This window comes from Micromonospora sp. NPDC007220 (assembly GCF_040634035.1).
GTDB lineage: Bacteria > Actinomycetota > Actinomycetes > Mycobacteriales > Micromonosporaceae > Micromonospora > Micromonospora reichwaldensis.
The window spans coordinates 1-57,671 of sequence record NZ_JBEYEU010000030.1 but is presented as its reverse complement, the minus strand read 5'-3'; the positions used below and the strand labels follow the sequence as shown (position 1 = coordinate 57,671).

The window sequence follows — 57,671 nt, the reverse complement described above, 5'->3', positions numbered from 1 at the left end:
GCGCACGGATGTGGTGGTCACGCAGCAGGGTCGGCAGGACACCGGACGGGTCACGCTGCGCGGCGAGAGCGTCGAAGTACCGACGCAGGGCGGTGCTGCGGGCCTGCCACGCGTCGCCGACCGCCTTCCCGGCGGGGTGTGACTGTGGCTGCCGCCCGTCGACAGGTAGGTCGACCAGTCGTAGCGTTTGCTCGCACAGTGCACGGTCCAGCGGCCCGGTCTGCTGCGGCAGGCATTGGAGCAGGGCCTGATATCCCGAAGTCCCGTCGGTGGCGAACGCGGCGGCGAGCCGGGCCATGGACGCGGCAGCCAGCGCCTGCGCCGGCACGTTGAGGTCGGCGGCGGCTGCTATCTGGGCGATGACGCAGGTGGTGTCGGCGCCGAACACGTCCTCGGCGGCGACGAGCGCCTCGTCGCAGCCGTAGCGGCCGGGATGGTCCTGGTACGGCACGAGCGACAACTGGCCGGGCAGACCACGGGCGGCGAGGTCAGCGGCGAACGCGGCCAAAGCTGCGATGACAGTCGGGTGGTGCTCGGGTGCGGTCAGCCGGAGCACGACGATGAGGTGCTGGTCGGCGTCCATACGGACCAGGTCGCGACGTCGCCGAATCCACCACCGGTGCACCGTGCCGTCCAGCGTCGCGGTGAACGACGCGAGGTGCCGGATGATGTCGTCGAAACGCGCCGGGTTGCCGGCCAGCCGCGCCTGCAGCACGCCTGCGCCGCCGGGCACCTGAAGCCGACCGGGCGGCGCGAGGTGCGGCAGCGGCCGGCGCGCGGGCGTGATGGCGAGCATCGGGATCAGCAGCTCTGCGGCACGGCCGATCCACCCGTGGTCGTCGGGCTGGGCGTCCTCGCGCAGCTCCACCCGTTCGGCCTGTGCCAGCCGGTGGCGCAGCAACGCCCGGTCGAGCCGGTCATCGAGGTGCAACGGCTGGCGGAACTCGCCGTGACAGAGCACGACCCGGGCGGGGACCCGCCAGTGCCGTTGCCACGCCTGCAGCGCGGAGTCCCAGCCGTGGCCGTCTCGCGACGGCAGGTGGTCGCTGGTGAGGAGCCATCGTGCGGCGGCGAGAATCGTGCGTCGATACCGAACGCGCGGCAGGTACGGCAGCGTGCGGGCGGCACCGACGTCGAGTGGGCCGAACACCGTGGTGCGCGCGTCGGCGACCTCGGCGAGGAAGCGTGCCAGCGGAGGGCTTTGCACGATGGTGTCGAGTGCGTGGGGGATGTGGGGGATGACTCGGCGGCCGGTGGAGATCTGCACCAGGTACATCTGGTCGGCGTCGGCGGTGACGGCCAGGTCGTCGAGGCTGATCGGATTACCGGTGGGGTGTTCGGCGAGCGCGACGACGTCGGGCAGGAGCTGGGGGACCCGGGTGACGTTCTCGTTGTGCGGGCGCCGCGGCGGAAACGACAGTTGCACCGCCACCGCGTCGCCGTACGGCGCGTCTGGCGCGCATGCGGCCTGAAGCTGGGTCTGCTGGTAGTTGTCGAAGAGGTGGATGAAGCGGCCGACCATACTCGTCGGCGAGCCCGGCGCCGCGGCGAAGCGCAGCCGGAAGTCCCCCCGGTCGAGGGCGTCGATCGATGCGGCGTGAACGGTCACGCCGAGCTCGATACGTGCCGGCGGTATCACGTCTGCCGGCTCGCCCACGGTCAACGCTGCCACCTCCGCGTCGGTCAAGACGATCTCGTCGCGTCCGTCGAGCGCGGCCCGCTGCACCAGGGCAAGGAACGTCGCGTCGCGTTCGTTGACGCTGCGCCAGCTCGGATGCGCGCGGGGCGCACCGAGGTATCCGGTCGGGTAACCAAGCCCGGAGTCAGCCAGCAGGTCTCGCACCGCCACGAGCGACCCTTGGCCGTAGCGGGCCCGGAACCGGGACCGGTAGTCCTGCCAGGCGGTCGACCCGAACGGCTTGGTGCTGACCCGCAGCAGGACTTGCGCCGCCTCGACAGCTTCCGTCAGCACCTGCTCGGGAACGCGGATCTGAGCGTCGAGGCGGGTGTCGACCGCCAGCGTGTGCTGGCTGGCGGCAACGACCCCGCGCATCCGCTGCGCGAGCGAGGCCCGGACCGCGGTCGCCTGCCGTGGGTCGTCGTGGTTGTTGTGCTCATCGATCAGGTGCCGCACCATCTTCAGGTCGCGTAGCACGGCGGCGACGTCGCCGAACTGCTCAACGCCAGCGGCTGTCACTGTCTCGATCACGTGGGTGAGACTGTCGGTGACCGTCATCGGCGGGCGCAGAGCGCTGATGAGAGCGCCCTGCCGCAACAGGTTGTCCAGGACGGTGGTGATCTGTTCGGGCTGGGCTGTGGGGAACCGCTCGGCCAACTCGGCGGCGAGCTCGTCATACCGGATGCCAACGGCGGCGCTGGCGAGCGCCGTTTTCACCGGCGCTGTGTAGCGCACGGACGTGTCGCGCAGCGGGACCGCCTTGCCGCCGCCCGGGTCGGCCCGGCGGGCGGTGATGAACCGGCCGTCACGAACAACGCCGGTGTTGTCGGCGATCACCCGCAGGCGACGGCGCAGCTGCGGGTGCTGCTCCAGCCGATCGATCACGGCCGCCAGCCACTCGCTGTCGACCCGCGCCACCGTACGGTGGCGCCGTCCGACCTGCACGCTGCCCGATCCGGTGGCGGCGATCGTGACGCCGGCGAACAGACCGAACGGTGTCGCCCGCCGCTGCCACCGCAGCAGGTAGCCGGCGACGGAGATGACGGCCCGCCGAACCACCTTGGCCGTCACCGTGTCAGGACCCGCGCTGATGCGGTCAAGCTGTTCCGCGAGGGCGGGGCTCGCCAGCGTGACGGCATCACGGACGTCAGCACGAGCCCACGTCTTTATCAGCCACGGCAGGCCCTCACGCAGCACTGCGTCGTCGCTGGCGAGGTCCAGTTGCGAAGGCACATCAAGATCGCCGGGATCCGTGGTGGCACGCACCATGATCACGCCGGCGCTACGGAAGATGGGCGGAGCTGGCACGAAGGTCGTCCCCTCAACGAAGAAACCGCGCCGTCGGCGCCCGGGCGGGCGCCGACGGCATCGTCGGGATCAGGCGGCCTGGATCAGACCGGGTCGCAGGACTTGGTCGTGCAGGCGCTCGTGCTGCAGCTGCTGCCGCAACCGTCGCTCGTACTGCACATCATGACCACCAGCGGGGTCGTGGACTCCACGACCCGCATGTCGAGCACGAAGTCGTCGTCGGTGGCGGCGGTGGGGGCGTCCGTGCGATCGAGTTCCAGCAGCGGCGGGGCCATCGTCTTCACTCCTCGGGTAGGTCGAATAGGGGTGTGAAACACCTGGCCGAGGGCGGCTAGCTCGCCGCCGGCCAGGAGATCTGGAGCAGGCCGTACGTCTTCGCCAACACCGCCACGTCGGCCGGCGTACTGCCGACGTTGATGCCGGACGGCCAGTAGGCGAAAGTCGGTACCGGCCTGCGATGGGCCCGCTGATACCAGGCCTGAATCTGTTCCGTCATCGCCGCCGCGGCGTCCTTACCGTGTGCCCCGAAGGCACGGGCCCCGAGCTCAGCACCCGAGTCACCCTCAGCCGGACGCCAGGCCAGGTAGGCGAACGAGTCACCACGCACGACACCGAACGGAAACCAACGACGCTCGGCAGCCAGCTCGGTGCCGTCGTCCGCCGCGAGCAGGCAGAAACCAGGCAGGAATCCGGCCAGCCACAGGTGAAGATCCGCGAAGGACTCGCTGTGTCCGACCGTGACTCCCGACCAGACCTCGCTGCGTTCGGTGTCCAGCACACCATCCAGCTGACGAACGTCGTCCGGGGCGCCGACGTCGAAGCGCAAGCTGACGAACCGGCCCTGCCGGTCGGGCAGCCGGAAGATCCGCTCGGGCCGGGCACCGTCGCCCTGCAGGGGCACGAACCCCGCCACCTCACTAGAGGTACTGGTCAAGTGGTCGCCGTCGCGGCGCAACGCGATCGTCCGGGTCACGCCGTTCATCCGCAGCGGGACCACGATCACCCCGTCCGGGGCGAGGTGATCCAGCCAGGCGGGAGGGATGTCCCACGCGCCGACCGTGACAAGGATTCGGTCGAACACGCCCTCACCGGGCAGGCCGTGCACCGCGTCGGCCTGTACCACCCGTACCCGGTGCTCGTAGCCCGTCTCGCGCAGCAGGACCTCGGCGCGGTCGGTGATGTCCGGATCGATGTCCACGCTGACGACGTGTCCGTCCGCTCCGACCACCTCGGCCAGCAGCGCGGCGTTGTAACCACCCGAACCGATCTCCAGAACCCGCATGCCGGGCTCGACACCGGCTTGTTCGATCATGCGCGCCTGGATGTACGCGGCGCTGACCGAGGACAGGTGCACCCCGTGCTCATCCGTCTTGGTGATCACCGACTGGTCGACGTCGTAGACGACCTTGAGTGGTGTGCCAGCCGGCACGAACGCATGCCGCGGCACTGCCCGGAACGCCGCCTCCACGACCGAGGAAGTGATCATGCCGTCAGCGACGAGCCGATCCACGAGGGCGTCTCGGATCATTCCGACCTGATCCGGGGAACTCGGTACGTCAGCCGTGTACGTCACTCGGCGCTCCAATCTCATGTTTCTCGTGCCGTCTGGTGCTGGCAGGTGCCGGATGCGGTAGCGCGCAACGCAGCGCCGACAGAGCCTGCCGCCTACAAGCAGGTGGGTCATGAACGGCTACCTGCCGCACGAGCCCTACCGAGTACGCTTCACACGATTACTCATTGTGAACAGCGCGGGAATACCGACTTACGGTCCGACTTTGCCGGCACCCGCTTCGGCCCTCGGCCACGCAGCGCGGCCGGTGCTCCAATCAGGGACATCGGTGGCATAGTCGGCAGGGCCGCCCTATCGGTTGAACGGGGAGACAGTGCCTCGCCATCCAGACACCACGATCAAGCCCAACTCCGCGCTCAGCGGTGCCCGGCAACGCCTGCCCTCGCCCAGACGCTCCGGCCAGTGCATGTCCCGCACCGAGCTGGCCGACGCGGTCAACGCGGCACTCGACGCCAGCTGCTCCGGCCGCGACATGACCACCCAATACGTGGACTTTCGCTGGTCGGCAAACTGGAACGTGGAGAACATCGCTGGCCCAGCGAAGCGCGTCGAGCTGCCCTTCGTCAGGTACTCGGCGCCACCCGCGACGACGAACTTGACCTCTACAGCCCCCGACGAAGTGACCAGACGCGCGACGACGGCGAAGCGACCGAGCCTCGACCAGGCAGTTGGGAGGAAACCATCCATCTGCTGCGCGAAGAGTGGCACCTCCTGGTCCAGAACGACAAGGTCTTCGGCCCTGAGTACGCACTGATGGGCGTTTCCAGGCAGCTGGCGGCAATCGAGGACTTGTCGAAGGCCGCTCCCGAGGCGCTACGTCCCGCGGTCATCCGCCTCGCCGCCCAGTACGCCGAATCCGCGGCATGGCTGCACCAGTCCCTCAACGACCACGCCGCGGGCCACCGCCGTACCCATCAGGCACTCGCATGGGCGGGCCAGATCGGCGACCCGACCATGACCGCGTGGGCCACATACCGTAGCAGCCAACAGTGGTTGACCAGCGGACACCCCACGGAAGCCGTAGTGCAGGCAGAAGCCGCCCTGCGCTACGACCAGAAACTGCCCGCACCGATGCGCGCAGCGTTGCGTGTCCAGCACGCGCACTCCCTAGCCGCCGTCGGCGAGCACCACACGGCCATGCGCCTGCTTGACGACGCGCACCGCTGGGCAGCAGACCGCCAGCAAGGAAAGCCGGAAGGGGAACACGGCTCCTACTGCACCAGCGGCTACATCGAGGTGCACCGCGGAGCCTGCCTTCGCCTGGCGCAGCGCCCACAGGAAGCAATCGCGGTACTCGACGAAGCCCTTCCCACGATTCCCCGACGTCATCGCCAAGACTTCGCCTCCGCCCTGACGAACAAGGCAGAAGCCCATCTCGCGGCGAACCAACCAGAACTCGCCGCAGCGACGGCACACCACGCGGTACCGATCGTGCGCCGGGCCGGATCACGACGAATCCTGCAACGACTTGCACAGCTCGGCGCCCCGGTCAGCGGACACCAGCAACTGCCAGAGGTCCGCGCCTTCCTCAACGAACTCAAGGAGACGACCTTCTGATGGCATCCGACGCCGAGCTGGCCGCGATGCGACACGCGATCACCCTGTCGTCATTCGGCCTAGGCACCACAAGCCCCAACCCACCCGTCGGCTGCGTCATCCTCGACCGCAACGGAGCCACTGTCGGCACCGGCTACCACCGACGCAAAGGAGAAGCCCACGCCGAGGCCAACGCACTCAAAGCAGCCGGCGCGGCAGCACGAGGCGGCACCGCCGTCGTCACGCTCGAACCCTGCAACCACACCGGCGTCACTCCGGCCTGCCGCCAAGAACTCATCAACGCCGGCATCACCCGGGTCGTCATCAGCATCATCGATCCGACGTCCCGAGGCGACGGAGGCGCCGCCGTACTCGCCGCCCACGGCATCGACGTGGAAACCAACGTGCTCCCCAACGAGACCCTCACCGTCCTCGGCCCCTGGCTCACCGCTACCCGACGCCGTCGGCCCTACCTGATCTGGGCCTATGTCCTGAATGCCAAGGACAGCCAACACAGCAACGATCAACTTGTAGCGGATCTGCGCAGCAGGGCAGACCTCGTGCACAGCGGGAAGGCACTTGAGGAGGGCATCCCAGGTGGCCACGCCCCTGAACACTTCACGCTGCCAGATGACCCAAGCGGCGATCTCCACCAGTGGATCTCCACCTGCTACGCCACAGGTTCGCGCGCCATTCTCGCCGTTGGAGCTGATTCCAATGGGCTCCACGTCAATCTTGATTGCGTCGATGAAATCGTGGTCGCCGTCGGAAAGGCCCCGCCGGCGAGCGGTCTCGCGGCAGCCACCATAGACCTCACACCGGCGGGTTTCGAGTGGGCCGACATCTCGCCCAGCAGCACGGGTAATCGTATTCGCCTTCGCCGGTCCGAGCATTCTTCTTTGCAAGCCGGTATCGCACAAACAAGGATGCGCTGATGCCCGCCGGCATCGAGCGGCTATCGCCTGCCACGCCAGCCCGAGACCAGTAGCCCTCCGGTTGTCGCCATCGCTCAAGCGGCTGCCTCCGCGAACACCCGTAGCCGGCCCGCCGATCCGCCGATCCGCCGATCCGCAAGCCTTGACGGAAGTCGCAGTACCCGGCCCCTGGCATCGTCGTGGAACTTCCTGATGGGACAGCGGCGACGGGATAGCCGCGCTTGTCGATTAACTGTGACTACGTCGGGTGCCGCAGCGACCTGTGGATCGAGTTCCCCTGGTCGGGCGAGCCGGCGGTACCGTAGCGCCGCCGTACCTTGCGTCTACTCGTCCGTTGTCGGCGGTGGGCGCAGGAACGCCACCCCGACGATCAGGGCAGCGGCGGCACCGAGGAGGCCCGGCAGGAGCCACAGGCTTCCGTACGATGCTTCCGTGCGCTGTCCCCCGGCGGACGCCGTTAGGATGGCCAGTGGGATGGCCAGCACTGCGGTCGTCAAGGGGACGGCTGTCCACCGAGCAACGATTTCCCACCTCCGGCCGGGTGCTGCGCCGATGTCGACGAGCGTGCGTCTGGTTAACGTGTGCGCGACGACCAACGCGACGCCGCCCAGTAGCAGGATTAACATGGCGGTGGTCGCGCCCAGGAAACTGGCGGTGTTGGCGACAGAGCGCAGCCGGTCGTAGGCCGTTGGGTCGGTTCCGCTGGCCATCTGTGCGCTTGGAGCGAGACGGATGGCCGCCGCTCGGACGAGGAACTGCTCGCGCGGCGACAACCGGGCGAAGTCCGGGAGAAGCACCTCGCTGGTGCCGTTCGCGGTGAGCCCGAACCTCTTAGCCACGGCGCTGTCCGGGGCGACCACCAGGCCGGGCAGGTTGCCGCCGAGCAGCGGGTCGGCTTCCGCCCGGCTGTCGGCGAGGGAAGTTGCCGTCCCGTCCCCGCTGGCGAACACCAGCAGTCCGACTTTCCCGTTGTCCAGTAGGTGTGGATCGGCTCGTGGTGCCGATCCCGGGTCGCCGAGCATGACCCGGTTGAGCGGCGCCGCCGACTCCCGGGGGAAGCAGTCCGTCACTTCGGTGGGATTGAGAGTGCGCTGGCTGGACATGCACGCAAGGACCTTCGGCGCTGTCACCCGGAGCTGGGCTTTGGACTCGTCGGGGATCGCGTAGCGAACGACTTGCCGCCCACCGTGCGATCGGTAGAACGCCTCCAACGCCTGGATCGCGCTGTCAGGCATCTCGCTGACGACGAAGGAACCGGCCGGTTCGAGCGGGCTTGACAGAGCTTCGCCGACGTTGGCGTCGTAGGTGTTCTGCGCCGACCAGTATCCGCTGAGCACGATGACGACCGCGCCGGTGGCCGCGACCGGCCGCAGGCCCGCATGCAGGTGCCGCATGAGCGTTTTGGTAGCCGTGGGCAGTTTCCAGCAGAGGATCGGTGCGACGACCGACGGCAGGGCGAACGCGACGACACTAGCCGCTAACGGCGTGAGCGCGGCCACGCGGCTTCCGTGCGACTCCAGGGACACCCGCGTCAGGACCACAAGTGTGGCAAGACCAAGACCCACGCCCAGCGCTCCCGCCAGGTTCGCCCAGCGCCCCTGCGAGGGCCTTTTAGGATGGCGTTGCGCCCACCGCGTGCCGAGGCGCGTCATCGGCACGGCCGACAGCGCTAACAGGATGGTCAGACCCAGAAGGGCCACGGTCTCCTGCCATGGCATCGCGATCCCTACCCATTGCTGCCCTACCCACGCGGACACCGGGTCGCGCGAGAGGAACAGGACCGCGGACGCGGCGCAGCCGCCGAGGACCTCGCCGGCCAGCACCGTCCCGCAGATGACCGACAGTAACCTCCGCCATGCCAGGGCGGGCGGCATCCCCACTGCGATCAGCGCGTCGGCGTCGAGCCGCCACCGACGGGACAGCACCACACCCGCCGCGACGAGCAGGATGCCCATCAGAAGGCCACAGCCGGCCGGGACGAACCGCATGGCGCTGAGGAACTGGGGCCGGTTTCCCGCGGATGCCTCGAGAACGGTGTCGACGGACTGGTAGGTCGCCGTGCGCTGATCGAGGACGGGCCGCAGCGCCGCCACGGTGTAGAAGTCCGTGTCACTCAACCAGATGGTGGGCCGGAACTCCGCCGACTCCGCCACGAGCTGCACCAACGTGCTCGTCGTCCGGTTGGCCGGGTCCACTGACAGACCCACGACCCGTCCCGTCCGCTGGCCATCCCCAGTCCGTATCCGGACGGTGTCGCCGATCGCGATGCCCAGGGCCTGCGCGGTCGACTCCGACAACAGGAGTTCGCCCGCGACTCGGGGCCGGAGGCCCCGAGTGACGATCCCCAACTCCAACGACGACTTGGTGTAGTCGCGAACCAGTACGGGTGCGGAGAGGTCACCCGCGAGCACGTCACCCATCTGGTCCTGCACCGGCATGGTGTCCGGAACCATCGAAATGGCCCTGCTCGCAGCGGGATCGCCGGTCTGCAGCGCGTAGCGACTTCCCCCGATGTCGGCGCGAACCGAGTCCTGGATCGCCCGCTCGGCGCTGCTGCGCGCCACGGCCAGACCGATGACGGTGCCGCCCAGCATGAAGCCCAGCAGCGTGAGCACCGCCATCTGCGCCACGCGGTGGCGCATGAAGGCCACGGTCAGCGCCGTGCCACCGACGCGAGAGCTCATGCCAACTGCACCAGCTTGCCCCGGGACAGCTCGAAGCGACGGTCCAGCCGCCGCGCAACGTCCGGGTCGTGGGTAGCGACTACGACCACCAGTCGTTCCCGAAGCCCGAGATCGACAAGGATGTCCGTTACCCGCTCGGTATTGTCCACGTCCAACGCCCCGGTCGGCTCATCCGCGAGGATGACCGAGGTCCCCGCCATCAGGGCACGCGCGATCGCCACCCGCTGTTGCTGCCCGCCCGACAACTTCGCCGGCAGGCGGTCTCGCATCGACAAAGGCAGCGCAACACGGCCGAGCATCGAGCCGACGTCCGCCCGCGAGCGGCTGACGCCCCTCAGCTCAGCGGCCAGCAACATGTTCTGCTCGACGGTCAGAAAAGGCACCAGACGGTAGTCCTGATGGATGAAGGACACTCGGGCATCGCCCGCCGAATTCCACGACGCCGTGACCACGGCGGTGCCGTCGATGTTGACCACGCCGCAAGTGGGCGCTTGTAAACCAGCGATGAGGCGCAACAGCGTGCTCTTGCCGCTGCCGCTCGGCCCCATGACCCCAGTCGTACCGGGCCCCAGGGTGAGGTCAAGGTTATCGAGCGGTGTGGCATCCGAATACTTGACGGTCACTTGCTCAAGCGTGATCATGACGCTCCTGGCCGACCCGCGTGATGGGCCGAAGGTGCGAGCCCATCACGTGGTCCTGCCATGAGTCAGACGTGCGTGATCTCATACGCCCCTTCGCATCCGGCGTAGCAGGTGTACCAGTCGGTGTACCTCCACACATTGAGCGCCGTGAAGTAGTCACCGTGGTAGTCCGGCCCCAGTTCCCGGATGAGCTTGGGCCGAGCCCTCGAATCGGCCTGCAATGACGTGCAGAGTGCGCCGCCCCGGTTGTTCAGCCCGCTCGTCTCCTTCTTCGAGGTGCAGTCGCCGCCAACCGCGAAAGCGGGTGCCGGGCCCATGATCGCCATGGTCGATAGGGCGCATGTCGTCAGGATACCCGCTGCCACGCTCTTTCGGAATCCATTGATCAATAGATCCACCCCCTGAGCTCTGAAAAGTGAATTGCTTACGGAACCCCGCTCGTACCTGCTCATACTGATGGCGTGAGCAGGGTGCTGTAAAGCCCTACATTCATGATTGTTTATTGACGTGGCGCCTGTCGGCGGCAGCAGGTCGTGGATCTTTCACGGTGGTGCCGCGCTGCCGCGACTCGCCGCTCCTGTCCCGCTCGGTCATTGCCGTCTCGGTGCGACCTTTCGTCCGTGCCCTCCCGGACCGCAACGGCCTGGTCGAACACACTTTTGGTCTGGGCACCACGAGCCCCAACCCGCCTGTCGGCTGCGTCATCCTCGATGGCCATGGTGTGGCTGTCGGTGCCTGCCGAGGGGAGGATGGTCGCGTGCGTGAGGAAGAGGCGATCGACGCGGTGAAGTTGGCGGCCATCGGAGCGGGCCTCCCGGCTCATGACGCCAGCGTGGTGCGTGTGGGCGAGAACGGTGTGGTCCTGCTGCCGAGCGCTGGTGTGCTGGCGCGAGTGGTGCCAAGGGCGGCCAAGGGGAGCGATCCCCGTCGGGAGATCGACATTGCTGCCTGGTTCGCCTCGCGCCAGGTGCCTGTCGTTCACCCCGCACGGCCGGAGCCATTAATCGTCGGACAGTACGTGGTGTCGCTGTGGGAGTACCTGGCAAATAGCCGGTCGGCCGACTTGGTCACCCTAGCCAAGTGTCTGCGTCGGCTACACGCGGTTGCCATCCCGGAAAAATCCTTGCCTATTTTGTCGCCGTTCGACAGGTTCGAAGAGCGGTTACAGGCGGGCGCCTGCCTCGATGCTGGCGACCGCATTTTTCTGCGCCAACTCCGCGATCAGCTCTCGGGTCGGTGGGCCGCCGCGGAATTCATGCTCGGCGAGGCAGTTCTGCACGGCGACGCGCATATGGAGAATCTCCTGGTGACGGCAGACGGCCGAGAAGCATTCGTGGATCTGGAGACAGTGTGTATCGGACCGCCGGAATGGGACCTGACCCTGACGGCCCTTTATTACGAGTGTGGGTGGTTCTCCGATAAGGAGTACGCTGACTTCGTTCAGACGTATGAATTCGATGTCCGCCTGACCCCGTCGTGGTCTGAGCTGCGACTGGCTCGCATGCTGCGGATGACTTTATGGCTGGCTCAATCGGCGGACAATGATCCGCAACGACAGCGCCAGCTGAGGCATCGCATCGATACGTTGCGAGACGGAACTGCTCCTGCTGGCTGGACGGGCTATTGAATTTGTGAGCGCAAGGCCTCTGATACGTGCGCCCGCGCTGCCTCCAGCTCACCAGCAAGGTTTGGCTCCGGATCTGCGTTCGCGAGTATGGAACCAAGGGCGAGCAGGTCATCCCGTAGCCGGCTGGAGTGGACCCCCCGTGCATCTGCCAAGCCAGCCTGTATCGAGTTCAATCCACCGGCAAAATTACCATTGCATATCTGGAGATAGGCGATCCGAATCATGGTGAGAGCCCGCGATCTGGCAGCTTCCGTCGGATGGTAGGAGTACGCGGACTGCAATCGATTGAGAAGTTTGTCCGTCTGCTGGTGTTTGTCGGTCGTTACGGCGACATCGAAGAGAGCATGGCCAGCATCGCCGAGAATCTGGCCGACATCGGCGTAGTAGCCCCAAACTGGATTTTCCGGCCCATCCAATCCGCTGGCCGCGAACTCCTCATCACATGAAGCGACCGCGCGCATGCACGCTGCCCCGTCATGGCTCCTTGCATAGGCACGAGCCTCCACGATCCGAACCGCCGCACGTCCCAGCGGAGGGATTTTCCGCCAGTCTGAGTGGACGAGGCCAATCACATTAAGAGCATCCGAGACCTGCCCGACGTAAGTGAGGTGCCTGCTCAAGGTGGTGGCGGTGTGTGCCCGCTGCTGCACGTCCTCGGCTTCGCTGGCCATCTGAATCGCCATAACGAGGTATCGCTGGGCTGTGCTGGGTCTATCGCCTGAATCGAAGCATGCCCATCCGGCAAGGTCAGCAAGTCGTGCTGCCGTCGACAGCCAGGTGCGGCGTACTGCTTCCGTTGCCGACGCTTGGCGGGCGACCCGGCAAGCCCATTCGAGCTGACCGGCCATCGCTGCACGGGCGAGTCCACCACCGTGCTGGTGGTCCCACTCTTCGAACAGGGTGATGCTGCGTTTAAGCGCCTCGACATGGGGCGACTCGATTTTGGCCGGTGCCTGCAATTCCGATCCGGACGTCCACGGTCCCGGAAGCTGAGCAAGGGCACCTGGCAGCTTGCCGAACCATGCAGCCGTCACTTGCTGGCGATCGGAGATCGCCTGGCCCTCGGTACGTCGAGGGCTGTAGAGGCCGAGATCGGCGTCTGTCGCGGCACCGAGCACCTGGCGAGTGGCAGTGCGCCGTTCGTGGCTGGGCCAGCGGTGTTCGCCGCGTTCGAGTTTGCCGACCCAGCGGTGGTCAACGTAGTGAGCGGTGAGGCTTCGGCCGGGGTAGAGGCGATCGAGAGCCGCGTTGATGGCATCTGCCAGTTCGGCTCGCGACAGGTGCTGGCCGGGCCGTTGCGGTGATGCAAGGCGCTGGCGGGCCCGGGCGAGCAGCGTGTTGGGCGTGATGATTGTGTCGGGGTGGCGCGCCATCTTGTACCTCCCTCCGAAGCCCGGTCCGGGGCGCTAGTCGAGATGTAGTTGCGGAACGTCGTAGAGGCCAGTGTTTGGTAGTCGACGCATGGCGGGTGAAGCGACCTCGATGATGAGCATTTCGGTGAGGAATTGGACGGTGGCGTCCAGTAGGTGGCTGGTGTGAGCGGTAGCGCTGTGTTCCTTGAGTCCGGCGGTGATGTGGATGTGCGGGAGGATCTTCTGGTTGGTGTCGTCCCAGGCGATGGTGCCGCCGCCGAGTGCTTCGACGTTGGTGAGGTCGACGTGGGTCCAGACGGGGGCGTCGGGGTTGTCGAGGCGTTGACAGGTACCGACGATCTTGGCGGTTGACAGGCCGGCGATGAACATCGGGATGTAGCCCTGTTTGATGTCGTGGGCGCGGCAGGCGTCGGTGAGGGCGGTGAAGAAGTCGTCGCCGTGGTCGAAGACCACGCCAATCATGCGTCCTGGGCTCAGGTTGTGGCTACGCATGCGCTGCTGGGGCCTCCGCTCGATCGGCAGTCTGGATTGGGTTGGGCCAGGGCCACGAGGACGGTTCGGCGCGGTTGCCGGCGACGGCGAATGCGGTGGGGATGTCCTCGGGGTTGATCTGTGCCGCGAGGAGGGCGTGAAGAAGGATGCGGGCCTTGTAGGGGTGCAGCCAGCCGGCGGGGATGAGTCCGCGGGTGAGGAGGTCTCGTTCGGAGCCGGGGAAGCCGTAGGTGTGGGTGAGTGTTGGGCCGGCCGGGGTGCGGGACGTGAGGACGATCGGGATGTGCGCGGCGAGGGTGGTGAGCGGGTCGACGAGGGGTTCGGGTACGTGGCCGCCTCCGAAGCCTGCAATGACGAGGCCGTCGCAGCAGTCGGCGATGGCGTTGAGGAGGGCCGGGTCGTCGTCGAGGCTGACCGTGTAGAGGCCGACGCGGGGGCGCTCGTCTTGGTGCGGGGCGGGGATGGTGAATCGGTACGGCACGCGGGTCAGCAGGCGCACGACGCCTTCGACCACGTAGCCGATGGGGCCGGTGTCCGGTGAGCGGAAGGTGCCGCCGTGGGTGGAGTGGGTTTTGGCGACCCAGCGGGCGGTGTGAATCTCGTCGGCGAGGACGACGAGGCAGCCCTGGCCGCGGGTGGTGGGGGATGCGGCGGTCTGGATCGCGGCGAGGAGGTTGGCGGGTCCGTCCGCGCCGGCGAGGGTGGGGTTGCGCATCGCACCGGTGACGACCAGGGGTTCGGGGCGGTGGTGCAGCAGGTCGAGCAGGTACGCGGTTTCCTCGATCGTGTCGGTGCCCTGGGTGACGACGACGCCGGTGGCGCCGGCGGCGAGTTCGCGGGTCGCCGCTGCAGCGAGCGCGGTGATGTCAGCGAAGGTGAGGGAGGCGCCGGGGCGGCGGCGGAAGTCGACCACCTTGATGTCGATTCCGGTCGGGGCCAGTCCGGGTACGGCGTCGACCAGGTCGCGAGCGGACAGAGTGGGGCTGACGCCGTCGCCGGTGCCGCTGGTCATGGCGATCGTGCCGCCAAGACCGAACACGACGACGTTCGGCACGAGTTCTGGCGGGGGCGGGGACACGATCGTTCCTTCCGGCGGTCGCGGCGGGTGCGGGAAGCCTATTACGGCATGGTGCCGATGAAGCGGCATGCCTGGTCGACGCCGTCGAGGGAGAGCAGGCGGCTGCGGGGCTCGGCGAGTCCGGCGAATCCGTATTGGCCGAGGTCGGCGCAGCGGCCTTGCAGCCAGTGCCAGTCGAGGCTGAGGTGGTCGGCCAGGTGACGGAGCCGTCCGCCGGGGGTGTCGCTAGCGGTCACGGAGTGAGCTAGCACGTCGCCGAGAGCGTCACGGTAGGTGGCGATGGTGTGGGAGTCGTCGGTGACATCGACGTGCCAGACGTCATCGCCGCGAATCCAGGTGGCCATGATTGCGCGTCTGCTGTCCATGACAAGCCCGGGCAGCGCGGTGTACTCCGGGTCATCGGTGACCGCGGTGTGGATTCCGACGGATTCCATCAATGCCATGGCGAGCAGCAGCAGGATCCGTTCGGACATCGAGGACGCGGCTACCGCGTGCGGGGGTAGGCAGAACATCCTCGTCATCGGTTGGGAGCTGCTTTGGAACCGTTCGGCGGTGTCGCGCAGGTAGCGCAGTTTGTGGCGGAACAGCAGCCACGTGCTGGCTTCCTCCCCGCGTTGCTCCCGGGTCCAGTAGACGGGCACGTCGGACAGGACATGGCTGTGGCGGCGGATGTGGTCGGCGCAGAACGCTGATCCCATCCACAGCCGCGACACTGATTCCAGGTCCTCGGCGATGTCGTGGCTGGCGGCGGACCGGGTCAGGTGTCTGTACGGCGACGCTGCGGCTCGGGCGGCGTCCAAACGGGCGTCGTCCAGCAGCAGCGACAGGTCGAGGTTCGTTACCGCCCATATGACGCCGGTGGTGATCGCGTCGAGCTGGTACGCGCGAGGGATGAGCAAGTGGGCGTCCCGACCGGCTTCGATCAGGTGCCGATCCGCCTGTCGAGAGTCGAGCGCGAACACACCAGGACGATCCAGTGCGTCTACGTGCCCCAAGATCAGCCGCCGCTGAACCGACCGGCGCCACCCCCGGTGCGTGCCGCAAGGGGGGATGGTGGCGAGGACGCGGCCGTCGTCGACCGCTGGGTATACCTCGACGTCGATGAGCGCTCCAGGGAAGTGCTGTCCTGTCGGGACGGGGATTGTTCGGTGCACGTCACCGCTGGACAGCGCAGGCGCGCAGTGTTCGAGCTGCAGCAGACTGCCTGCGGGAAGCAGGTCGGGATGTGAACCTGACTGGGCGACCTGTTGGCGGTCCACGGCGTCCGGTATTCCGCTGCTGGAGCGCCGAGGGCTGTAGAGGTCGAGATCGGCATCACTTGCGGCGTCAAGGGCGAGTCGTAGCGCGGCACGCCGCTCTTCGCTGGGCCATCGGCTCTCTCCGCGTTCCAGCTTGCCAACCCATCGGTGGTCAACATACTGGGCGGTGAGGTCGTGGCCCGGATAGAGCCGATCGAGGGCGATGTTCACGGCGTCGGCCAGCTCTGTCCGGGACATGCGCTGTCCGGGTCGCCGCGGCGACGACAAGCCCGCGCGTCTCGTCGCGAGCTGTGCGTTCGGCGTGATCACCGTCTCCGGATGACGAGGCACCGACAGACCTTCCCCGTGAACTTCGTCGGACTGCAGCAGATGGGCGCCCTAGCCGGGCGTTCTCAGTCGAGGCCGGTGACGTCCCGCGACCCACTGCTGCCATCGTGGCGACAGGGTAACGCAGCGTCAGCGCGGGCTTGGGTGGGCGTCGCCGAGACCGCAAGGCCGGCCTCGGCCGCCACGTGCCAGGAGCGGTGCCCTGGAACGCTGGGGCTCTCCTACTGCTCCCGCGCGGGCACAGACGAGAAGCCGCGTCCACACACGTCCTGCGTGAAAACGCGCCACTGCTTGGGACCGAATCGCAGCACCGGTCCGGCGCTGTCCTTCGAGTCGCGTACCAGGATCGATCCGAGGGTGCTGGCGACCTCGACGCAGTTGCCGTCGTCACTGCGACTGGACTTGCGCCAGACAACCTGATCATTGAACTGGGTGGTCATACCAGGGCTCCTTTGGTGGGTGCCAGACTCTCCGCCGCGGCGCGGAGGAGACGAATGCTCGATTCGGCAGACAGTGCTGCGGCCTTGAGCCGGCCGTGCAGGCTCACATAGGGGTCCAGCTCATCAGGATCGGTGTGAATCATGTCGCGGGTCAGGGTGTCGACCGCTACAGCTTGTGAGCCGTGCGGGTCGCGATAGCGGTAGATCGAGTACGCCGATCGTGGCGCGCTGTGTCCTCGGATCGAGGTGTCGGCCGGCAGCACCTGGACGACCACGGATGGATTGTTGGTGCACACGGCGACGACATGTCGAAGTTGCTCAGCGACGACCACGGGGTCAGCGGCGCGCCGTCGGATGGCGCTTTCATCGATGACGGCGGCGTATTGCGGCCCGCCGACGGCGAGCACCAGGCTCTGGCGGCGAGCGCGGGCGGCGACTGCGGCGGCAGGGTCGAACCCGTCACCATGACGGCCGGGTTCGCTGCGTAGCCGGGCATTGGCGAACGCTGGTGTCTGCAGTAAGCCGGGGATCAGTGAAATGGCGTACTCGGTGATCGTCTCGGTGCCGCTTTCCAGATCGGCATAGGTGGCCTGCCGGATCCCCATCCGTTCTGCGTCCGCCACCCACCATCCACGCGCCCAACCGTCGGCGGCGGCGTCCACGATCGCGGCTCGTCGGTTCACACCCGCCGCGAGGTAGTCACAGATTCCGCTGACGAGATCAATATCAGGGCCGAGACGTCCGTTCTCCAACGCACTGATCTGTTGCCGCGGAAATCCCAGCGCACGGGCGATCGACTCGCCCGTCACGCCATGCTCCTCCCGCAGCCGACGGATCTCACGTCCGAGCCATCGTCGGCGGACATACGGACTAGGGCGATTCACCGGCAGCCTCCAGGGACCACGCACGCCCGGTCGACAGTGGAGCTGACCGGGTGCGCTCACTGTAACCCCACCAATCCCTTGGTGGTGACCGAGCCGGCGGACGGTCCGCCACTGTTTCCGCAGGCCATGCACTGGTCGAACCGCAAGTCGGTACGCGAAGTCGGACCGAAGGTAGGTATTCCCAGCGTCAACCTCTGGCGGGCATGATCTTTTTGGATGGCGATTGGTTCAGCTTGGCGCTCCACTGCTGATCGGTATTGACGGTCATTCAGACGGGCGGTGCCTGCGTGTTGCTATTGATGATTGCCATTCTGGTGAGTCTGGCTGTCGGCTGGATGGCCGGAATGGTTACGTATCGAGCTTCCCGACGGTGGTGTGGCCGGTGCGGTGGTTCTCTTCGCTGCGCTGCCTGCGAACCGGCCACGATGACGGCCACCTGATTCAACAATTTCAGCAGCAAGTTTGATCACCAGCAGAACCAGGGCAGAGGTGACGGGGTTGGAAAGCGCTGCGAGACGAGGAATCGTCGCGAGGACGCGTCCGTTGGCGGACCTTCCTGTTCGGCTCAAGGCAGCACTGATTGTCGTGCCGACGGTATTGGCCGCGGTGCTCTCGACAGGGTTCGGCCTCTGGGCTTCTGTTCGGGAGGCTGGGGCTACGCGGCGCGCCGGGGACATGTTCATCGCGGGTGGAGCCGCTGGCGAGGTGACGCAGCGGCTTCAGGTCGAGCGGAACGCCGCGGTGGGCCTGCTGCTGCCCGGCTCGACGGTCACTCCAGCCGCTTTCGAGCGTGCGGTTCAGGACACGGATCGTGCGGTATCGCGGTTTCACCAGCAGCGTGACCGGCTTGATGACGTCCCGGAGTCCGTGCGACTGGTGTTAACCAGGGTGGACGCCGGCTTGATGGACGTTGGGGCGCAGCGGCAGCGGGTGCGAGGCGATGGGCTGGTGTCGTTGTCGGCGGTGGCCTTCGGTTACCGCGGGGTAATCGCTGATCTTGATGACTTGCTGCCCGCAGTGGCGCAGAGCGGCGTTACTCCTCAGCTCGCTGACGAGATGCGCGCGGCGGCGGCGATGTCGCGGGCTCGGGAGTCGGTGGGTCAGCAGCAGGTGGCGGTGTTGCAGGCGCTGGCGGCTAGGCGGTTGACCCCGGCGCTGCATGCCGAAATCGTGGCCGCCCGATCCGCGCAGGACGAGGCGTTGCGTGAGTTCGACGCGTTGGCGCGGCCGTCGTGGCAGGCGCTGCTGGGTCGAACGCTGACTGGCCCGGACGTGCTGGCCGCCGTGCGGCTAGACGGGGCGGTGTCCGGCACGGGCGTGTATGAGCCGGTGCGGTTGGCGGGCGGTGCTGCTCAGTGGAGCCGGGTGATGACCACCCGGGCGGACCTGCTGGCCCAGGTGCAGTCGGCGGTGAACGGTGACATCGGGGCTGGCGCTGATGACCTGTGGCTGGAGCAGGTTCGGTCTGCCGCGCTACAGGCCGCCGTGTTGATAGTGATGCTGATCGTTGCTGTGGTCACCGCGGTGCGGGTGGCGCGGTCGCTGGTCGGCCAGTTGTCGTTGTTGGAACAGGGCGCGCGGCGAGTCGCGGACGTTGAGCTGCCGGGTCTGGTCCGGCGGTTGCGGGCGGCATCGGATCCGACGGCGGCGCAGCGGTTGGCCGAGGGCGCTGGTGGAGTGGCGGTACCCGTCGTCGGTCGCGACGAGGTGGGACAGGTCGCTGACGCGTTCAACCTGGTGTTGCGTTCCGCCGTGGACGCGACGGTGGATCAGGCGCGGGGCCGTGCCCTGATCAGTGCGATGATCACGTCGGTTGGGCGGCGGGTCCAGGCGCTGACGGAGCAACTTCTGGGAAGTATCGATCTCCTTGAACGTGATGAGGAAGATCCGGATCGGCTGGCGATGGTGTTCGCCGCTGATCAGCAGGCGACTCGCCTGCGCCGCTTTGGGGCGAACCTGCTGATTGTCGCCGGTGGCGGTCCGGGTCAGTCGCAGCGGATGCCGGTTGAGTTGGGCGACCTGGTGAACGCGGCTTTGTCGGAGACCGAAGGTTTCGCCCGGATCAGTGTCGAGCGGCTGGTTGGGGTCGAGATCGACGCTCGCGCTGTCAACGCGGTCAAATCCATCCTGGCGGAGCTGCTGGACAACGCGACCCGGTTTTCCGCCGATCAGGTGCAGGTGTTGGCGGCATGGTCCGGGCGAGACGTGCAGATCCTCGTGGTCGACTCCGGTCTCGGGCTGGGTGCGAAGCAGTTGGAGCGTGCCAACGCGTTGCTGGCGAGCCCGGAGGTGGAAGTCACGGTCACCGACCAGATGGGCCTGGTCGTGATCTCACGCCTTGCCCGCGAGTTCGGGGTCCGCGTGCGCCTGACCATGACCAGACCGACTGGTATCACGGCCGAGGTGACCGTGCCGGCCGAGTACGTCACCCGAGTTCATGTACGCGAGATTGTGGTGCCCAGCCAGGTCCAGCGACGAGCCCGTCCCGAACTCGCGCCAGCACCCCAACCGGTTGCCCCGGTACAGCCTGTCGCCCCGGCGGTGCCCCGGACTGGCGACGGCTGGGCCGGTCCGACCCGGCCGTCCACGGCCGTGCCGGCGCCACCGCCGGACGCGACCATGGAATTACCGCAGGTGCGCCGCGATCGGGCACCGCTGCTGTTGCCGGCTGGCGACTCCCGTCCGGCTGACACTCCGGTGTTCCGTGAGGTCGTGGCGCGCTCACCGTGGTTGTGGCCGCAGACCGACGACGCAGGCGGGTTTCGCACCGCAGCCGATGCGGGCTGGCAGGCGGCGGCGTCCACCGCCGAGCCGGCCACGGATGGGCGTACCGCGTCCGGTCTTCCTCGACGCCGCCCCCACGCACACGTGGTGCCCGGTGGGCTGCCGACGCAGCGCACCCGCTCCGAGCCTTCCGCACCGATCGATCCTGCGGCGATCAGAGCACAGGTCGCCGGAACGCTACGTGGCCTGCGGGCCGCGTCTGTCACCCCTCCCCTCGCGACAGGAGAACACTGATGGCCCCCACCACTACCGCCACACCCCGTAATCCGCAGCTATCGACTGTGCTGGACGGGTTGGCGCAGCAGATGCCGGCCGTGGCGCACGTCGTCGCGGTGTCTGCGGATGGGCTGCTGCTGGCCAGCACCTCCGGCCTGGAGATTGACCGGGGCGACCAGCTCGCCGCGATCGTGTCCGGTCTGGTCAGTCTGGCCCGCGGTGCCACCGATCTACTGCTGACCGGGAGTGTGCAGTTCCAACTGCTGATGATGGCCGACGGGATCCTCGTCGTGCAGCAGGTGCCCGACGGCACGTCGCTGGCCGCGCTGGCCCGCGTCGACTGCGACCCGTCGCTCGTCGCCTACCAGCTGGCGGCGCTCGCGGCACGCATCGGCGAGCAGGCAAGACCGGGACCACGCGTGGCGGGCTGACCCAGGTGCCGGTGGCGACGAGCATGGGCTTGGACCCGAGCGTGATTGACGGTCATGCCTCGACGGTCACGGTTCTGGTGACCGGCGGCCCGGGGACGGGCAAGACCTGCTTCCTGCGGGCCGCGAGCCACGGCCACGCGGTGCTGGCTGGCCAACCGGGCAGCGTGTGGGAGGCCGGCTCCGCCACCCTGCCCACCGGCGTCACCGTCGCCTTGCGTACCACCCCCGGGCAGCGGCGCTGGTGGTGGATGTGGGACCAGCTCGCCACAGGCGTCTTCGGGGCTGTGGTGCTGGTCGACTCCACTCGCCTGGCGGCCTCGTTTCCGGCGCTGGATTACCTCGACGCCCGTCGTCTGCCGCACCTGGTGGCGATCAACCGGCCTCTCGGTGGCTCGCGCAACCGCCGCGAGATCCGCGAGGCCCTGCGGGTCACCGCGCAGGTGCCGGTCCTGACCTGTGACGCCACTGAGCCCGCCTCCGTGTTGGCCGTCCTGCACCACCTCACCACCGCCGTACCCGCCACCCATGACCCGTCTTCCACGCCCCTTCCTTACTGATCAGCGCACTCGCACGAAAGGACTCCGACTCCCGTGATCCCTCAAAACACCGCCCGCCGATCTCGGTGGCGCCTGGCTTTGGCCGCCGCCATCGCTGCCGTGCTCATCGCCGTCTCCGGATGCTCCGGGTCGAGCCTCGGCGGCTCGGACACCGCCGGTGGCGAGATCCGCATCGGCCTGATCGTGCCGAAGTCCGGCCCGTACAAGGCGGTCGGTGACGATCAGTCGGCCGGGTGGCGGCTGGCCCTGGAAAAGCTGGGCGGCAAGCTCGGCGGCCGACCCGTCAAGGTGATTGAGGCCGACGAGGGCGACGGTAAAGCCACCGCGCTCGCGTCGGCGCGCAAGCTGATCGAGCAGGACAAGGTCCTCGCCCTGGTCGGCGGGGGCACCGCGGACACGGTGCAGACCCTGTACCCGCTGTTGAAGGAGTCCGGGGTGCCGCTGATCGGCACCGGCGGCCGGCCCTCCACAGTCGCCGACCCGACGTACCTGTGGTCGACGTCGTGGCTGAGTCAGGAGACCGGCGCGTCGATCGCCGGCTACCTGCGGCAAAAGGTCGGCGACGGCCGGGTATGGGTAATCGGCCCCGACTACATCGGCGGACGCGACCAAATCGCCGGGTTCGTCGACACGTTCCGCAAGGCAGGCGGGAAGCTGGCCAACCCGGGCGGCGAGCCGACGTGGACGCCGTGGGCGCCGGCCCCGACCACCGAGTTCTCCCCTTACCTGACGAAGATCAAGCAGGCTGCTCCGGCGGCGGTCTACACCTTCTACGCCGGCGCGTCCGCGATCGAGTTCGTCAAGCAGTACAGGCAGTACGGCGTCGATGTGCCGCTGTACGCCTCGGGCTTCCTCACCGAGGGCGCGCCGCTCGCGGCCTTGGGGCAGCAGGCCAAGGGCGTCTACACCGCGCTGAACTACTCGACAACGCTGGACAACGCGGCCAACCGGGACTTCGTGCGCCGCTACACGGCGGCCAACGACGGGCGCCTGCCGAACCTCTACCACGTCTGTTCCTGGGACGCGGCCCTCGTGCTGGACAAGGCGATAGCGGAGGCGCTCACCCGCCCCGACGCCCCGGCGGCCACCCCTGCCACCACGACGTCACCGGCTTCCGGTAGCCCAGCGGCATTCGGTTTGGCCGCGTCGTCGGCTGCCGAAGGAGACGAGGCGGGCGGTGAGTTGACCTCGCGGTCGCTGACGGCGGCGCTGTCGCGGGTCGGGTCGATCGACTCACCCCGGGGTGCCTGGCAGTTCGGGCCGACCAACCACACCCCCGTGCAGGCGTACTACCTGCGCGAGGTCGCCCAAGACGGGCAGGTGTGGGTCAACCGCACCGTGCAGACGCTCACCACCCTCGGCTCCTGAGAACGAAGGACAGACACGATGACCACGACCACCGCCGGCGAGCAGATCGCCGGGTACATGTTCGACAACGCCACCGACGAAGCCAAGAACCAGCTTCGCCACCTCGGGGAGATCCTCGACGCCGGCACCCGCCGGATCCTGGTCGAGGCCGGCTTGGCGCCGGGCTGGAGCGTCACCGACGTCGGTGCCGGGGCGGGCACGCTGACCGCCTGGCTGTCCGACCAGGTCGCCCCGGGCGGGCACGTGACCGCCGTGGACCTGGACCCTCGCCACATCCCCACCGGCCCCAACATCACTGTGCGGGCTGGAGACATTCGGCACCTGAAGCTGGAGGGCTCGCAGCAGGCGGTCGTGGCGCGGCTGGTGCTGATGCACCTGCCCGAACGGGAGCAGGTCCTCGCCCGACTTACTGAAGCCCTCGCTCCGGGCGGGGTGCTCGTGGTGGCCGACTGGGACTGCACCTGGCGGGACATGATCCGCCGCAGCCCCCACCAGCGTGCCACCGAGCTGCTCGAACAGTTCCACGACGGCTTGCTCGCCTTCGGCGAGTCGCGTGGGGCGGACATGGGATGGGCCAAACGGGCACCGGAGGCGATGCTGCGCGCCGGCCTGGCCGATGTCGAGAGCCACATCGAGTCCCGGTCGTGGCGCGGCGGCACCGGCATCTGCCTGCTGCACCGCTCCAACTCCATCCAGCGCGAGGCCGAATTGCTCGACGCCGGCATGACCCGCGAGGACCTGACCGAGCTGCGGGAGGTGCTGATGGACCCGGAGCTGCTGCTGTCGGGCTACCTGATGCACACCACCGTCGGCCGCCGCATCACCCAGGCCTGATCGGCAAAACCAGAGAAAAAGGGGGAGTGTCGTGGGCTGGAGCGGGCTCGTCAACGCCTACACGATCACCGCACTGGATGGTGTCGCGTACGGGTTGCTGCTGTTCACCATCGCCGCCGGACTGACGTTGATCTTCGGCGTTGCCGGGGTGTTCAGCATGGCTCACGGCACTCTCTACCTCGCTGGGGCCTACCTTGCCTGGCACTACGCCGACGGCGGCTGGACCGGTCTTGCTCTCGCGCTGGCCGCCGCCGTGCTGCTCGGCAGCCTCGGGGGAGCAGGTCTGGCCGCCGCGGTGCGCCCGCTGACCGACCGACCGTTGGATCAGGTGCTGGCCACGCTCGGCATCGCCTACATCGCCGCCGACCAGTTCAGCTTCGTGTTCGGCGCCGAGCCGCGCTCGGTTGATCCGCCCCGGGCGGTCGCCGGCTCGGTGAGCCTGGGCGGTTTCCAGTACCCGGTCTACCGGCTGCTGTTCATCGCGGTCGGCCTCGCGGTGGTGGCGGCGCTGTTCATGCTCGTCGAGCGGTCCCGCGCCGGAGCGGTCGTGCGGGCGGTGGTCGCCGATGCGGGCATGGCCGCCGCCACCGGCCTACGCACCGGCATCGTCCGGACCGGGGTGTTGGTGGGTGGGGGAGTCCTCGCCGTGACCGCCGGGGTCCTCGGCGCACCGGTTATCGGCCCCTCGCCGGGGGTGGACACCACCATCCTGGTCTACTCGTTGATCGTCTGCGTCGTCGGCGGTCTCGGCAGCATCCGCGGCGCACTGCTCGCCGCCCTCGGCGTCGGGCAGATCCTCACCCTCGGCGTCGCCCTCGTCCCTGGGGCCGCCGCATTCGTTCTCGCCGCCGCGATGCTCGCCGCGCTTACCCTCCGTCAGCGCACCGCACTGCCGGGACGGCCCGCATGACCACCACCCTCACTCCCACCCCCGCGTCCACTGGCACCCCGGCTCGCCGGCCGGTTCGGCTGCCGTCCTGGGCCCTACCGACGATCGGGGCCCTAGGCTTGGCGGCAGCGGTGGGACTGCCGTGGCTGGTCAACGCCTACCTGATCTCCCTTGCCGCCACCGCCCTGGTCATGGCCGTGCTCGCGATGAGCACCCAACTCCTGGCCGGCCTCGCCGGGCTCGCGCCGCTGGGACAGGCCGCCTACCTGACCGTCGGCGCCTACACCGCCGCGAGCATCGCCACGCTGACCAGCCTCGGCCCGGTCCACCTACTCGCGGCTGCCGCCGCCGGGGCCCTCGCCGCCGCCGTGACCGGCCTGTTGGCGGTGCGTGCCCGGGGCACCACCTTTCTCATGGTCACCTTCGGCCTCGGCGAGCTCATCCACGCCGCCGCGAACCAGTGGGCCCCGGGCGGCAACGAAGGCGTCCACATCCCACCCGCCATCGCGCTGCCCGGCCTGACCGCGATGGTGCGCCCCGGCTGGGTGTACCTGTACGTGCTCGCCGCCACGCTGCTCATCGGCGTCGTCGTCGCCATCCTCGTCCGGACCCGCTTCGGCCTGCTGCTGCGCGGCATCGCCGCCCACGAACCCCGAGTACAGGCAGCAGGACACCACACCAGCCGACTTCTGCTCGTCGCGTACACGCTCGCCGGGGGGATCGCCGGCGCGGCCGGAGCCCTACTGATCGCGGTCACCCGGTACGTCTCACCCGCCGACGCCGCCATGGGCATCTCCGCCCTCGCCCTGGCCGCCGCGCTCATCGGATCCGGCAGCATGGCCGGCGCCTGCGCCGCCGCGATCCTCCTCGTCGCCGCCCGCGACTGGATTGGCGGACTACTCGGCGGCCACGGCCCCACCCTGCTCGGCCTGGCATTTCTGCTGCTGGCCTACCTACCCCGGCACCGCCTTGCCGGCCTCACCACCCGACTCCCCGGGAGGCGGACATGAGCGTCCCCCTGCTGCGTGTGGACACCGTCAGCCGCTCCTACGGATCCCGCCGCGCTGTCGACAAGGTCAGCGTCGACCTGGAGGCCGGGGCCCGACACGCGATCATCGGCCCCAACGGCGCCGGCAAGTCCACGCTGCTGCACCTCGTCGCCGGCACACTGCGCCCCACCGCCGGCCGCATCCACTACGCCGGCCACGACATCGGCCGCTGGCCTGCCCACCGCCGCGCCCGCGCCGGCATCGCCCGCACCTGGCAACACCCCGCCCTCGCCCGCCCACTCACCGCCATCCAGAACGTGCTACTCGCCGTCCCCGGACAGCGCCTCGCAGCGCTGCGCCCGCAGCCGCACGCCGTAACGGCCGCCCACACGGCGCTGGCGCAGGTCGGCCTGGCCGCCCACGCCGACCGGCCCGCCGGCCAGCTCGCCTACGGCGACCAACGCCGCCTGGAGATCGCCGTCGCGCTCGCCGCCGGGCCCCGGCTACTGCTGCTCGACGAACCCTCCGCCGGCCTCGCCACCGACGAGATCACCCGCCTCGCGGAGCTGATCCGCGCGCTGCCGGACGACATCACCGTGCTGCTAGTCGACCACAACCTCGACTTCGTCGCCGCCGTCGCCGACACGATCACCGTGCTGCACCACGGCCAGCACATCGCCACCGGCACCCCCACCATGATCCGCGAACACCCCGACGTACGCCGCGCCTACCTCGGCGTCGACACCACCGCCAGCCCCGAACCGCGCGACGCCCACGGCCGCCGGGACACCGTCGCGGACGGAACACCGGTCCTGCGCGTGCGCCACCTGCACGCGGGCTACACCGGGGCACCGGTGCTCACCGACATCACCCTCGACGTGCGGGCCGGGCGGGTGACCGCAGTCGTCGGCCGCAACGGCGCCGGCAAAACCACCCTGATCAACACCATCGCCGGCCTACACCCCGCCGATCCTGGCACCGAACTCCTCCTGCATGGCCAGTCCTTGACCGAGTGCGACACCCGCGCCCGCGTTCGCGCAGGTCTCGGCCTGGTCCCGCAAGGACGCCGCCTGTTCGCCGGACTCACCGTCGACGAACACCTCGCGCTACCCCGACCGCATCCCAGCCGGCCCAGGACCATCGACGTCCGCCAGGTGCTCGACCTGTTCCCGGCGCTCGCGCAGCGATGCCATCATCAACCCCACCAGCTCTCCGGAGGCGAGCAGCAGATGCTCGCCCTGGCCCGCGCGCTCATCGCCGCCCCCGACGTGCTGCTGCTCGACGAACCGTCCGAAGGCCTCGCCCCCGCCGTCGTCGGCCACCTCGCGGCGATCATCACCGGCCTCGCCGCCGAAGGCACCGCGGTCCTGCTCGCCGAACAGAACCTCGCACTGGCCTGTCAGGTCGCGCACGACATCGCCGTCCTGGACCGCACCCGGATCACCCACCACGTCGCCACAGCCGATCTACGCGAGTACCCCACCGAACTGCACGACCTGCTCACCGTCTCGACCACCACACCGACACCGTCATGACTGCAACCCACGATCGTTTCCGATGCGGTGGGGTCACCCCCGTGCCTTGCCGCTGTTCATCCGGCGCAGCGGCCCGGCCGCGCCGGGTGGACGCCGCCGCCCGCACGGCACACCCCGTAGCGGGCGGCGGCGGGTGGTTGGCGACGCTGACCCGGACACGGTCGCCAACCACCCCACCCACCACCAACCACGTGCTGGTGGAGCCGTGACCGACGACGACATCAGCCTGTGGCTGCTCACCGACCTGGCCAGCTGCACCACCTGCGGGCAGACACTCCAGCCCTACGCCGCCACCCCACGACGCCGCTTCTACGTCTGCTTCTGCTTCACCCTGCACGACGCCGCATACCTGGAGGCCCTCGTCGTCGGGCATGCCGCCGCCCACGACAGGCGCACCGCCACCGAACGACCCCTCATCACCTACTACCGGTGGCGCCAGTCCACCCGAGCGGACCTGCGCCAACACCTTGTCCGCATGGTCGACCAGGTTTTCGTCCGCACACCACACGCCATCGACCTGCGCTGGCACGCCCATTTACCCACCACCACCGCCGCCTACCACCCATGACCGGAACGAGGCCCACCATCGCTGCCGTGCGAAACCGGCACGTCCCCGCGAGGACCAACTGAGCACCTGATGCCGCCGGCATCACCCACCACACCGACACCCAAGGAACGCCATGACGACCACACTGCCGACCCACCCCGCGCCGATACACCAGCTGCTCAACCCGAGCATCCACAACGTCCTGGACCACCTCGACATCAAAGTCAACCAGCGGGTACTGGAGGTTGGCGCCGGTACCGGCGAGATCACCGCCCGCCTGGCGCAGCTCGTCGGCCGCTACGGGGCCGTCACCGCCGTTGACACCGACACCAGCCACCTGACCGGCACCCCCGTTATCGACGTCCAGCAGCTCGACCCGAACCGCGACCTCCTGCCCGGCCAGGCCGACAGCTACGACCACATCATTGCCCGCTGGCTTCACGGCACCCTGCGCGATCCCGCAGACGTGGTCGAGCAGATGATCGCCCGGCTGCGTCCGGGTGGCTGGCTCGTCCTCGCCGACATCAGACGCACCCCACCCCGGGTCTACCGCAGCCCCGACGACGAATCCCTCACCCTGATCTCCGCCGTCATGCATGAGGTTCAATGCGCCGTCACCGGCTCGTATCGCGGAACCTGGACTACTACGCCCGAAACCGTTCTCCTGCACCACGGCCTGGTGCAGCACTGCATCCACTCGGGCGCCGAGACCTGGACCGGGGGCGGACCCGAATGCCGACTACTCGCCGACATCGTCACCCACCTGCATTCCACCCTGACCGACATCACGCAGGAGGACGTCGACCGGTTCGCCAGCCTCATGGCGGACCCCCGCGTACTCCTCGGCTCCTACGAACACCGGGTCATCCACGCCCGCGAGCGCACCTAAAGGGCGTGAACCATGACTCACCTGGTCCTACCGGCGCGCCGTCTCTTGGGCGCACTACTCGGCGGCAGCCTCGTCCTCGCGGCGCTCACCGCGTGCCAGAGCGACGGCACTGCCCCTGCCACGTCAGGACGAGACGTGAGCCCGCCACCCGCAGAACAACCGTCCGCCTCGCCCGCTACGACAGCAACCGCCGCCGGGCTCACCACTCGGCAGCGCTTGGAACTGCTCGCTAGCACCATCAGCGCCACGCCCGCTGACACCACCGCCGGGCTGCCCTACACGTACCTGCACCTGCAAACGTGGGCACGCGCGACCAACACGATCGTTCTCACCGACCTACGACGCTGGCGCCACGACAGAGACGGCTCAGGCCGAGAGATCAGCCGCCGGGCACCGGACCTGTGGGGCGTAAACCACCAGCTCACGCCCGACGATCGTGACCAGTTCAGCCGGGCGGCGCAGACCTCGACCCGATACGGGGCCGGACAGCTGCATCCCTACCTTCCCGGTGCGATCCCGGCCGACCCGGGGGAGCTGGCCAAACTGCTGGTGCCGCCAGAGCTGGTCGACGAGCCGGCCTACCCGAGGCTGCTGGCCGGCGGCGTCGTCGGCCTAGCCACCAACCAGTACCTCGACCAACGGCAACGCGCGACAGCCCTGCGCGTCCTGGCGACGATTCCTGGGATCACGTATAGGGGCGCGACGAGGGACCTCGCTGGCCGACCCGGACTGCTCTTCCGAGTCGTCGCCGGGGGATCCACCTCGACGTTGGTGATCGACCCGGCCACCGGCGATCTGCTCGCCGCCCAGGAGTGGCTCGATGGCGGGCGCCGGCCAGGGCTGTTCTCCCACATCCTCCTGCTGGAGCGGGGCCGTGCCGGTACCTCCACGGCATCACCATCGCCGCCCGCGTGACCTACGGGCGGTGACAAGCCACCGGCCGCCGAACCCTTGGGGGTAGGGCGGCGGCCGATCCTGCGTGGCCGGCGGCAGCGGTTCCCCCGTTCCCTCCCGCCGGCCACCCCACTTCCCCCAGCAACAAGACAGCCAGCAAGGAGTACGAGGTGACGCATCACATCCGGGCCGCCCGATGGACGGAGCAGGGTCCTGTCGCCGCGGTGATCGCCGGGGCCCTACAGCCCACTCCTCTTGCCGCCTGGCTGGTACCCGACGAGGAAGAGCGCGGACGCGTTCTGACCGACGTCGCCAAAATCTGGGTCGAACACGCCCTCTTCTTCGGCGACGTCTACGTCACCACCGACCTCGCCGCCGCCGCGGTCTGCTTCCACCGGTTGCGGCCCCTTCCGCCACCGGTCAAATACACCACTCGCCTCGCCACCGCCGCCGGCCCGCACGCAGAGCGCTTCCTCGCCCTGGACGACATCATCGCCAGCAGCCAACCGGCCCACGCCCACTACCACCTCGCGTACCTCGCCGTGCGCCCCACACACCAGAGGTCCGGCCGAGGCCGCGCACTGATGACTCACGTTCGCAACCGGACCTACCGTCTCGACCTACCGTCATGGACTGTCGCACTCCCGCCCGGGCAACACCTCCTCGCCCAGGTCGGCTACGACACCACCCAGTCAACCGTGCAGCCGAGCACCGGCGTGACCATGCACCCGATGAGCCGCAGCCCACGCCAGCGCAGCGGGGCCCGATCACCGTCCGTCACACGCAGTAAAGAGGCGAAGCCGTGACCCCAGAGCGGGCAGGCGCAGTGGCCAGCCCTGCCCTGGTCGCCACGATGCGCAGGGCAACGCCCCGCGACGTCGCCGCGATCACGGTGCTGCTGGCCAGCGCCCTGGACACCGACCCCGTCGTGCGGTGGCTGCTGCCCAACTCGACACAGCGCGTCACCATCCTGCACCGATTGCTCGCCGTTGGCGTCGACCACGCCATCGAAACCGGGACCGTCGACGTAACCGTGAACCTCTCGGCGGTCGCGGTGTGGCGTCGCTACGACCCGCACGCCTCTGCCTGCCCGCTCGCAGATCACCAGCTGACCATCCTCGCCGGCACCGCGGCCGGCCGCCTGAGGCAGCTGACCTCGGCCGTCGACGGCTACCGGTCCTGGGTGCCGCACCACTGGCTGTCATGGCTGGCAGTGCACCCCGCCTACCGCCGACAGGGCCTCGCCAGCGAGCTACTACGACGGCATCACGCCGTCGTCGGCAGCTCCGGATGGCCGGCCTGCACCGTGGTCACCACCGAGGCGGTCCGCGACCTGCTGCGCAGACAGGGCTACCACGCCGCCCTGCCGCTGGCCCTACCCGACGGACCGAAACTCTGGCCGCTGAGCAGGGAAGCCCGACCGGTACGTCCCGGAGCCTCTCTCCTGCCTGACCGCCGAAGCCCGAGCCGTCCGCCACGATCCGAGAGCCCTTGATGCCCCAGAACATGACCCAGCGCCCGACCGCGTGGACCCCCGCGTTCGTCGCGGACGTGGTAGCCGACGTCCTTGGCAGCGGCGAGAGCGCCGGCCTCTACCGAGCCGCCACACTGGCGGCGCAGATCCACCGGATCCCGGCAGCCACCGTATGGCGGTGGGTGGCCAGCGCTACCGGCATCGAGACGGTGTCACTGCCGCCAGGGCTGCTCGTCTGCCGATTGTGCGCGCAGCCGATGGTGCTCGTGGATCTGCCTCAGCATGAGCCGTGCTACAGCTGCCGCTCAGCCTGCCCACGCAGACCGCTGCCCGCCTCGCAGATCAGCACCCTTATCGCCGAGGCCATGCTGCAACGCGTCCCCCAGCTCGTCCCCCGCGGTCGGACCCACGACGCCGCCCTCTACGCACCCGGCATCATCCGCCGCATCACCGTCGGCGCGACCGCCACAGACCTGCACATTACCTGGCACCCCGCACCACGACGGCTACACCGACCCGACCTGACCACACGCCAGCGGCTCGACCTCGCCCGCCAGCGGATGGACGCCGGCGATATGACTGACGCACTCGGACTACTGGAGACCGGCCTCCGCCAAATCGATCCCCACCGCACGGGCGCCACCGCACGTGACGAAACCACCGCTACCGTCGCCGTCCTCTACGCGCAAATCCTGCTCACCACCCACCGCGCCTCGACCGCTATCACCTGGGCCGCCTACGGCCACCGGTCCCTGCGCAAATTCCTTGGTGACCACAACCCGACGACGTGCCACGCGCTGAAAGTCCTTGCCGCCGCGCACCGCCACGCCGGTCACACATCCCACGCCGCCGACCTGTACGCCGAGCTCGCCGCCCACCTCCACCGCATGCTGGGCCCCCGCGCGCTCCCCACCATCGCGGCTCACGCCACCCACGCGCTACTGCTGTTCGATAGCGGCGACTGCGTCACCGCACGGCAACTGCTAGCAAACACCCTTGCCGCCCACAAGGCCCAGCGACGCGAGCACCCCGACGGGCCTCGGATGCAACACGAACTCGAACGCATGCGCCGCCACTGCCTCAACAGCAAGCACCGACACGCCATCGACGCCGATGCCTAACGCCCATTGGCTCCTACCCGCCAGTCCGTTAACGGCGAGGCGAGGCGGACTCACCTCGCGGTGATGGCGGCGGCATCACCGCGAGGTGGGTGTCGCGCAGCGCAGAATCGCACGGGAGAACTGGGTGGATTGGTGCTACCTGGCTACGTGTTCTTGTCGCTGCGTCGCTCGTGGGGCCATCGGGTCGACGCGACCTGGCGGAATCCGCCTATTTCACGCCCTCGTTCGCCAGCGGAGGGTGCCGCAGTGCGCGAGTAGTGACCAAAAAGACGCTTTGGTGTTGATTAAAGACCGTCTGATCACTTAAGTTCCCGCTGATCCCGATAAATCTTAGGAGGTGTCGCCATGCGTAAGGGCGTTGAGTGGGGCTGAAGGGCCGATGCGGGCTGCTACTGTGGACGATTCGCACGAGGGGCTGGGTTGATGATTACGGGGGTCTGTTGATGCCAAGCCAGCGTGGAAGATGGGCGCTGGTTACATTGACATGCATGGTTTGCATTATTGCGGTCGCGTGCCTTGTGTGGGCGGTGACTCGCGCGGGGCGGCCGCCGCCTTACTATTTGATTTATCCGCTCATGGGGGCGGCGTTGATGGCGGTGGGTGCGATGTGTTCGGCACCACTGCCGCAAAGAATGCCGATCCGGATCACTCTGACGCCAACAGCGTCGCTGGTGTGTGCCGCAGCGCTACCAGTGCCGTGGGTGATCTTGTGTGCGGCGGTCGGCGTGGTGATAGCGCGGATCGTGACGCGGTACCCGCGGGCATCAGGTCTACACAAGGCGGTCCACAACACCGGCATGGACATCGTTGCCGCGACGGCGGCAGCGCTGGTCATGTACCTATTCGGTGTGCGTCCAGGCTTCACCGAGGCTGAGCTGGACGCGAACGGGCTGCTTCAGCTTGGGGCAGGGCTCCTAGTGGCGGCGGTCGCGGTGTTCGCCATCCAGGAGCTAATCACAGGCGCCGCAGTGATGTTGGCGACCAGGATGCCTTTTGCGCTGGTGATACGAAATCTGTGGCGTACCCGTCTGATCGTCGCGGCCGGTGAGATCGTCACCGCCGGATTGTTCGCGGTCGTCATCGGCCTCGACAAGCGGGCGTTGATAGCCCTGCCTGCGGTGATGCTTGTTCTGCACCTTGCCGTGACGTACCGGCTGCGCATCCGTGAGGAGCGGCGCGCCTGGGAGCACCTGGCGGCGTTGACCGACGCGCTCGCGGCCCGCGACCTCGACACTGTCCTGCACACCGCCGCAGCCGGAGCGGTCGGATTGTTCGGAGCTCGGGCGGCGGACATCGAGGTTTCTGGCGGTGAGCGGCTGGTGCGCGCCGACAGCGAGGCGGGGGAGGCTGGCGTGGTCTACGACGGCCCTGCGGCCGAAGCCCCGGAGCCGGCCGACGATCGAGCAGTGGTGCGCCACGAGATCAGGCGTGACGCGACCGGGTCGCAGGGTGTGGTGCGGCTGTACCTGACGGGCCGGCGTGACGTGCTGTCGGTGCGCGAGCGGTCAACGTTGCAGGCTTTCGCCGCGAACCTGTCGACAAGCTTGGACGGCGTCCACGCCTACAGGCTGCTGGCGCAGGATGCGCGTCGGCACGAGTTGGCAGCTACCGAGGACCCCGACACCCACCTGCCGAATCGAGCAGCGTTGCTGTCTCGCGTGGCGGCAATTGCGGCGGCGACGTGCCACGTGGTTGTCGTTCGCCTAGAGAATTACCAGTTTCTGGCTGACGCGATCGGCAGGGAACGCGCCCTAGCTCTGCTGAACGAACTCGCGGGCCGGCTGTCTTACGCGGCCCGGGACTCGGCGTCCACCGTCGGTCGTGTCGGCGACGCGGAGTTCGCGCTGGTCACGTGGAACTTGTCGAAGGACACCGCCTACCAGCGGGCATGCTGGGCGGTGGCCCTGCTCCGTCGACCGGTCGCAAACGAACAGGGCGGGTTGAGCGTACGGGCAAGCGCCGGGATGACCTCGGGCCCGCCGACTCAGGCGCACCACCTGCTCGATGCCGCGGAGCGGGTGATGTGGCGAGCGATCCGCGCAGGCCAAGACCGGCTAATCACCTACCAAGCCGCCCCCGTACCTGCCGCCTCACTGGCCCGAGAGTTGTTGGACGCACGGATGGCGATCTCGTGCGAGCCAGTCGTGGACCTCAACACCGGTCGCATCGCGATGGTGCAGTCGATACCGCGCTTCCTCTACTCCCGGCACGACGTGTTCGCGGCCGACGAGGACATCTACCAACTCATCGACGACGAGGACGGCTTGCAAGACCTCGCGCGCAAGGTGATCGGACGCTCGTTGTCGGCTGCAACCACCTGGCGCGAGGCGCTGCCCCGGGCTGAGTTGATCGTGCCGGTGCCGGCACGTGCCCTGACGCCCAAGTTCACTGAATCTCTGCGCGAAATGCTGAGTGGCTCCGGCGTTGCCGCGTCATCACTGGTCTTGGAAGTAGCGGAACCAAACGCTCTGCCTAACCGGGACACCGTGGAGCAGCTTCGGCACTACGGCATACGGCTCCTGCTGGGCAACTACGGCAGCATCGAGGGCAGCATCGAGGCGCTCAACGCCGTCACCTGGAGCTACCTACGTCTGCACCCAGCCTACGCACTGGACGCGGGCTGGCGCCCGGCCCGCTCCGTCACCCGAGCAGCTGTCGACCTCTCCATCGATCTTGGCCTCGCAGTCATCGCACCGGGAATCGCCAACGAGAACGAGCGGGAAGAGCTGGCCACTCGCGGCTGTGCCCTGGGCAGCGGTTCACTGTTCGGCGGCGAGATGTTCCCCAGCCAGCTCAGAAACCACGCGCAGTTGTGGCAGCCACAGGCTCTACCCGGACGGGCGAGAGTGCTGCGCCTGCACCGCTTCGGATGACCGGTCGCGCCGGACGATTCCCTCGGGCAACGGCGACACGGGCAGCATCTGCACAAGAGACGGACGAAGTCGATCGCTGTGCGTGCTGGTAGCCGCGACCACCGGCACCCAGCGAGCGACCTCGGCGGCCACGACGGGCGAATCGAACCACGCGCACGAAATGCGAGCGAGACGCCGGGCCTCCCCGCGCACATCGAACACGTCAACAGGCGATGTCGTATCGAGCGGATCCTCGACGGCAGGCAACGCAGCTTGGCGCCGGCGCATCGCCACGGCGAGCGTGGCAGCGTCCGCGACCGCTTCGACGAAAGCGGGGTCCAGTCGGTACCGGTGCGCCCGCCGTTGCGCGCTGGCATGCACCTGGCTACTGCACCACGGACGCAGTAGCCGAAGCGCGTCATGGACCTCGATGACCCGGCGGTGGCGGTGACGGCTACCGCCGACCTCCACCGGAACCTGCACGCCCGTGGTTGTGCTGACGATCGTCACATCAGGCATACCTGCACGTAGCTTGATCCACAACTGGTTGACATGCCAGTCCGTGCGGCGGTCCGTCCACCACGCCGAGGGCCGCCAAGACGGCAACTGTGCCAGCAACTCGCCTCCGCGGCGGCCAGACCTGGCAGCGGCACGAATCATCTGCTGGTACAAAAGGTCAGCGGCGAGTTCCGCTTCGACCTCCAAGGCGGGATCGATGATGGAGTGCATAGCGTCGCCGTCGTGGCCAAGCATCAGATGTGCGACCTCGTGTAGCACGGTTTGTGCCCGCGCAAGCGTGGGCAGGCTCGCGTCGACAAGGATGTAATCGGCGCGGTCTAGCGGAACAAGTACCCCGGAAGGGACCTCCGCTCCGAACTCGAATGGCTCGTCGCGGATGCACACGGGCCGACCTCGTTGACGTCCGATTGCCTCGCACCAGGCATCCACGGTGTAAGGCTCAGGCGGCGGCGGCATCTTCGCTCTGCGCAGACGCCGCCGTAGACGCGCACGAGCCCAGAGCACACAACCTCCCGAAACTACGAGCAGTAGTGATCGAAGGGTCAGAGTGTAGCGCCCAAATGGTCCCCTGCGGGTATCCGATCATCGTGTCCCACCAGAGGGAATCCAGCGATCGGGATCCATGACATCGGTCCGCCATCGGCGGGTAACCACACCGCTAGGGACAGACAAGCGGGCCGTCGAAGTAGCAGCTATCCCGTAGGCTGCGAGATCCACAAGTGACTGGACCTGCGACGGGAGACCGTGATGAGCAGCCCGCCGACGAGTACATCGAGTCATGACCAAGGCCGCGCCACCGTCGCCCGGATATACGACTACCTTCTCGGTGGCAAGCAGAACTTCGAAGCCGACCGGGAGGCCGCGCGGCGGCTCCTGCAAGCCATACCCGACTCGGCGGACATCGCACGGTCTAACCGGCTCTTCATGCAGCGGGCGGTCCGGACCCTCGCAGAGGACGGCATCAAGCAGTTCCTCGATCTGGGTTCCGGTATCCCCACGCAGGGCAACGTGCACGAGATTGCCCAGGCGATCGATCCCAGCATCCGCGTGCTGTACCTGGATATTGATCCCGTCGCGGTCGTCGTCTCCAACCAGATCCTCAGAGACAACCCCACCTGCCGGGCCATCGAGGGCGACTTTACCCGCCCCGATCTGATTCTCGACGCGCTCGCCGACGGCGACCTCGCCAGCGTCATCGACCTCGACCAGCCGACGGCCGTACTGTACTGCTCCGTGCTGCAGCAGGTCCCCGACGATCGTATCGACGCCGTCGTCACCCCGGTCCGCGAGCGGCTTGCCCCCGGTAGCGCGATGGTCATGTCCCACATCAGCGCCGCCGTGGCCGATCGCTATGACGACACGACCGTGTCCGAGGGCAAGGCCGTCTTCCGCGCCCGCGCCGCCACCGAGGTCACCCTGCGCACCAACGCACAACTCGCCGCTCTCTTCGGCGACCTCACGCTGATCGAACCGGGCCTGGTGCCCCTCAACGAATGGCGCCCAGAACTCGGCGAGCCGGACCCCTACGCCGGCCGCCTCACGCCTTCGCCGATGCGGGGAGCCGTCGCCATCGATCTCTAATCGTGACGGCGAGAGGCGCCAGGTCCTTGGATCACCCGGTAGCCGGCCCTGGCCACCGCCGATGCCCGCACCCGGTCTGATCAACCTGCCTACCGGCGAGCGGGCACCTGCTTCCTCCGCGGCTCGGTTGCGGCGCGCGGTGGCGGCGCGTGAGAGACCGCGCTCGGTGCCGTAAAGGTGCAGTTGCTCTTCTCGACCTCAGTGCGCGCCACCGGCCGATGGCGCGGGGCCGCCGGTAGCGGTCAGCCCGCCAGGGTCACCTGTGCCGGGGTCGACTGGCGGGTGATGGTGCCGTCGCCGAGCTGCCTGAAAGGAGTTGTCGCTCAAGCACCACAGGCTGCCATCGGTACGCGGTTTACATGCTCGCACGTCGGCTCGTTGTGAGAAGACACTGGCGTCCGGTCAGCAATCGCGAGCTGATCAAGCTTGTGGAAGCAAGTCATCCCGCCATCGGCTCGGATTCAACGACGATCGTTAGGTCGACCTCCGGATTTCCTTGCCAACCTGGAAGTCGTCCTCGGAGTCGAGCAGGTTCGCGCCGTGGCGCTCGGTTTTCGAGCAGGGCAAATCGCACTCGACAGGGCGCATCCTTCGATCATGCGTCTGGAAGCGCTTCTTCCCTGATCAGGTGTGGTGCGAGCGTGTTGCAGTAGGGCGGCAAATGGGGCTAGGGGTAGCCGAAACTGTGGACAGTGAGGTCGGGGCTGTGCTGAATTTGCTGCGTTAGCGGCGCAGTCCCGATGACTGGGGAGCGGGTCTGCGTCAAAGCATGCCCGGTTGATTAGCGCGGGCAACTACCCTGCATCCCCGGGATAGGTGGATCCTGTGAGCCTGCCCGCCTTGTCTGCCCTTAATCGATACTGTGGCCGCCGTAATGCGTACCCGTTCTTTGGGCGGCGCCGCGCAGTGGCGGCGATGGCCTTTCTTGTCGCCCTGGTGTTGGCGGCAACGGGCTGTACTGAAAAGTCCAGAGATCGAGACGCTTCGGGCACGACTACGGCGACCACCGCCTCCGACACCGTTGGCACTACGAGGACGACCGAGGCAACGACGCCCACAGCAGGCGCGTCGACCGAAGCGCCGTATCACCCGGTAGACGCGCTGTGCTCGAAACTGGCCCTCACGCCGATCGCCGAGATCGTCGGTCCGGTCGGAAGCCAACAGAACGACTCCCGCGCGGCGGGCAACACCGTCAGCACGGCCTGCACTGCCACGGTGGGCCGCCTACCCGACGGCATCGTGGTGACTGCACGCGCCGACATCGGGGCACCCGGCTCCGGCAAACTCATGTACGAGGGCCTGCGCCAGGCCCAGCAGCCTGATGGCCCGAGCATGGACGTCATCGGCCTTGGGGCCGCCGCCTACGCCTACGCAGACCGGGCTAGCGGCTTCACCATCTGCGCCTATGACGCGAACCTCTACCTGACTGTCACCGCCGCACCGCTGCGTCCCGGGACGGTCCTGCACGGGGACCTGCCCGCCCGAGTGCGCACCGTAGCGGCCTCCACGCTCGCCGCCCTGCGCACCTGACCTGCATGTGCCACCGGCACGCCTCGACCTGACGCGAAAGCCACCCGGGCAGTTGCCCGAACGCCCTTGGAGAGTTCCATGCCTACGTCCCCTCTGCCCGCTGTGCTGCCGGGAACCGGTGACACCGACTACGCCCGCTACATGCGCACCGAAGACCTGCTATCCCTGCAACGAGGGCCGGGGGAGTGGGTTCACGCCGACGAGCTGCTGTTCCAGATCGTGCACCAGAGCACCGAGCTGTGGCTGAAACTCACCCGCTCCCACCTGATGCGGGCCCTGGCGCACCTCGACGCCGACCGACCGTCCGCGGCCGAACTGCTGCTGCATCGCGCCGCGGAAGCGCTGCGCCTGATCACCGAGCAGCTCCACATGCTGCGGTCTCTGCCGCCGGCCCGGTTCGCCGTCATCCGCACCGCACTGGGCAACGGATCCGGCTTCGAGTCCCCCGGGTGGGCGCTTCTGCGCTCAGCGACCACCGAACTGGACATCGCGTTCGCCCGCCTGCTGTCATCGCTGGACCTCTCCGCCGTCGACGTATACCGGGGCGAGCCGTCGGACCCGCTGTACCGGCTCGCCGAAGCGCTCGTGGGGCTGGACGAGCGGATCGCCCTGTGGCGCACTGAGCACTACACCGTCGCCACCCGCGTCATCGGCCACGGTGTGCTCGGCACCCGCCACACCCCGGTCGACAGCCTGACCAAACTCATCGCCCACCGCCGCTTCCCGACGCTCTGGGACGCCCGCACCGTCCTCACCCAAGGAGCCACACAGCCGGTCTGCCCCGAGCAGGTGCAGCCGTGACGGCCACGACCGAAACCCTGCCCTTGCTGCTACGGCACAAGCTTCGGCTGCCCTCTGGCAGCGCTCACGTGGCGGCGTGCAGCATCGCGCCGCGCACCGTCGACGTCGACGAGGCCATCGCGCGGATGCTCGATGACCTGTCACGCCCAGGCTTCTGGCAGGCATGCGAACAGCAGGTCACCGAAGCCCGCATCTTGTTCGCGCGGCTCATCGGCGCCGATGTCGAGCAGATCGCAGTCCTGCCCAACGCCAGTGTTGCCGCCCACCAGGCGGCAGCCGGCCGCCGTTGGCGCCGACGCGGCGACATCCTGACCAGCCACGCCGAATTCCCCGGAATCGCCCACACCTGGCTGGCCCAACCCGGCGCGCGAGTGCGCTGGTGCGGCACCCCCGCGACGGTCCGCACCGGCGACTACCTGTCGCACATCACCCCGCGCACCGCCCTGGTATCGGTGCCCGCCGTCACCTACCGAGACTCCCGGTGCCTCGACGTGGCCCGTATCGCCGACACCGCGCACGCCGCCGGCGCCGCCGTGTTCGTCGACGCCTACCAGGCCGCCGGCGTGATGCCCCTCGACGTCGACGCCCTGCACTGCGACTACCTCGTCACCGGCACCGGCAAATACCTGCTCGGGCTCCCCGGGCTGGCCTTCCTCTACGTCCGCAACCCCGACGGACCACGGCCGACCCTCACCGGCTGGCTCGGCCGCGCCAACCCTCACGCCTACCACGCCACCGTCCTGGACTTCCCGCCACACGCCCGCCGCTACGAGACCGGCACACCCGCCGTCGCCGCCGTATACGCCGCCGTCGCCGGCCTGTCCATGGTGCATGGCCTCGACCTGCGGCAGGTACGCCGCCACACCCAACGCATGGTCTTCGGACTGGCGACACGACTGGCCACCCAAGGCGAGATCGTGCGCCTGGCCGCCGACGTCGACACGCAAGGCGCGCACCTGGCGCTCGTCGAGCCACACGCGGAGGCCATGGCGGCCTGGCTCGGACACCGCGGCGTTATCGCCGCACCCCGCACTGGCGTCCTGCGCCTGGCCGCGCATGCCTACACCACCACCGACGACCTCGACGCCGTATCCGAGGCAGTTGCCTCCTACCGCTGCCGCAGCCGTACCCGCCGAGGAGCAGCCCGATGAACCCCGAACCCCTACAGCGATGGCTAGCCCAGCGACGACCCACCGCACGTCGTTTCCCGTACGACTGCGTCGTGGACGCCTACCAGCACCACGGCAAGCAGTGTGTGCCCGAGACGTGGACCGCGCTGCTGCAAGCGGCCCGCGAACGCCTGCCGCAGGTCTCTGGGCCGCACCGTCAACTGAGTACCTTCCTAAACATCGTCCTCGACAAAACCGACGACCGGTACGACTACCGCAGCTACCTCGCCCTGCCCCTGCTGCCGATACCTGACCCGGACCGGGACACCGAACGAGCAGACCGGCTGCTAGCCCGCCGCGACCGCCTCCACCTCCTGCTCCTGTCCGACCTCATCGCCTTCGAGATCCACGCCCTCGACACCACGAAGGCGCCGCTGCCGCAGCTGCGCCCCGACCCCCTACTGGTGCGCAAACGCCTCCGACACGCCACTCGCTCCGCAGCCCCGGCCCTGCACCGCCTCAGCTTCGACCTTCACGCCGTCGGCGACCCGGTGACGCTCGCCCGCCGGCTGATCGCCATGACTTCCATCGACCGCAGCAGCGACGAGCGGCTGACAATGCGCACGACCATGCTGCCCGTCTCAACCGTGCACGACGAATACCTGTTCATCCGGGTCCTACAAACGTTCGAGCTGACCTTCGGACTCTTGGCCGTAGACCTCACCGCGGTCACCACCGCCGTAGCCGAAAGCCGCCTACCCGCAGCCGGTACCCGGCTTACCCTCGCCGCCACACTCCTGCGTGAGACCGCACCACTGTGGCCCCTGCTGGCGACCATGCAAACGGAGGCCTTCCACACCTTCCGCACCCACACCGACGGCGCCAGCGCCATCCAGTCCCGCGCCTACAAACTGGCCGAATCGCTGTGCCGTATACCCGACCCGCAGCGCCTCGGCTCGGCTGCGTACCTGTCCGTACCCGATGTTCGTGCCCGCATCAACCAAGGACAACTCAGCGTCGAAGACGCCCTCGACACCATTCGCGCCGACCATCACGCGCTCGCTGAGATGCCCGTCCTTGCTGATGGACTACGACACTTCACCGCCGCCGTTCACCAATGGCGCCGCACCCACTACAGCCTTGCCGTCCGAATGCTTGGCACCCACCAGCCAGGGACCGGTGACACACCGGGCACCCCCTACCTGTTACACAGCCGCGACCAGCCAGTCTTCTCGCATCGTAACGCGAGCCACCATGACCACGGCACCCCGTGAAACCTCGATCAATCCTAGGACGATCTTCCAGATGAGAGCGACGTCTCGGTTCTCGCAACCTGTTTGCGCTGTTAGTCGCAGGCAGTCCTACATCAATGAGCTTCGAGCTCTATAGGAGTTCGCCATGAAAGAACGGCATCCACAAAACGAAAGTGAGAAGGCTGTTGCCAAGTGGACTGTAGAGCGCGTTCAGTCTCTTGGTGCCGTGACCAATGTCGTGACGGCCGGAGCCGTATTGGGTATCGGTCGAACAAAAGCTTATGAACTGGCCAAGGTGAACCAGTTTCCGGTCCGAATCCTGAAGGTCGGTCGCCGCTATCTGGTGCCGGTCGCTGACATCATGGATCTACTGGTTGGAGGAACGGCATCGAATCATTCTTCTATTCGGGAGAACGGAGCTAGCCCATAGAGTGCGTGGGTAGAAACAGGGATCCGGAGCGGGGCTACCGCGACAAGTGAAATTGCGTCACCACGTCGTCGTCGGCGGCCGTCCTCGCCACGCCGGCACAAGTTTGGAAATCCTACACAGAGGATGGGGTAGACGGAGATGCAGGCGCTGACAGATGCTGCGCATATGGAATTCGTGGAGGCCACCAACACGCTGGGCGCCCGACTCGCCGCTGGCAACGACGACCTTGCCGCGGCCGGTGCGATCTGCCTCGCTGTCGAAGCCTGGAAACACCTAGCCGGAGAGGACACTGCGTGGGACCGGTTCGGTCTGGAGATCCTCGACGTGCGGAGCAGGCTCTACACCCACTACGACGACGTCGCCGTCGACACAACCGTCCCCACCACCAGCAGCGCTCACATCAGAGACGCCGTGAGAGAACTCGTCGCGCAACTTGCGCGTTACCACGATCAGCGTGCCGTCGACGCCGACAGTGCGCTGTCTGAACGACTCGACCACGATGCCGCCGCCCAGCAACTGCGCCGTGCGGTCGCAGCCCTGGCATGACGGTCGGCTTCTGGCATGAGGAGGCACAGCGGGCGCTGCGGGCCGCAACTTCGGCGGTGACCGGCCGCCGCGCTGCCGACGCTGGCGAGATCAACGCCCTCATGCATGCCCGAGCGGACCTGTATCACCAAATGGCCAGGATCACCGAACTACTGGTCGGGGGCCGGCCAGTAGCAGAGGAAGCCAACAGGGCGACCGCAACGCTGATCCTCGGGCGGCAGGGGCAGAACCTGACCCGCCTCTACGTCGGCCTGCGCGCCGCCGCAATGCTGGACGAAGACCTTCCGCCAGCACCCGCTATCACCGCCGGCCCGGCGGGTTCCCTGCGCCGCGCTGCCGATGCCCTTGGCGTCATCGGCGACATCATCGCCGGGCACCTTCCGTTCAAGCGACGTTCCGGGACGCCCGAGGGCAGGGCGATCCGCGCCGGAGGCGGTGTTCAGGGAGCACTAGCTGATCTCGCACGGCTTACTGTTGAGGCGATCCAGCTCGATCGCCGGCTTCCGGCCTGGCTCAACCGCGGCGGGCCCTTGGCACACACGTACCGATCAGCCGCGGAGGCAGCCAGATGGACGAGCAACAGCCAACTGGGCCTCGCCGCCGCGCAGCTGGTAGCAGCCGCGAAACTCGAGCCGGACCTGCGCGAGCTCGATACCGCCCGGTCGCCCCTGCGCCCCGCGCCGGCGGTCGACACCGTCGATACGGCGATCGCCGCAATCCGGGCCGCACGGACGTGGCTCTGGCTCCACCCAGAGCAGGTCACCGGCGTGCACCTGCAAACCGGTACCCAATTGGGTCTAGCCGTGCATGTCCTTACCACCGGAAACAACCCCGACATGATCGGCGGCTGGCGACAAGCAGCAATCGCCGCTGCCGACCTACGAGCCACCCCCGCAAGCGGCCCTGCCCAAGACGCCGCCGCCGAGATCGGCGAAGCGCTGCGGTGGACGCGCTCACTGCTGGTCATCACCGCTCAGGAACACGTTCACCAGCAGGCGAGAAACCCAGAACGGCTCGTCAGCGAGATGCGGCTCATGGCCGCCACCATGCATCGAGGACTGCGCGCCGCAGTACGGCACTGCAACCTGTTCGTCCGAGCAGACACCATCCTTCACCGTCCCGCCGGCTCGTTGGTCTACCGCGCCGCTCCCCGCTGGCGGCCCGCAACCAACAGCGACGACCTGGTGCGCGACCTCAGCCGCGCGTTGTGGCAGACAATTGGGCAGAACGCCCACGGCGACACGGCCGGCATGATTGCTCGGGTGCTCGCCACACCGCCCCACCCGAACTCGATGAGCCCGACAGCCGTTGTGACCACGCAGAGTTTGAACCAGGGCCAGGTGTCTCAGGATTCCGCAGGCCCTGCCTGGCGCCACACAGGCAACGGTCACCTATCCCGACTGGCAACGCAGTCCTCGACTCGGGTCGCGTGCAGTGAGGCCGTCGAAGACAGCCAGAAGTCGATGTCGGGCGGCATCTCGATCGACTGAACTACTGCCCATGACGCTGAAGGAGCTTCAGGAGCGCTCTTGGCTTCTCTTGCAGCCGCAGCCAACGCTCATTTGTCAAGCGATGGCACATGACTCACGACCAGGCCGCGAGGTGCGTTGGCAGCACCGCGTCCTCCAGGCATACATGGGCTCCTGACCGGCGGCCGTTGCTTGCTACCTTCAGGTCTTGGGTGGCGCTGTCGCCAACGACCAGGCGGACTCGCTGTCCGTGTTGCCGCAGCAATTGTTCAACTGCCGCAGCGAACTCGGGATCGGCCTCGTTACCCCAATCCGCCGGAGATCAGGATCCTGTCGACGAACAGTCTCAACTCGGTGGCCGACTGGTCGGCTGGTTGCTGGCAGCCCTGAATTCGATGAGTTGACCGAGATGACGATTACTGTTGTCTGCGCCGATGGTGTCTTCGTGCGATCGCATTCATGGTGGCGTCCAATTCGCTTTAACTTGTGGGCATTAGCCGTAAGTCGGGTTGGCTGGACTCCAAACGGTCACGGAGTGTGTTTCTGGTGAAGGTGATTGGGTGGCTTTAGTGATATTTGTGGTTGCAGTTTGTGATCGATCTTGACCGATGAGGTTGATCTCCCTAGCCTTCGCGATCACGTGTTGTGTGGCTGGGGAGGCCCCGAGTGGTTGATGGCGTTGGTGCGTCGTCTCTGTTTGTCCGTCTGGAGAAGGCGGTTCGCTGGGGGTCTCTGGCGGTGGCGTCGTTGCTGGCGGTGACGTTGTTGCCGCCTGTGCCTGCGGTGGCGCGCCCGTCTTCGCCGGCAGCGGTGAAGGATCGCTCGGTGCCGGTGCAGAGGCTGGCTGCGCGGGAGCGTGGAGTGTCTGCGTCTGACGGGCAGCAGTGGGAGACGGAGCCTGCTTCTTTGCCGGGGCCTGCGTCTGCGGTGTTGGATGTTGAGCCGGCTTCGCCCGATCCTGGCGGGGGCGAGCGTGAGCTGGTGGGGGATCTTCCGCTTCGGTTTACGGCGGATGCGGCTGTGCCGTTGCCGGCGCCTGCGCAGATGCGTGTGCAGGTGGCTGATCGGGCGGAGTCGACGGCGGCGGGTGTGCCGGTGTTGTTGCGGTTGGACCGGGTGGACGACGGCGAGAGTCGTGCGCGTGTGCGTCTTGAGGTGGACTACTCAGGTTTTCGGGATGCGTACGGGGCGGATTGGGCTTCGCGGCTGCGGTTGGCGCGGTTGACGCCGTGCTCCGGTGAGCGGGCGGGCACGGCTGCGGGTTGCGGTGTTGAGGAAGTGCTTCCGTCGACGAATGACGCGACCTCCGGTGTGCTGTCAGCGGGCGTCGATCTCGCTGCCAGTACTGGCAGCGACTTCAACTCCCTGAACTCGGCCGATAGTGAGATCGCTGCCGATGCGGTGGTGGCTTTGGTGGCCGGCACGGATGGCGAGACTGGGTCGTTTGCCAAGACTTCGTTGGCCGGATCGTCGGGGTGGCAGGCAGGGAAGCCGTCGGGCGACTTCAGCTATTCGTATGAGGTGGACGTTCCGGCGGCTCCGGCTGGCATGGAGCCGGAGGTGGAGTTCAGCTACTCGTCCGGGGCGGTGGACGGCCGCACGAACGGTGAGAATGGGCAGACGTCGTGGCTGGGGGAGGGCTGGGGCTTCGAGCCGGGCTATGTCGAGCGGTCGTACCGCTCGTGCAAGGACGACCAGCTGCCGGCCCCGACCTACACCAACGCGACCGGGGATCTGTGCTGGAGGCAGGACAACGCGACTCTGGTGTGGCAGGGCCGCTCCACGGAGTTGGTGCGCGATACGGCCAGCGGTTTGTGGCGGTTGGCCGACGATGATGGCAGTCGTGTCGAGCTGTTGCAGGATGGCGCGGACTGGAACGCCGCCACCGACATGTTTTCACCCGGCGACTTCGACGGCGATGGCAAGACGGATGTGCTTCTGCGTCGGGCTGCCGACGCGGATCTCTACCTGGTGCGTGGTGACGGAGCCGGCGGTTGGCTGAACGGTGGCGCGGCGACGAAGATCGGCTCGTTCGACGCCGCGAACATCGTCTTCTCTCCGGGCGACTTTACGGGCGACGGGAATCCGGATGTGCTGTGGCGCAAGGCGGCGGATGGCACGTTGTGGCTGCTACGCGGTAACGGCGCTGGAGGCTTTCTCTCAGGCACCAGCGAGCAGATCGGCTCGTTCAGCACCGCGAATGTGATGTTCGGTCGCGGTGACTTTAGCGGTGACGGCAAGGTCGATGTGCTGTGGCGCCGGGCCTCTGACGGGGTGCTGTTCATGATGCGCGGCAACGGCACCGGCGGCTGGGTGACCGCTCAAAGCGAGCAGATCGGTACGGGCTTCAACAGCCAGGACCTGATGCTCTCGCCGGGTGATTTCAACGGTGACAACAAGGTCGACGTGATCACCCGTGACGGCACGACCAAGAACTTGATGTTGTTTACCGGCAACGGCACCGGCGGGTGGATCTCGGGCATTGGTACGCAGATTGCTTCCGGCCCGGGAAGCGCCGACATCGTCTTTTCCGGTGGTGACCACGACGGCGACGCTAAGCCCGACGTGATGTGGCGCCAGGCCAGCAGCAAGGACGTCTACCTGTTCACGGGCAACGGCACCGGAGGGTGGAAGACCGGTGTGTCGGTCAACATCACCGATCCGGTCCGTCTGAAGAACGGCGACGACAACGGCGAGCACTGGCGGCTGACCACCAGCGACGGGGTGCAGTACTACTTCGGCCGCACGCGCCTGCCGGGGTGGACCGCGAACCAGCGAGAGACCGCATCGGTGTGGACCGCCCCGGTGTTCGGCAACAGCGCGGCTGAGCCCTGCTGGCGCAGTGGCGGCTTCGCATCTTCCTATTGTTCCCAGGGGTGGAGGTGGAACCTCGACCACGTCGTGGATCCGCACCAGAACTCGATGTCCTACTGGTACAGCCGGGAGCAGGCCCGCACCGGGTTGGCGAACAACGCCAACGCCACCGCGGTCTACGAGCGCGGCGGCAGGTTGGAGCGCATCGAGTACGGCACCCGCGTCGGCCAGGAAACCACCGGCACGCCGGGTATGCGGGTGGTGTTCTCGCCGGGTGATCGGTGCCTGACGTCCTGCTGGTCCGGGACGACGCCCACGGTGGCGAACTGGCCGGACACGCCATGGGACCTCAACTGTGCGATCACCGCCACGTCGTGCGCCAGCAACCTCAGCCCGTCGTTCTGGACGACGAAGCGGCTGGCGAAGGTCACCACCCAGGTGTGGGACGGTTCCACCCACGCTCCGATCGACGAGTGGACTCTGACCCACCAGTTCCCCGCCACGGGTGAGGCGTCGGTCAGTCCGGCACTGTGGTTGGCGAACATCGTCAAGACCGGTAAGGACGGTGGCAGCAAGGCCCTACCGATGATCGACTTCGGTGGTACCCGCTACGCCAACCGCACCGACTACAACCTGTCCGCCGGTGTGCCGATGGTCAACCGCTACCGCATCACCCGCGTCAGTGACGAGCACGGTGGCGAAACCGTCGTGACCTACGAAGGGTCTGACTGCACCGTCACCTCGCAGGCAGACCCCGACGTCAACTCCAAGCGCTGCTTCCCCCAGTACTACTACCCGCCGCTCGCACCGGCCCCCGGCTGGTCCTGGTGGAACAAGTACCGCGTCACGAAGGTCGTCGACAAGGACCTCGTCGGCGGCAACCCGGACCTCGAGGAAACCTACAGTTACTCGACCGACGGATCCTCCACCACGGTGCTGTGGCATCACAGCGACGGCGCCGCCACCTGGGCCAGCCCGCTGGACAAGCGAACCTGGTCGGACTTTCGCGGCTGGCCCACCGTGACCGTCACCGCCGGTGCTACCGGTGCGCCTCAATCCCGAACCAAGTCTCTGTACTTCCGCGGGATGGACGGCGACCGTACCGACAACGGCGAGGGCGCCCGAGACGCGAAGATCACGAACTCGTTGGGTGAGGTGACCGAGGACCACTCGCACCTCGCCGGCATCCTGCACGAGGAGATCGAATACGACGGTGCCGCCGGTGCGGCCCGCAGCAAGTCGATCACCGCACCGTGGCAGCACCAAACCGCGCACCGCCAGTCCGCCGCCGCTGTCGCGCAGCCTTCCAGCGCCTACGCCTACTACACCGACGCCGGCACCACTAGGTCCATGACCTGGCTGGCCGCGTCGTCGACGTGGCGGACGACCAGAACGGTCAACACCTACGAGACCACCTACGGCACCATCACTGGCGTCGCCGACCACGGCGACATCAACGTCGCCACCGACGACACCTGCACCACCTACGAGTACGCCCGCAACACGACGGCCTGGCTCATCGACTTCCCGTCACAGACAACGACGACGACCTGCGCCACCACGCCGGGCCCCGACGACACCCTGTCCGGCAGCCGCACCTACTACGACAACAACCCCCTCGGCACCATCGGTACCCGGGGCCTGCCCACCCGTACGGAAGCGCTGTCGGGTTTCACCGGCACGACCCCCACATACCTGAAGCGGTCGACCGCCACTTACGACGCCCTCGGCCGCATCCTGACCTCCGCCGACGGCCTGGACCAGACCACCACCATCGCCTACACGCCCGCGGCGGGCGGCCCGGTAACCCAGGTCACAGAGACCGACCCGAAGTCACACACCACCACCGCGAATCTCAACCTGAGAGGCGCACCAACGACTGTCGTTGACGCCAACGGCAAAACCACCACCGCCAGCTACGACCCCCTCGGACGGCAGTTGAAGCTCTGGCTGCCTGGCCGCCCCACGAGCGGCACTGCCAACGAGGAGTACGTTTACGGCACCGACAGCCGCGCGGTCGCCAACTACCTACACAGCAAGCACCTGGGGCCGAACGGCAACCAGATCAGTAGCTTCGAGATCTACGACGGGCACCTGCGGCTTCGGCAAGCACAGGCCACCGCGCCTGACGGCAAACGCGTCATCTCGGATATCCGCTACGACTCTCGTGGCCTCGTCGTCAAGGAGTCGGCGTTCTACAACAGCGCCAGCGCCCCCACCAGCGCCCTGGTGACCTTCACCGACGCCACCGTTCCCACGCAGCGCCGCTACACCTACGACGGCACCGAAGACCTCACCCACGACGCCCTGTGGTCACTCAACGTCGAGAAGTGGCACACCGCCATCACCTACGACGGCGACCGCGTCAACGTCGACCCACCCACCGGCGGTATCCCCACCACCACCATCGAAGACGCCTCCGGCCGCACCATCGCCCAACGCCAGTACAAGGGCACCAGCCCGGCCGGCGACTACGACGAGACCACCTACACCTACGACCGCCTCGACCGGCTCACCTCCGTCACCGACTCCGCCGGCAACACCTGGACGCACACCTACGACCGCCTCAACCGCCAAACTCAGAGCACCGACCCGGACGCCGGCACGAGCACCTTCGGCTACGACAACAACGACCAGCTGACCACCACCACCGACGGCCGCGGTGAAGTCCTGCACCACGCCTACGACTCACTCGGCCGACCCACCGCACTGCGTGACGACAACGCGAGCGGTGCGCTGCGCGCCTCCTGGGTCTACGACACCCTCGCCAAGGGCTACCCCACCTCCGCGACCCGCCACCACACCAGCGGCGCCTACGTCCAGCAGGTCACCGGATACACAGACCTCTACCAGCCGACCGGCAACACCGACACCATCCCCGCCAGCCAGGGACTCCTCGGCGGCACCTACACCACCGGCTTCGGCTACCACCCCAACGGCACCCCCGCCACCACCGACCTGCCCGCCAAGGGCGGATTGCCCGCCGAAACGGTGACGTACAACTTCACCGACCAGGGTTACCTCGCCGGCGTCACCGGCCTGGACACCTACCTCGCCAGCGCCCAGTACTACTGGCACGGCGCCATCAAGCAACAAACCCTGGGCTCCGGCACCACCCGCGCCCGCCTCACGACCACCCTTGACGATGCCACCGGCCGACTCACCAAGTCGGAAGTCCACACCGAGAACCAGACCACCCCGGACACGTGGGTCGAGAAATTAACCGAGCAATACACCCACGACCCCGCCGGCAACGTCACCAGCATCACCGAAACCAACGGCACCACCACTGTGGCCAACCAGTGCTTCGGCTACGACTACCTCCAACGACTCACCGAAGCCTGGACCACCAGCGCCGCCACCTGCCAAACCACACCCACACAGTCCATCGTCGGCGGCGCCGACGCCTACTGGCACTCCTATACCTACGACAAGACCGGCAACCGCCTCACCGACACCCGCCACACCGCCAGCGGCGACATCATCCGCGACTACACCTACCCCACCGCTGGAAGCACCCGCCCCCACACCCTCACCAGCGTCACCACCCGAGGCGGCGGACCCAGCAGCACCTACACCTACGACAACGGCGGCTACCTAAGCACCCGCACCAGCACCGGCAAGCCCAACCAAACCCTCACCTTCGACGCCGAAGGCAACCTCACCTCACTCGCCAACGGCACCACCACCCACACCTACATCTACGACACCACCGGCAACCGCCTCATCGCCGACAACTCCGGCACCGAAAAGACCCTCTACCTCGGCGACACCGAATACCACCTCAGCCACACCACCGGCCAGGTCACCGCCACCCGCTACTACCCCAACGCCGTACGCACCACCACCAACGGCCTCACCTGGATGGCCGCCAACCACCACGGCACCAACCAACTCGCCATCAACACCACCACCCTCACCACCACCCGCCGACGCCTCACCCCCTTTGGCGAAGACCGCGGCGCACCACCAGCCACCTGGCCCGACAACAAGGGCTTCGTCGGCGGCACCAACGACCCCACCGGATACACCCACCTCGGCGCCCGCCAATACGACCCCACCACCGGCCGCTTCACCTCCGTCGACCCCCTCATCGACTACAGCGACCCACAAACCCTGCACGGCTACGCCTACGCCAACAACAGCCCCATCACCTACACCGATCCCGATGGCTTGATGCGCTACTCCCAGGCCCCGGGCGGCGGGGGAGTTGCTGGTGGCGCCCGCGGTGGTTCACGCCCTCCTACCCGTACAGGCGCCAACGGCGGAGCGTCCAGCGTCCGAGGCGGCACCTACCGAGGCCCCAACCCTCGGATGGAAGCACGCCAAATGCAGCAACAGAAGAACGCCGCTCGACAGCAGCAGTCGCGCCTGCGCGCGCAAGCCTCCCGCCCCAAGCCCAGTAAGCCCAATAGGCCACAGACCTCTAGTCGGAATCAGCAGAAAACTAATCGAAGCAAGTCGAAGTCGACGCGGGCCAGCAGTTCAGGTTCGTCGAAGAAGCAGATTAATAAATCCAGCAGCAAGAGGGGTGGAAAGGGGTCCGGTGGGAAGCGGGAGGAGAGTGAAAAAAAGAAGACCCGGATCCTGAATAACAAAAAGGTCGGTGATGATGCTTCCGATAGAATTGCGAGCCGTTATCCGGAAGCTAAGCGAGAGTCTTCCATCTCCACTACTCAAGGTACGAGGTATCCTGATGTCCGAGTGGACAATGAACTGATCGAGTCTAAGGTTGGCAGGACGGACTTCAGTAGTCGGATCCGCAAGGAGGTGATGAAGGATCACGAGATTCTTGAGGGTTCCTTGTCTGGAGTTACAAGGATTACGTGGGAATTCTCCAGGAGTCCGACGACGGGTAGAATTGGCCCGACGCCCAACCTGGCAGCAGCCCTCTGGACTGCAGGGATTAGGATTGTGATTGTAAAATAATGAGTATTCTCGATGCGTATGAGATCTATGATCCTGGTGTATCCGGGCTCTGGAAGAACCTCTCTCGAGGCGAGGCTGCCAGGGCGGTTCGCCGCTTGCTCGCTGATCGGCCTCGTCGCCTCCAGGAACTGCGACGGCTTGCCGAGCGAGCCGAGATTGAGTTGCCTGAACCACAAGATGCAACAGATGGGCAACTGCAGGGCCTTTCGCAATGGTTTTTTGCGAACCTAGAGCGGGACGGGCGAAGTTCGGCGCGCCTGGCTCCTGCTTGGTATTCCGTGGTGAGTGACATGGGGCTGTATGTTGGGGAGGTAATCATTGCCAGGGGTAGCGGCTTGGAGTGGCGGATGTTCACTGGCGATCGTCGATCAGACTCATATCAGGAGCTGGTCGTCATGGGTTTCCCGGTCGCTAACAAAAACTACTACGTCAATCCAGGATTCGTTCTAGCGGATTTGGCTTCGGCGCATTTGTCCGGTGCTTTCGTGTCTGAGGATCCGATAGTGGACATGGTGCGGCACGCAGTCGCAACTAGCCATTCGGAAGATGACTAACTGACCTCGGCCCTCGTTAAGGCTGTGTAGCGACGGTCTCGTGAACGGGAGCAGTGTATCGGTCAACGCGTTGGCTTCTGATGTGCTTTGTTGGCTGCGTGTCTCAGGTAGCAATGGACGGCCCAGTCTGGTAGGTCGTTTCTGCTGTGGTCGAGCGCGCCTCCCGCAACTCGGTCGACTCACTGCTGGACGTCCCCGGCGTGGTTCCGGCGTCGACGTCCGTCTGGCGCGCCTGCGGTGAAAGCCGTGGAGGCGGGCCTGGACTCGCCCAGCCGGTAAAGGGCCGCCCGGTTGGCAGGCTCGTGTGTAACCAGGTGGCAGCGCTGACGCCACCGTAAGGCTGACGGGTGGATGGAACGGTCCACCATACCCTGACCCGGTGCTAGCTGCCGAGGCTCGGAAGATCACCGACTGGATGCAGGCATGGGGAAGCTTGGCCGGGCTGGTGATGTCGACCCTCGCCGTCATCGTTACCGGCCTGCTGCTTCGTCACGAAATCCGGGTGCGTCGGGAAGAGAAGCGGGCCAGCGAATCCGCGCAGGATGCGGTACCGGGCCAACCACTCCCCGGCGTCGGTCTGCACCGCCAGGCGCTCCCCGGCTCGCCGCACGTTCTGAGCCCGGACCGGCCGGTGCACCGGCCGGTCGTACCGCAGCTCGTAGGCCCGCAGGTAGTCCGCGACGTGCCCGGCGGTCGGGAAGTCCTCGCTCTCCTGCCGCAGCATGCCCCACCCCGGCAGCGGCCGTACTCCGCCGGGGAGAACAAACGTAACGACTCCCAGCCATCCACATCACCCGACCCAGGCATGCACGACACCTGCCTCGATCCAACGTGGGCCAGTTGGATCGCCTACATCCTCGAAGCGGACGGCTTCGCCGTAACGATTCAGGAGTGGGAATTCCGGCCAGGCAGCAACTTTGCCGTTGAGTGCGTCAATAGGATTCGCCGTAAGGAGCGTTTCCAGGACGGCGCTGTGGACAGTTGTGACGAGCCCCGGCGCAGAGCCGCACCTCCCCTGGTCGGTGGCCCGGCGGAGGTTTGCCTGGCACCCTCATCCGCCGCAGCTCGTGCATCGAGCGGTTGCATCCTCCGACTCGCGAGATGCGGATGCGGGCGTGTTCCCGGCGTTGGTGCGGCCAGCACGTCGGGTGGTGGCGTTGACAATGGTGAGCGAGTCTTACGGCATCCCACCTCTGGTCAGGTCGGTCGTCGGGGCTGGAGGCTCAGCCGCGCAGCCCCTTTCCGGTGGCCACGATGGCCTTCTCAAACCATGCTGCGGTGTTGGTTGCAGAGCGGGTCCAGACCGCGACGCACTGGGTCACCCGACCCTGGTGCAGGCAGCCGTAGCGGTGGGGAAAAGGCGTGCCGTCGGGGAGCGTCATGGTGGCGGTCACTGCGCGGCCGGACGCGTCGAGTCCGGCCGGTAGACCGGTGGCGGTATGCCCCTCGGTAACCTGGCCCTCCTCCACGTCTTGGTCGCAGGCCTCCAGCAGGTCGAAGAGTCGCCGTACGGACTCGCTGGCCACCGCTTCGCTCGGGTAGACCACAGTCTGTTGGTAGACCTCGACGAACTCTCCCGGTTCTGTGCCAGCCGGGGTGCCGAATACTCGTGCTACCGCGACCATCCGTCGATCCAGCAACGGCTGCGGTTGGCCGCACACCACCCCGTCGGAATCGAGTCTCTCGTCCACGTGGGCAGGCTTCTCGGCCAACCCGACCAGGTGCCCGGTGGCGGCGAAGCGCTCTCGCAGTTCCCTCGCGACACCGCCGTCACTAGGCGAGGGAGCAGCCAGGGCCGTGGCTGATGTTGTGGGTGCCGACGCGTCTGCGGCCGGAACCGAGTCGCAGGCGCCGACTGACGTGAGTACGGCCAGGAGCGCCGCTGTAGCAGACAGGCGTCGATGCATGGCGGGGAGCATACGTGCCGGACGGCAATCGATCGCCAGCGGCCGGCGTGGACACCGGGTTATGTGGTCGAGACCCGCCGCAACGACGACATGATCACCACCATGGGTATCGCCCGGGCGGACAGCCTGACTGCTGCCCTGCCGGCTCGGGCTGGTGCCGGCTGTCAGCCGGCGCTGGCGCCCACGGCCCTCGTGAGTACTGGTGGCCGCGGACCCCCGCCGCACCCGCCTGGTCGACCTCGCCCGTATCGCAGCGGCTCGTTGGGCGATAGAGGAGAGCTTCCAGCAGGCCATGAACGAAGCCGGCCTCGACGAATACCAGGTCCGCGACTGGCGAGCCTGGTACGCCGACATGAACAGACTCGTCGTTGACGGCTGCTCATCAGGCCCAGCGCTTGGTCTCGTTGCTTCAGCAGGGCCACGCAGCCATCGCGTTCTGTAACGGCAGGATCACGATTGGTCTTGGGGTGTAGACCTGATCAGCGCTTCTGAGCCTCTTCTGGATAGCGATGATTCACGTCGCTCACGCCCCCAAGGAGGACGTCCGTGCTTGGTACATCGTGGTGCGGCAGCATGCAGTGGCCGAGGCAATGTGTCTCTACTGAAGCCGGTTACGAACCGTGCCGATTCCATAGCGGGCAGGGCCGGCCGACGCTGAGCCGCTGGCTGTCCGGCGCCGTGGGCGCGGGATGCGGGCAGTGAGCAATGAGGAGGCGAACGACCAGTTCATCGCCTTCTACACGACATGGCGAGGAAAGTTGTACAAGGCAGTGGCGACCTGGACCGGTGACCGGCACGCTGCCGAAGACATCGTCCAAGAGGTCATGATCTTGGTGCGGCATTACTGGGGTCGCTACACCCGACCGGAGATCCTCATGTACCGGCTGGCTCGTCAGCAGCTTGCTCGCCACACGAGCGCCACCCCGATACAGATGGATTCACTCGAACAGCGCCTGCAGGCCGACGACCTACCCTCCGGCCCCGCCCGTGACCTGGAGCAGCAGCTGGACCTGCTCGCCGCCTTGCGGCAGCTTCCGACCCGGCAACGTGAGGTCGTGGTCTTGACCGAGCTATGTGATCTGGAACAGTCCACAGCTGCGGAAATCCTTGGGATCAGCGTGTCGGCGCTCAAAACCCACAAGGCCCGCGGACTGCGCACCCTGCAATCCCGAATGGCCGGGCGGATGGCCAGCGCGGGTGCTGACACCGAAGGAGGTACCAACGCGTGAGCATCGCAGATGACCTAGAGCGTGCCGTGGACACCTGCCTCGGCCCTCGATCGGCCCGCAACACCTCCGTAGAAGCGCGGCATGTACTTAACCAGTACTCGAAACGAGCGGGAGACCCACAGCAACGGCAACGCATGGACGAAGCCGTTGCTGAGGCCGAACTCGGCATAGCCGCATACCTGCTCGGTGTGCACTACCAAGTTCACGGACGCCCAGATCAGGCAGAGCACTGGCTGCGCACCGCCGCCGATCGTGACGTTGCCGATGCTGCCGTTCGTCTGGCCATGCTGCTCGAATACCGATCGGTCATCGCCGCCAACACCAGCATCGACTCCACTCCGGCGGTCGATGACGATCTGACCGCGGCCCGCCGCTGGTACCGCATCGCCGCACATGCTGGTTACCACCTGCACGACGACAGCAAGCCTGCTGACCCCACACCGCTGACACTCGACTGTTGTCCCGCTGTCGAACAAGCCGCTGGCGTCGAAACGGCCGAAGAGATCATCGGCGACGCCCGCCGTCAAGCTGACGCCCTTCTCCGGCAGGCACGCGCCGACGTCAGAATAATCATCGAAACGGCTCGGCAAGAGGTGAACGACCTTGCAGGACAACGAGCCGAGGTAGAGCAACAGATGCAGCTACTGCAACAGATCGTCACCACCATCGCTGCTGCTGAAACCCAGCCCCGACGACGTCGCTGGCGACCCTCATCAACGACCACCGTCGTCACGTCCGGCAATGACCAGCGGGACGCATGGCGGCAGATGGCCGATCACTTCCGTCGGCAGGAGGACGCTCCTCGGCGACGCGCGGTACGGCGCTCGCTGATAAGTCGAATCATGGCGATCCTGCAGGTCAGCGATGCTGTGGAACTTGATGTTCTCGATCTTGATGTCGAGAGCAAGGAGGCAGTGGCGCCGCCGAGACTGACATGGGCTCCGTCGGATACATCGATGCGAGCCCGGGCGGGGTGATACGGCAACGTGGGCCAGACTTCCGCCCGGCTAGACGTAGGGCGAAGCGGCAACCATCCCCAAGGGCGCGGGAAGCAGGAGGTCGACGCGTACGCGGAGCAGAAGCTGCGGGACGCCAAGGGCCGGGCGGATGCGGGATCACCCCCGCGTGCGCGGGGAGCAGCGGGCGGTCGTCGCCGAGGGCGACCGGTACCGCGGATCACCCCCGGCATGCGCGGGGAGCAAACCTCGCCAAGAAGACCCAACGGAGGTAGTCCCGGATCACCCCCGTGCGCGGGGAGCAGGGGAAGAAGGCGGGGTTCGTGGTCCAGGTCCCGGGATCACCCCCGCGTGCGCGGGGAGCAGCCGACGCAGATTCCCTCGCGCACCAGGTCCTCCGGATCACCCCCGCGTGCGCGGGGAGCAGGTGACAGCACACCTCGCGTTCCATCCTCTACGGGGATTACCCCCGCGTGCGCGGGGAGCAGGGCGCGCGGATCGCGGCATAGATGCGCTGATACGGATCACCCCCGCGTGCGCGGGGAGCAGAGGTCGAGGCCCACGACGCGGGGCTGAGACTTGGGATCACCCCCGCGTGCGCGGGGAGCAGGCGGTGTCCTACGGCGGCCTGTGGGTGCTGACGGGATCACCCCCGCGTGCGCGGGGAGCAGAGCGGCGCCGGGATCGGCAGGGTCCGCTCGCTCGGATCACCCCCGCGTGCGCGGGGAGCAGAACTCTGTCGGCTCCGCCTGAAAACTGGCTCTGGCACACTTCCTGTGATTGATCTTGGTGGCGGCTCACGGGTTGGTCAGGACGCGTTTGCGTAGGAGGT

45 protein-coding genes, 1 pseudogene and 1 CRISPR repeat array (1 of these 47 running past the window's edge) are annotated in these 57,671 nt (G+C 67.4%); of the genes and pseudogenes, 31 read left to right on the top strand and 15 right to left on the bottom strand.

All coding sequences use genetic code 11. From position 1 onward, the window contains the following. The 3 genes from ABZ573_RS29235 to fxlM all read right to left on the bottom strand — a co-directional run. On the bottom strand, positions 1-2,947 hold the 5' portion of the coding sequence (locus ABZ573_RS29235) for a lantibiotic dehydratase (RefSeq protein WP_225852143.1). Its footprint begins 86 nt before the window's first position; only the first 2,947 of its 3,033 coding nucleotides appear in the window; the start codon lies at positions 2,945-2,947; its stop codon lies off the left edge, out of view. 122 nt (positions 2,948-3,069) lie between these two features. Next, on the bottom strand, positions 3,070-3,261 hold the full coding sequence (locus ABZ573_RS29230; protein WP_151454200.1) for an FxLD family lanthipeptide: 192 nt from the start codon (positions 3,259-3,261) through the stop codon (positions 3,070-3,072). A 56-nt stretch (positions 3,262-3,317) separates the two neighbouring features. After that, on the bottom strand, positions 3,318-4,514 hold the full coding sequence (fxlM, locus tag ABZ573_RS29225; RefSeq protein WP_192581370.1) for a methyltransferase, FxLD system: 1,197 nt from the start codon (positions 4,512-4,514) through the stop codon (positions 3,318-3,320). Positions 4,515-4,958: 444 nt separating this feature from the next. Between fxlM and ABZ573_RS29220 the strand changes: the two genes are divergently transcribed. Beyond that, a complete protein-coding gene (locus tag ABZ573_RS29220; RefSeq protein ID WP_151454198.1) occupies positions 4,959-6,113 on the top strand; it encodes a hypothetical protein in 1,155 nt (384 codons plus the stop codon). Then, positions 6,113-7,027, top strand: coding sequence for a bifunctional diaminohydroxyphosphoribosylaminopyrimidine deaminase/5-amino-6-(5-phosphoribosylamino)uracil reductase RibD (ribD, locus tag ABZ573_RS29215; protein WP_151454197.1), 915 nt, complete (start codon positions 6,113-6,115; stop codon positions 7,025-7,027). The genes ABZ573_RS29220 and ribD overlap by 1 nt, the downstream gene beginning before the upstream one ends. Before the next feature lie 323 nt (positions 7,028-7,350). On the opposite strand, the gene ABZ573_RS29210 is transcribed toward ribD, so the two are convergent. The 3 genes from ABZ573_RS29210 to ABZ573_RS29200 all read right to left on the bottom strand — a co-directional run bounded on the left by ABZ573_RS29210 (position 7,351) and on the right by ABZ573_RS29200 (position 10,678). Further along, positions 7,351-9,711 (bottom strand): hypothetical protein, encoded by a 2,361-nt coding sequence (locus tag ABZ573_RS29210; protein ID WP_151454196.1) that lies wholly within the window; start codon positions 9,709-9,711, stop codon positions 7,351-7,353. After that, the gene (locus ABZ573_RS29205) at positions 9,708-10,352 is read right to left on the bottom strand and encodes an ATP-binding cassette domain-containing protein (protein WP_151454195.1); all 645 of its coding nucleotides are present in this window, start codon (positions 10,350-10,352) and stop codon (positions 9,708-9,710) included. The genes ABZ573_RS29210 and ABZ573_RS29205 overlap by 4 nt, the downstream gene beginning before the upstream one ends. Before the next feature lie 65 nt (positions 10,353-10,417). Next, positions 10,418-10,678, bottom strand: coding sequence for a hypothetical protein (locus ABZ573_RS29200; protein ID WP_151454194.1), 261 nt, complete (start codon positions 10,676-10,678; stop codon positions 10,418-10,420). 431 nt (positions 10,679-11,109) lie between these two features. Between ABZ573_RS29200 and ABZ573_RS29195 the strand changes: the two genes are divergently transcribed. Then, a complete protein-coding gene (locus ABZ573_RS29195) occupies positions 11,110-11,979 on the top strand; it encodes an aminoglycoside phosphotransferase family protein (RefSeq protein ID WP_151454193.1) in 870 nt (289 codons plus the stop codon). Here ABZ573_RS29195 and ABZ573_RS29190 read toward each other — a convergent pair. The 6 genes from ABZ573_RS29190 to ABZ573_RS29165 form a co-directional block, all read right to left on the bottom strand. Continuing rightward, the gene (locus tag ABZ573_RS29190; RefSeq protein WP_151454192.1) at positions 11,973-13,352 is read right to left on the bottom strand and encodes a hypothetical protein; all 1,380 of its coding nucleotides are present in this window, start codon (positions 13,350-13,352) and stop codon (positions 11,973-11,975) included. The two genes, ABZ573_RS29195 and ABZ573_RS29190, sit on opposite strands and share 7 nt — an antisense overlap. Positions 13,353-13,385: 33 nt before the next feature. After that, positions 13,386-13,844, bottom strand: a complete 459-nt coding sequence (locus ABZ573_RS29185; RefSeq protein WP_151454191.1) for a DUF296 domain-containing protein — start codon at positions 13,842-13,844, stop codon at positions 13,386-13,388. Next, on the bottom strand, positions 13,837-14,922 hold the full coding sequence (locus ABZ573_RS29180; protein WP_225852140.1) for an asparaginase: 1,086 nt from the start codon (positions 14,920-14,922) through the stop codon (positions 13,837-13,839). The genes ABZ573_RS29185 and ABZ573_RS29180 overlap by 8 nt, the downstream gene beginning before the upstream one ends. A 41-nt stretch (positions 14,923-14,963) precedes the next feature. Further along, the gene (locus ABZ573_RS29175; protein WP_151454189.1) at positions 14,964-16,490 is read right to left on the bottom strand and encodes an XRE family transcriptional regulator; all 1,527 of its coding nucleotides are present in this window, start codon (positions 16,488-16,490) and stop codon (positions 14,964-14,966) included. A 239-nt stretch (positions 16,491-16,729) separates the two neighbouring features. Then, positions 16,730-16,948 carry a DUF397 domain-containing protein gene (locus tag ABZ573_RS29170; protein ID WP_151454188.1) on the bottom strand — a complete coding sequence of 73 codons (219 nt, stop codon included), beginning with the start codon at positions 16,946-16,948 and terminating at the stop codon, positions 16,730-16,732. Next, complete coding sequence (locus ABZ573_RS29165) at positions 16,945-17,832, bottom strand: helix-turn-helix transcriptional regulator (RefSeq protein ID WP_151454187.1); 888 nt, start codon at positions 17,830-17,832, stop codon at positions 16,945-16,947. Before ABZ573_RS29165 ends, ABZ573_RS29170 begins: the two co-directional genes overlap by 4 nt. Positions 17,833-18,330: 498 nt before the next feature. Between ABZ573_RS29165 and ABZ573_RS29160 the strand changes: the two genes are divergently transcribed. From ABZ573_RS29160 to ABZ573_RS29090, 15 genes are all read left to right on the top strand, one after another. Then, positions 18,331-20,850: a nitrate- and nitrite sensing domain-containing protein gene (locus ABZ573_RS29160; protein WP_358122242.1), complete on the top strand. Its 2,520-nt coding sequence runs from the start codon at positions 18,331-18,333 to the stop codon at positions 20,848-20,850. Further along, positions 20,850-21,263: a roadblock/LC7 domain-containing protein gene (locus tag ABZ573_RS29155; protein WP_151454186.1), complete on the top strand. Its 414-nt coding sequence runs from the start codon at positions 20,850-20,852 to the stop codon at positions 21,261-21,263. The genes ABZ573_RS29160 and ABZ573_RS29155 overlap by 1 nt, the downstream gene beginning before the upstream one ends. Before the next feature lie 11 nt (positions 21,264-21,274). Further along, the gene (locus tag ABZ573_RS29150) at positions 21,275-21,820 is read left to right on the top strand and encodes an ATP/GTP-binding protein (protein ID WP_225852139.1); all 546 of its coding nucleotides are present in this window, start codon (positions 21,275-21,277) and stop codon (positions 21,818-21,820) included. A 33-nt stretch (positions 21,821-21,853) separates the two neighbouring features. Then, complete coding sequence (locus ABZ573_RS29145; RefSeq protein ID WP_358122231.1) at positions 21,854-23,188, top strand: ABC transporter substrate-binding protein; 1,335 nt, start codon at positions 21,854-21,856, stop codon at positions 23,186-23,188. An 18-nt stretch (positions 23,189-23,206) separates the two neighbouring features. Next, a complete protein-coding gene (locus tag ABZ573_RS29140; protein WP_151457688.1) occupies positions 23,207-24,022 on the top strand; it encodes a class I SAM-dependent methyltransferase in 816 nt (271 codons plus the stop codon). 31 nt (positions 24,023-24,053) lie between these two features. Next, positions 24,054-24,932: a branched-chain amino acid ABC transporter permease gene (locus ABZ573_RS29135; RefSeq protein WP_151457687.1), complete on the top strand. Its 879-nt coding sequence runs from the start codon at positions 24,054-24,056 to the stop codon at positions 24,930-24,932. A 110-nt stretch (positions 24,933-25,042) separates the two neighbouring features. Beyond that, positions 25,043-25,921: a branched-chain amino acid ABC transporter permease gene (locus tag ABZ573_RS29130; protein ID WP_225852550.1), complete on the top strand. Its 879-nt coding sequence runs from the start codon at positions 25,043-25,045 to the stop codon at positions 25,919-25,921. Next, positions 25,918-27,435 carry an ATP-binding cassette domain-containing protein gene (locus ABZ573_RS29125; RefSeq protein ID WP_358122228.1) on the top strand — a complete coding sequence of 506 codons (1,518 nt, stop codon included), beginning with the start codon at positions 25,918-25,920 and terminating at the stop codon, positions 27,433-27,435. The genes ABZ573_RS29130 and ABZ573_RS29125 overlap by 4 nt, the downstream gene beginning before the upstream one ends. A gap of 205 nt (positions 27,436-27,640) precedes the next feature. Next, complete coding sequence (locus tag ABZ573_RS29120; RefSeq protein WP_151453084.1) at positions 27,641-28,003, top strand: hypothetical protein; 363 nt, start codon at positions 27,641-27,643, stop codon at positions 28,001-28,003. A 112-nt stretch (positions 28,004-28,115) separates the two neighbouring features. Further along, positions 28,116-28,871, top strand: a complete 756-nt coding sequence (locus tag ABZ573_RS29115) for a class I SAM-dependent methyltransferase (protein ID WP_151453085.1) — start codon at positions 28,116-28,118, stop codon at positions 28,869-28,871. A 135-nt stretch (positions 28,872-29,006) separates the two neighbouring features. Next, positions 29,007-29,786, top strand: coding sequence for a hypothetical protein (locus ABZ573_RS29110; RefSeq protein ID WP_358122225.1), 780 nt, complete (start codon positions 29,007-29,009; stop codon positions 29,784-29,786). 149 nt (positions 29,787-29,935) lie between these two features. After that, the gene (locus ABZ573_RS29105) at positions 29,936-30,571 is read left to right on the top strand and encodes a GNAT family N-acetyltransferase (protein ID WP_358122223.1); all 636 of its coding nucleotides are present in this window, start codon (positions 29,936-29,938) and stop codon (positions 30,569-30,571) included. Between the two features lie 20 nt (positions 30,572-30,591). Continuing rightward, a complete protein-coding gene (locus ABZ573_RS29100; protein WP_151453087.1) occupies positions 30,592-31,260 on the top strand; it encodes a GNAT family N-acetyltransferase in 669 nt (222 codons plus the stop codon). Then, positions 31,260-32,360: a hypothetical protein gene (locus ABZ573_RS29095; RefSeq protein ID WP_151453088.1), complete on the top strand. Its 1,101-nt coding sequence runs from the start codon at positions 31,260-31,262 to the stop codon at positions 32,358-32,360. Before ABZ573_RS29100 ends, ABZ573_RS29095 begins: the two co-directional genes overlap by 1 nt. Positions 32,361-33,157: 797 nt before the next feature. Then, a complete protein-coding gene (locus tag ABZ573_RS29090) occupies positions 33,158-35,233 on the top strand; it encodes an EAL domain-containing protein (protein ID WP_192581280.1) in 2,076 nt (691 codons plus the stop codon). On the opposite strand, the gene ABZ573_RS29085 is transcribed toward ABZ573_RS29090, so the two are convergent. Beyond that, on the bottom strand, positions 35,189-36,115 hold the full coding sequence (locus tag ABZ573_RS29085; protein WP_192581281.1) for a DUF6545 domain-containing protein: 927 nt from the start codon (positions 36,113-36,115) through the stop codon (positions 35,189-35,191). The genes ABZ573_RS29090 and ABZ573_RS29085 overlap by 45 nt on opposite strands. Positions 36,116-36,478: 363 nt before the next feature. Here ABZ573_RS29085 and ABZ573_RS29080 point away from each other — a divergent pair, with 363 nt between their 5' ends. From ABZ573_RS29080 to ABZ573_RS29035, 10 genes are all read left to right on the top strand, one after another. Beyond that, a complete protein-coding gene (locus ABZ573_RS29080) occupies positions 36,479-37,312 on the top strand; it encodes an SAM-dependent methyltransferase (RefSeq protein WP_151453091.1) in 834 nt (277 codons plus the stop codon). Between the two features lie 825 nt (positions 37,313-38,137). Next, positions 38,138-38,842: a hypothetical protein gene (locus tag ABZ573_RS29075; RefSeq protein WP_225851977.1), complete on the top strand. Its 705-nt coding sequence runs from the start codon at positions 38,138-38,140 to the stop codon at positions 38,840-38,842. A gap of 78 nt (positions 38,843-38,920) precedes the next feature. Then, entirely contained in the window at positions 38,921-39,643 is a 723-nt protein-coding gene (locus ABZ573_RS29070; protein ID WP_151453092.1) for a tryptophan 2,3-dioxygenase family protein, read from the top strand. Beyond that, the gene (locus ABZ573_RS29065; protein WP_225851978.1) at positions 39,640-40,794 is read left to right on the top strand and encodes an aminotransferase class V-fold PLP-dependent enzyme; all 1,155 of its coding nucleotides are present in this window, start codon (positions 39,640-39,642) and stop codon (positions 40,792-40,794) included. Before ABZ573_RS29070 ends, ABZ573_RS29065 begins: the two co-directional genes overlap by 4 nt. 71 nt (positions 40,795-40,865) lie before the next feature. After that, positions 40,866-42,026 carry a tryptophan 2,3-dioxygenase family protein gene (locus ABZ573_RS29060; protein ID WP_225851979.1) on the top strand — a complete coding sequence of 387 codons (1,161 nt, stop codon included), beginning with the start codon at positions 40,866-40,868 and terminating at the stop codon, positions 42,024-42,026. A 124-nt stretch (positions 42,027-42,150) separates the two neighbouring features. After that, on the top strand, positions 42,151-42,435 hold the full coding sequence (locus ABZ573_RS29055; RefSeq protein ID WP_151453094.1) for a helix-turn-helix domain-containing protein: 285 nt from the start codon (positions 42,151-42,153) through the stop codon (positions 42,433-42,435). Positions 42,436-42,600: 165 nt separating this feature from the next. Further along, complete coding sequence (locus ABZ573_RS29050; protein WP_358122218.1) at positions 42,601-42,981, top strand: hypothetical protein; 381 nt, start codon at positions 42,601-42,603, stop codon at positions 42,979-42,981. Continuing rightward, positions 42,978-44,471, top strand: coding sequence for a hypothetical protein (locus ABZ573_RS29045; RefSeq protein ID WP_358122216.1), 1,494 nt, complete (start codon positions 42,978-42,980; stop codon positions 44,469-44,471). The genes ABZ573_RS29050 and ABZ573_RS29045 overlap by 4 nt, the downstream gene beginning before the upstream one ends. Positions 44,472-45,116: 645 nt before the next feature. Next, positions 45,117-52,193 carry an FG-GAP-like repeat-containing protein gene (locus ABZ573_RS29040; RefSeq protein ID WP_151453097.1) on the top strand — a complete coding sequence of 2,359 codons (7,077 nt, stop codon included), beginning with the start codon at positions 45,117-45,119 and terminating at the stop codon, positions 52,191-52,193. After that, positions 52,193-52,747 (top strand): hypothetical protein, encoded by a 555-nt coding sequence (locus ABZ573_RS29035; protein WP_151453098.1) that lies wholly within the window; start codon positions 52,193-52,195, stop codon positions 52,745-52,747. Before ABZ573_RS29040 ends, ABZ573_RS29035 begins: the two co-directional genes overlap by 1 nt. A 382-nt stretch (positions 52,748-53,129) precedes the next feature. On the opposite strand, the gene ABZ573_RS29030 is transcribed toward ABZ573_RS29035, so the two are convergent. Continuing rightward, positions 53,130-53,471: an NAD(P)-binding domain-containing protein gene (locus tag ABZ573_RS29030; protein WP_225851980.1), complete on the bottom strand. Its 342-nt coding sequence runs from the start codon at positions 53,469-53,471 to the stop codon at positions 53,130-53,132. 499 nt (positions 53,472-53,970) lie between these two features. Then, on the bottom strand, positions 53,971-54,438 hold the full coding sequence (locus tag ABZ573_RS29025) for a hypothetical protein (RefSeq protein ID WP_225851981.1): 468 nt from the start codon (positions 54,436-54,438) through the stop codon (positions 53,971-53,973). A gap of 276 nt (positions 54,439-54,714) precedes the next feature. On the opposite strand from ABZ573_RS29025, the pseudogene ABZ573_RS29020 reads away from it, so the two are divergent. From ABZ573_RS29020 to ABZ573_RS29010, 3 genes and pseudogenes are all read left to right on the top strand, one after another. Further along, positions 54,715-55,009: pseudogene (locus tag ABZ573_RS29020) on the top strand (IS701 family transposase); the annotation flags it as partial. Positions 55,010-55,352: 343 nt separating this feature from the next. Continuing rightward, on the top strand, positions 55,353-55,883 hold the full coding sequence (locus ABZ573_RS29015) for a sigma-70 family RNA polymerase sigma factor (protein ID WP_192581282.1): 531 nt from the start codon (positions 55,353-55,355) through the stop codon (positions 55,881-55,883). After that, the gene (locus ABZ573_RS29010; protein WP_151453101.1) at positions 55,880-56,860 is read left to right on the top strand and encodes a hypothetical protein; all 981 of its coding nucleotides are present in this window, start codon (positions 55,880-55,882) and stop codon (positions 56,858-56,860) included. The genes ABZ573_RS29015 and ABZ573_RS29010 overlap by 4 nt, the downstream gene beginning before the upstream one ends. Before the next feature lie 50 nt (positions 56,861-56,910). Next, positions 56,911-57,571: a CRISPR direct-repeat array (repeat unit 28 nt; unit sequence GGATCACCCCCGCGTGCGCGGGGAGCAG). Positions 57,572-57,671 lie beyond the last annotated feature (100 nt).

What these genes read in the sequence shown, in the direction of transcription:
- ABZ573_RS29190 (WP_151454192.1), bottom strand. Translation starts at nt 13,352, where the DNA reads ATGGCGCGCCACCCCGACACAATCATCACGCCCAACACGCTGCTCGCC.
- ABZ573_RS29080 (WP_151453091.1), top strand. Translation starts at nt 36,479, where the DNA reads ATGAGCAGCCCGCCGACGAGTACATCGAGTCATGACCAAGGCCGCGCC.
- ABZ573_RS29230 (WP_151454200.1), bottom strand. Translation starts at nt 3,261, where the DNA reads ATGGCCCCGCCGCTGCTGGAACTCGATCGCACGGACGCCCCCACCGCC.
- ABZ573_RS29205 (WP_151454195.1), bottom strand. Translation starts at nt 10,352, where the DNA reads ATGATCACGCTTGAGCAAGTGACCGTCAAGTATTCGGATGCCACACCG.
- ABZ573_RS29030 (WP_225851980.1), bottom strand. Translation starts at nt 53,471, where the DNA reads ATGCTGCGGCAGGAGAGCGAGGACTTCCCGACCGCCGGGCACGTCGCG.
- ABZ573_RS29155 (WP_151454186.1), top strand. Translation starts at nt 20,850, where the DNA reads ATGGCCCCCACCACTACCGCCACACCCCGTAATCCGCAGCTATCGACT.
- ABZ573_RS29055 (WP_151453094.1), top strand. Translation starts at nt 42,151, where the DNA reads ATGAAAGAACGGCATCCACAAAACGAAAGTGAGAAGGCTGTTGCCAAG.
- ABZ573_RS29170 (WP_151454188.1), bottom strand. Translation starts at nt 16,948, where the DNA reads ATGACCACCCAGTTCAATGATCAGGTTGTCTGGCGCAAGTCCAGTCGC.
- ABZ573_RS29140 (WP_151457688.1), top strand. Translation starts at nt 23,207, where the DNA reads ATGACCACGACCACCGCCGGCGAGCAGATCGCCGGGTACATGTTCGAC.
- fxlM (WP_192581370.1), bottom strand. Translation starts at nt 4,514, where the DNA reads ATGATCCGAGACGCCCTCGTGGATCGGCTCGTCGCTGACGGCATGATC.
- ABZ573_RS29210 (WP_151454196.1), bottom strand. Translation starts at nt 9,711, where the DNA reads ATGAGCTCTCGCGTCGGTGGCACGGCGCTGACCGTGGCCTTCATGCGC.
- ABZ573_RS29090 (WP_192581280.1), top strand. Translation starts at nt 33,158, where the DNA reads ATGGACATCGTTGCCGCGACGGCGGCAGCGCTGGTCATGTACCTATTC.
- ABZ573_RS29115 (WP_151453085.1), top strand. Translation starts at nt 28,116, where the DNA reads ATGACGACCACACTGCCGACCCACCCCGCGCCGATACACCAGCTGCTC.
- ribD (WP_151454197.1), top strand. Translation starts at nt 6,113, where the DNA reads ATGGCATCCGACGCCGAGCTGGCCGCGATGCGACACGCGATCACCCTG.
- ABZ573_RS29200 (WP_151454194.1), bottom strand. Translation starts at nt 10,678, where the DNA reads ATGGCGATCATGGGCCCGGCACCCGCTTTCGCGGTTGGCGGCGACTGC.
- ABZ573_RS29125 (WP_358122228.1), top strand. Translation starts at nt 25,918, where the DNA reads ATGAGCGTCCCCCTGCTGCGTGTGGACACCGTCAGCCGCTCCTACGGA.
- ABZ573_RS29050 (WP_358122218.1), top strand. Translation starts at nt 42,601, where the DNA reads ATGGAATTCGTGGAGGCCACCAACACGCTGGGCGCCCGACTCGCCGCT.
- ABZ573_RS29045 (WP_358122216.1), top strand. Translation starts at nt 42,978, where the DNA reads ATGACGGTCGGCTTCTGGCATGAGGAGGCACAGCGGGCGCTGCGGGCC.
- ABZ573_RS29070 (WP_151453092.1), top strand. Translation starts at nt 38,921, where the DNA reads ATGCCTACGTCCCCTCTGCCCGCTGTGCTGCCGGGAACCGGTGACACC.
- ABZ573_RS29095 (WP_151453088.1), top strand. Translation starts at nt 31,260, where the DNA reads ATGCCCCAGAACATGACCCAGCGCCCGACCGCGTGGACCCCCGCGTTC.
- ABZ573_RS29035 (WP_151453098.1), top strand. Translation starts at nt 52,193, where the DNA reads ATGAGTATTCTCGATGCGTATGAGATCTATGATCCTGGTGTATCCGGG.
- ABZ573_RS29185 (WP_151454191.1), bottom strand. Translation starts at nt 13,844, where the DNA reads ATGCGTAGCCACAACCTGAGCCCAGGACGCATGATTGGCGTGGTCTTC.